The sequence below is a fragment of the Microcoleus sp. D2_18a_B4 genome (assembly GCF_036702475.1).
In the GTDB taxonomy this organism is placed as follows: Bacteria; Cyanobacteriota; Cyanobacteriia; order Cyanobacteriales; family Microcoleaceae; genus Microcoleus.
In genome coordinates this window covers 34,930-92,600 of sequence record NZ_JAUBTL010000006.1, presented here as the reverse complement: position 1 = coordinate 92,600, position 57,671 = coordinate 34,930, and the positions used below count along the sequence as shown (strand labels likewise).

The 57,671-nt window shown below is 45.2% G+C and carries 51 protein-coding genes and 1 tRNA gene (1 of these 52 running past the window's edge); 17 read left to right on the top strand and 35 right to left on the bottom strand.

Annotation, left to right across the window (positions count from 1 at the left end):
• The 9 genes from QUB04_RS05560 to QUB04_RS05520 all read right to left on the bottom strand — a co-directional run.
• Positions 1–762, bottom strand: partial view of an AAA family ATPase gene (locus QUB04_RS05560; protein ID WP_333281983.1) — the 5' portion only. 747 nt of this gene lie to the left of the window's left edge; the window shows 762 of its 1,509 coding nt (coding positions 1–762); it begins with the start codon at positions 760–762; the stop codon falls past the left edge of the window.
• Positions 763–884: 122 nt separating this feature from the next.
• Entirely contained in the window at positions 885–1,397 is a 513-nt protein-coding gene (locus QUB04_RS05555) for a YceD family protein (RefSeq protein WP_333144707.1), read from the bottom strand.
• 97 nt (positions 1,398–1,494) lie between these two features.
• Entirely contained in the window at positions 1,495–1,968 is a 474-nt protein-coding gene (locus QUB04_RS05550) for a R3H domain-containing nucleic acid-binding protein (RefSeq protein WP_333144708.1), read from the bottom strand.
• 11 nt (positions 1,969–1,979) lie between these two features.
• Positions 1,980–3,128 carry a membrane protein insertase YidC gene (gene yidC / locus QUB04_RS05545; protein ID WP_333281981.1) on the bottom strand — a complete coding sequence of 383 codons (1,149 nt, stop codon included), beginning with the start codon at positions 3,126–3,128 and terminating at the stop codon, positions 1,980–1,982.
• Positions 3,129–3,332: 204 nt separating this feature from the next.
• Positions 3,333–3,725, bottom strand: a complete 393-nt coding sequence (locus tag QUB04_RS05540) for a PH domain-containing protein (RefSeq protein ID WP_333057957.1) — start codon at positions 3,723–3,725, stop codon at positions 3,333–3,335.
• Positions 3,697–4,101, bottom strand: coding sequence for a ribonuclease P protein component (gene rnpA / locus QUB04_RS05535; protein ID WP_333039176.1), 405 nt, complete (start codon positions 4,099–4,101; stop codon positions 3,697–3,699). Before rnpA ends, QUB04_RS05540 begins: the two co-directional genes overlap by 29 nt.
• Positions 4,102–4,143: 42 nt before the next feature.
• Positions 4,144–4,281 (bottom strand): 50S ribosomal protein L34, encoded by a 138-nt coding sequence (rpmH, locus tag QUB04_RS05530; protein ID WP_006632320.1) that lies wholly within the window; start codon positions 4,279–4,281, stop codon positions 4,144–4,146.
• A gap of 468 nt (positions 4,282–4,749) precedes the next feature.
• Positions 4,750–5,076: an efflux RND transporter periplasmic adaptor subunit gene (locus QUB04_RS05525; RefSeq protein ID WP_333281978.1), complete on the bottom strand. Its 327-nt coding sequence runs from the start codon at positions 5,074–5,076 to the stop codon at positions 4,750–4,752.
• Between the two features lie 94 nt (positions 5,077–5,170).
• Positions 5,171–5,377 carry a hypothetical protein gene (locus tag QUB04_RS05520; protein WP_333281975.1) on the bottom strand — a complete coding sequence of 69 codons (207 nt, stop codon included), beginning with the start codon at positions 5,375–5,377 and terminating at the stop codon, positions 5,171–5,173.
• On the opposite strand from QUB04_RS05520, the gene QUB04_RS05515 reads away from it, so the two are divergent.
• The 8 genes from QUB04_RS05515 (at position 5,376) to QUB04_RS05480 (ending at position 14,821) form a co-directional block, all read left to right on the top strand.
• Complete coding sequence (locus tag QUB04_RS05515) at positions 5,376–5,567, top strand: hypothetical protein (RefSeq protein WP_333281972.1); 192 nt, start codon at positions 5,376–5,378, stop codon at positions 5,565–5,567. The genes QUB04_RS05520 and QUB04_RS05515 overlap by 2 nt on opposite strands.
• Before the next feature lie 36 nt (positions 5,568–5,603).
• Positions 5,604–6,266, top strand: coding sequence for a class I SAM-dependent methyltransferase (locus QUB04_RS05510; RefSeq protein ID WP_333281970.1), 663 nt, complete (start codon positions 5,604–5,606; stop codon positions 6,264–6,266).
• A gap of 154 nt (positions 6,267–6,420) precedes the next feature.
• Positions 6,421–7,857, top strand: a complete 1,437-nt coding sequence (locus QUB04_RS05505) for a hypothetical protein (RefSeq protein WP_333281967.1) — start codon at positions 6,421–6,423, stop codon at positions 7,855–7,857.
• Between the two features lie 270 nt (positions 7,858–8,127).
• Positions 8,128–8,838, top strand: a complete 711-nt coding sequence (locus QUB04_RS05500) for a M15 family metallopeptidase (RefSeq protein WP_333281964.1) — start codon at positions 8,128–8,130, stop codon at positions 8,836–8,838.
• 629 nt (positions 8,839–9,467) lie between these two features.
• On the top strand, positions 9,468–10,541 hold the full coding sequence (locus QUB04_RS05495) for a glucose-1-phosphate thymidylyltransferase (RefSeq protein WP_333161695.1): 1,074 nt from the start codon (positions 9,468–9,470) through the stop codon (positions 10,539–10,541).
• 296 nt (positions 10,542–10,837) lie between these two features.
• A complete protein-coding gene (locus QUB04_RS05490) occupies positions 10,838–11,371 on the top strand; it encodes a hypothetical protein (protein WP_333281960.1) in 534 nt (177 codons plus the stop codon).
• A gap of 10 nt (positions 11,372–11,381) precedes the next feature.
• Positions 11,382–13,520: a glycosyltransferase gene (locus tag QUB04_RS05485; RefSeq protein ID WP_333281957.1), complete on the top strand. Its 2,139-nt coding sequence runs from the start codon at positions 11,382–11,384 to the stop codon at positions 13,518–13,520.
• Positions 13,521–13,750: 230 nt separating this feature from the next.
• Positions 13,751–14,821, top strand: coding sequence for a glycosyltransferase family 1 protein (locus QUB04_RS05480; RefSeq protein WP_333281954.1), 1,071 nt, complete (start codon positions 13,751–13,753; stop codon positions 14,819–14,821).
• Here the strand turns inward: QUB04_RS05480 and QUB04_RS05475 are convergent.
• On the bottom strand, positions 14,818–14,946 hold the full coding sequence (locus tag QUB04_RS05475) for a hypothetical protein (RefSeq protein WP_333281951.1): 129 nt from the start codon (positions 14,944–14,946) through the stop codon (positions 14,818–14,820). The genes QUB04_RS05480 and QUB04_RS05475 overlap by 4 nt on opposite strands.
• A gap of 95 nt (positions 14,947–15,041) precedes the next feature.
• Here QUB04_RS05475 and QUB04_RS05470 point away from each other — a divergent pair, with 95 nt between their 5' ends.
• Positions 15,042–16,124, top strand: coding sequence for a glycosyltransferase family 1 protein (locus QUB04_RS05470; protein WP_333282216.1), 1,083 nt, complete (start codon positions 15,042–15,044; stop codon positions 16,122–16,124).
• Between the two features lie 305 nt (positions 16,125–16,429).
• On the opposite strand, the gene petG is transcribed toward QUB04_RS05470, so the two are convergent.
• A complete protein-coding gene (gene petG / locus QUB04_RS05465; RefSeq protein WP_006632329.1) occupies positions 16,430–16,549 on the bottom strand; it encodes a cytochrome b6-f complex subunit V in 120 nt (39 codons plus the stop codon).
• 180 nt (positions 16,550–16,729) lie between these two features.
• Here petG and QUB04_RS05460 point away from each other — a divergent pair, with 180 nt between their 5' ends.
• Positions 16,730–17,110: a cytochrome c gene (locus tag QUB04_RS05460; RefSeq protein ID WP_333156793.1), complete on the top strand. Its 381-nt coding sequence runs from the start codon at positions 16,730–16,732 to the stop codon at positions 17,108–17,110.
• Positions 17,111–17,255: 145 nt separating this feature from the next.
• Here the strand turns inward: QUB04_RS05460 and QUB04_RS05455 are convergent, their stop codons facing one another.
• From QUB04_RS05455 to QUB04_RS05435, 5 genes are all read right to left on the bottom strand, one after another.
• On the bottom strand, positions 17,256–22,613 hold the full coding sequence (locus tag QUB04_RS05455) for a DUF4347 domain-containing protein (protein WP_333281948.1): 5,358 nt from the start codon (positions 22,611–22,613) through the stop codon (positions 17,256–17,258).
• A 667-nt stretch (positions 22,614–23,280) separates the two neighbouring features.
• On the bottom strand, positions 23,281–23,640 hold the full coding sequence (locus QUB04_RS05450) for an NIL domain-containing protein (protein WP_333281945.1): 360 nt from the start codon (positions 23,638–23,640) through the stop codon (positions 23,281–23,283).
• Positions 23,641–23,837: 197 nt separating this feature from the next.
• On the bottom strand, positions 23,838–24,713 hold the full coding sequence (gene cysW / locus QUB04_RS05445) for a sulfate ABC transporter permease subunit CysW (protein WP_333281941.1): 876 nt from the start codon (positions 24,711–24,713) through the stop codon (positions 23,838–23,840).
• A complete protein-coding gene (cysT, locus tag QUB04_RS05440) occupies positions 24,703–25,563 on the bottom strand; it encodes a sulfate ABC transporter permease subunit CysT (RefSeq protein WP_333281937.1) in 861 nt (286 codons plus the stop codon). The genes cysW and cysT overlap by 11 nt, the downstream gene beginning before the upstream one ends.
• A gap of 241 nt (positions 25,564–25,804) precedes the next feature.
• Positions 25,805–26,962: a sulfate ABC transporter substrate-binding protein gene (locus QUB04_RS05435; protein ID WP_333281935.1), complete on the bottom strand. Its 1,158-nt coding sequence runs from the start codon at positions 26,960–26,962 to the stop codon at positions 25,805–25,807.
• 382 nt (positions 26,963–27,344) lie between these two features.
• On the opposite strand from QUB04_RS05435, the gene QUB04_RS05430 reads away from it, so the two are divergent.
• The gene (locus tag QUB04_RS05430; RefSeq protein ID WP_333281932.1) at positions 27,345–29,501 is read left to right on the top strand and encodes a WD40 domain-containing protein; all 2,157 of its coding nucleotides are present in this window, start codon (positions 27,345–27,347) and stop codon (positions 29,499–29,501) included.
• Between the two features lie 125 nt (positions 29,502–29,626).
• Positions 29,627–29,699: transfer RNA gene (locus QUB04_RS05425), tRNA-Thr, on the top strand.
• A gap of 627 nt (positions 29,700–30,326) precedes the next feature.
• On the opposite strand, the gene QUB04_RS05420 is transcribed toward QUB04_RS05425, so the two are convergent.
• The 10 genes from QUB04_RS05420 to QUB04_RS05375 form a co-directional block, all read right to left on the bottom strand.
• The gene (locus QUB04_RS05420) at positions 30,327–32,864 is read right to left on the bottom strand and encodes a hypothetical protein (protein ID WP_333281929.1); all 2,538 of its coding nucleotides are present in this window, start codon (positions 32,862–32,864) and stop codon (positions 30,327–30,329) included.
• Positions 32,865–33,289: 425 nt separating this feature from the next.
• Positions 33,290–34,423 carry a virulence-associated E family protein gene (locus QUB04_RS05415; RefSeq protein ID WP_333281926.1) on the bottom strand — a complete coding sequence of 378 codons (1,134 nt, stop codon included), beginning with the start codon at positions 34,421–34,423 and terminating at the stop codon, positions 33,290–33,292.
• A gap of 326 nt (positions 34,424–34,749) precedes the next feature.
• Positions 34,750–35,940 carry a tyrosine-type recombinase/integrase gene (locus tag QUB04_RS05410; RefSeq protein ID WP_333281923.1) on the bottom strand — a complete coding sequence of 397 codons (1,191 nt, stop codon included), beginning with the start codon at positions 35,938–35,940 and terminating at the stop codon, positions 34,750–34,752.
• A gap of 639 nt (positions 35,941–36,579) precedes the next feature.
• The gene (locus QUB04_RS05405) at positions 36,580–38,493 is read right to left on the bottom strand and encodes an aminopeptidase P family protein (protein ID WP_333281920.1); all 1,914 of its coding nucleotides are present in this window, start codon (positions 38,491–38,493) and stop codon (positions 36,580–36,582) included.
• A gap of 16 nt (positions 38,494–38,509) precedes the next feature.
• Positions 38,510–39,679 (bottom strand): pyridoxal phosphate-dependent aminotransferase, encoded by a 1,170-nt coding sequence (locus QUB04_RS05400; protein ID WP_333282213.1) that lies wholly within the window; start codon positions 39,677–39,679, stop codon positions 38,510–38,512.
• An 88-nt stretch (positions 39,680–39,767) separates the two neighbouring features.
• The gene (locus tag QUB04_RS05395; RefSeq protein ID WP_333281917.1) at positions 39,768–42,809 is read right to left on the bottom strand and encodes an SMC family ATPase; all 3,042 of its coding nucleotides are present in this window, start codon (positions 42,807–42,809) and stop codon (positions 39,768–39,770) included.
• Between the two features lie 247 nt (positions 42,810–43,056).
• Positions 43,057–44,232, bottom strand: a complete 1,176-nt coding sequence (locus QUB04_RS05390) for an exonuclease SbcCD subunit D (protein ID WP_333281914.1) — start codon at positions 44,230–44,232, stop codon at positions 43,057–43,059.
• Between the two features lie 43 nt (positions 44,233–44,275).
• Positions 44,276–44,617, bottom strand: a complete 342-nt coding sequence (locus tag QUB04_RS05385; RefSeq protein ID WP_333039224.1) for a DUF5615 family PIN-like protein — start codon at positions 44,615–44,617, stop codon at positions 44,276–44,278.
• Between the two features lie 3 nt (positions 44,618–44,620).
• On the bottom strand, positions 44,621–44,947 hold the full coding sequence (locus QUB04_RS05380) for a DUF433 domain-containing protein (protein WP_333281911.1): 327 nt from the start codon (positions 44,945–44,947) through the stop codon (positions 44,621–44,623).
• Positions 44,948–45,099: 152 nt separating this feature from the next.
• Positions 45,100–45,993, bottom strand: coding sequence for an ion channel (locus tag QUB04_RS05375; protein ID WP_333281907.1), 894 nt, complete (start codon positions 45,991–45,993; stop codon positions 45,100–45,102).
• Between the two features lie 112 nt (positions 45,994–46,105).
• Between QUB04_RS05375 and QUB04_RS05370 the strand changes: the two genes are divergently transcribed.
• Complete coding sequence (locus QUB04_RS05370) at positions 46,106–46,426, top strand: hypothetical protein (RefSeq protein WP_333039230.1); 321 nt, start codon at positions 46,106–46,108, stop codon at positions 46,424–46,426.
• A 153-nt stretch (positions 46,427–46,579) separates the two neighbouring features.
• On the opposite strand, the gene QUB04_RS05365 is transcribed toward QUB04_RS05370, so the two are convergent.
• The 6 genes from QUB04_RS05365 to QUB04_RS05340 form a co-directional block, all read right to left on the bottom strand.
• Positions 46,580–46,780 carry a hypothetical protein gene (locus QUB04_RS05365; protein ID WP_333281904.1) on the bottom strand — a complete coding sequence of 67 codons (201 nt, stop codon included), beginning with the start codon at positions 46,778–46,780 and terminating at the stop codon, positions 46,580–46,582.
• A 74-nt stretch (positions 46,781–46,854) separates the two neighbouring features.
• The gene (locus tag QUB04_RS05360; RefSeq protein WP_333282210.1) at positions 46,855–48,189 is read right to left on the bottom strand and encodes a hypothetical protein; all 1,335 of its coding nucleotides are present in this window, start codon (positions 48,187–48,189) and stop codon (positions 46,855–46,857) included.
• Between the two features lie 693 nt (positions 48,190–48,882).
• The gene (locus QUB04_RS05355; protein WP_333281901.1) at positions 48,883–49,404 is read right to left on the bottom strand and encodes a hypothetical protein; all 522 of its coding nucleotides are present in this window, start codon (positions 49,402–49,404) and stop codon (positions 48,883–48,885) included.
• 287 nt (positions 49,405–49,691) lie between these two features.
• Positions 49,692–50,042 carry a hypothetical protein gene (locus QUB04_RS05350; RefSeq protein WP_333103107.1) on the bottom strand — a complete coding sequence of 117 codons (351 nt, stop codon included), beginning with the start codon at positions 50,040–50,042 and terminating at the stop codon, positions 49,692–49,694.
• Positions 50,039–50,251 (bottom strand): hypothetical protein, encoded by a 213-nt coding sequence (locus QUB04_RS05345; RefSeq protein WP_333281898.1) that lies wholly within the window; start codon positions 50,249–50,251, stop codon positions 50,039–50,041. The genes QUB04_RS05350 and QUB04_RS05345 overlap by 4 nt, the downstream gene beginning before the upstream one ends.
• Positions 50,252–50,442: 191 nt before the next feature.
• Complete coding sequence (locus tag QUB04_RS05340; RefSeq protein WP_333281895.1) at positions 50,443–51,543, bottom strand: saccharopine dehydrogenase NADP-binding domain-containing protein; 1,101 nt, start codon at positions 51,541–51,543, stop codon at positions 50,443–50,445.
• 290 nt (positions 51,544–51,833) lie between these two features.
• Here QUB04_RS05340 and QUB04_RS05335 point away from each other — a divergent pair, with 290 nt between their 5' ends.
• Entirely contained in the window at positions 51,834–51,962 is a 129-nt protein-coding gene (locus QUB04_RS05335; RefSeq protein WP_333281892.1) for a hypothetical protein, read from the top strand.
• Positions 51,963–52,034: 72 nt separating this feature from the next.
• On the opposite strand, the gene crtO is transcribed toward QUB04_RS05335, so the two are convergent.
• Positions 52,035–53,732 carry a beta-carotene ketolase CrtO gene (gene crtO / locus QUB04_RS05330; RefSeq protein ID WP_333281889.1) on the bottom strand — a complete coding sequence of 566 codons (1,698 nt, stop codon included), beginning with the start codon at positions 53,730–53,732 and terminating at the stop codon, positions 52,035–52,037.
• Positions 53,733–53,915: 183 nt separating this feature from the next.
• On the opposite strand from crtO, the gene QUB04_RS05325 reads away from it, so the two are divergent.
• Positions 53,916–54,224 (top strand): hypothetical protein, encoded by a 309-nt coding sequence (locus tag QUB04_RS05325; protein WP_333281886.1) that lies wholly within the window; start codon positions 53,916–53,918, stop codon positions 54,222–54,224.
• A 148-nt stretch (positions 54,225–54,372) separates the two neighbouring features.
• Here QUB04_RS05325 and QUB04_RS05320 read toward each other — a convergent pair whose 3' ends face one another.
• Entirely contained in the window at positions 54,373–55,473 is a 1,101-nt protein-coding gene (locus tag QUB04_RS05320; protein WP_333281883.1) for a tetratricopeptide repeat protein, read from the bottom strand.
• A 150-nt stretch (positions 55,474–55,623) separates the two neighbouring features.
• On the opposite strand from QUB04_RS05320, the gene QUB04_RS05315 reads away from it, so the two are divergent.
• Together QUB04_RS05315 and QUB04_RS05310 are read left to right on the top strand one after the other, a co-directional pair.
• Positions 55,624–55,950, top strand: a complete 327-nt coding sequence (locus tag QUB04_RS05315; protein ID WP_172184303.1) for a YbjQ family protein — start codon at positions 55,624–55,626, stop codon at positions 55,948–55,950.
• A gap of 263 nt (positions 55,951–56,213) precedes the next feature.
• Positions 56,214–56,837, top strand: a complete 624-nt coding sequence (locus QUB04_RS05310; RefSeq protein ID WP_333281880.1) for a hypothetical protein — start codon at positions 56,214–56,216, stop codon at positions 56,835–56,837.
• Between the two features lie 230 nt (positions 56,838–57,067).
• Here QUB04_RS05310 and QUB04_RS05305 read toward each other — a convergent pair.
• Positions 57,068–57,671: vitamin B12 dependent-methionine synthase activation domain-containing protein (locus tag QUB04_RS05305; RefSeq protein ID WP_333281877.1), on the bottom strand; the 604-nt coding region annotated here is incomplete at its 5' end.

Genomic DNA, 57,671 nt, shown 5'->3' with positions numbered 1-57,671 from the left:
TTGGCGAGCTCGATCGGAAAAAGCACCGCCGCGCCGCAGCAGCCATTCTTTGAGATTGTCCAAACCGCCGATATCGGAAATATTTTCGCGGGCTGGGTAAAAATCCAGAATTTGAGTTTGGCGAATTGTTTGGCGCTTTTCTTCTAAAATCAGTTCCGCGTCGTCGGAATGGAGTTCGCCTCTGGTGGCGATCGCCTTTGCCAAAACTCGGCGGATTCGTTCGATCGACAGCCCTTGACAGGAGCGCACCATTTCATCCAGCAAACGCCCTTCAATGGCTTGTCCGGTAGCCCCTAACAGTCTTTCCACCTCAATTTTTATTTCCGCTGCCGCAGGCAGGGGAAACTCCAAAACAGTCATCACTTCGCTGAGGTCTTCCGGGATCGAAATTAGAGGAGATACGATGACAATATTTTTGGGCACAGTTTTGAGGAGTCTCGCCAAATTCCGCAGCTTGCGGGAAATCGAGACATCTTCCAAAAACCGCTGAAAGTCGCGCAGAATAAAAATTGCCGGCGCGCTGGCGGGCAATTTTTCGAGAAATTCCAAAGCTTGCAGCGGGTTGCGCTTGCCAAAACCAACATCGTTGGGATTGCCTTGGTAGCCATCAACAAAATCCCAGATGTAGACGGCGCGAGAACCTTGTTTTTTGGCACTTTGGGCGATCGCCACTTCTACGCGCTCTTCTTCCCGTGTGGGAATGTAAATTAGGGGGTAGCGCGATCGCAGCAGTAGTTCAAACTCGTCGCTAAAAATAGTCATTAGTCAGTTGTCAGTGGTTAGTTGTTAGTTGTCAGTGGTTATTTGTTATTTGTTCTTTGTTCTTTGTTATTTCTTATTAGCTAATGCCAACTGCCCACTGCCAACTGCCCACTGCCAACTGACTAAGGCAATTGCCGTTTAAGTGCTTCCAGAGACGCCCAGCGACTGTCTGAGACTGTTTCGGTGCTTTCTGTATTTGCATCATCAGTTAAAGAAATTCCCGGACATTCAGTATCGCATATCTGTTTGTGCGGCAGTTCCAAACACATTTGCTCGTACACCCAATCGCCCGGAGAAAAATAGCCGCCTGGGGACAAATTTTCCACCAAATCTTCTAAAGCAACTTCTATTTCTGCTGAACTTGAATCTGTTTGATTTGCTGTTTCTTCTAGCCAGATTAGTTCTGATGAGTTGAGTGCCAAACGATGATTGTATTGTTTCAAGCATCTGTGGCAGGTGAGAGTAACTATTGTTTCTGCTTTTGCCTTCACCTCAAGATAATTCCCTTGGTGACTCACTTGCAGTCGCCCCCGCACCGGAGTAAGAGTTTCTAAATCGGGGATAAATTCTTCAAAATCAATGACCTCTTTCCGCTCAGTTTTTGTGAGTAGATGAGGGATATAAATTGTCTCCATAATCTTTTGCCTTCCTACTTCTTGAATTCAAAGGTCAAAAGGAATAGTTAATTTTTAACTTCTTCCTTCTTCCTTCTTCCTTCTTCCTTCTTTAGCGTCAGCGCAGGCGCACTACCAAACGCCGATCGGGTTCTTGTCCTTGACTGTAAGTTTCTATATCCTCACATTCGCTCAAAAAGCTGTGGACTTGACGGCGTTCTGCCGAAGACAGCGATTTTATTTCAACTTCAACTCCCGTCGATCGCGCTTGATCTGCTGCGTACTCTGCCATCGATCGCAATTCCTCTTGGCGGCGGATGCGATAGCCATTTAGTTCAACTGTATAAGGAATTGACTCCTCTACTTCCTGACCTATATTCTGAACCGTGTTGCAGAGGTACTGAATGGCATCTATTACATTACCGTTTTGCCCGACTAAGATTGCAACTTGTTCGGGAGTCAGATTGCTTTCATCTATTGTCATCCAATAGCAATCTTTTTGTTGTTCGCATACCACTTTTGAAGGAATTGCGGACAGTTGTAGCAATTCTTCTAACCATGCCTGTCCGCGCTGCATTTGAGAGTCTTTCATTGTTGTTAAAGTCAAGCCTTTTTCTTAGAACGCTTGGGCTCAAATGGAAGTGCATCTAATCCTTGTTCTTTTTGGGTTTTTGCCTCTGCTTCGTCCACTATTTTTTGCAGGTTTTCCGGCAGCGGTTCTCGCGACAAAATGAACGACTGAACAGTTTGGAAGATGTTAGCAATCAGCATATACATCAACACGCCGGCCGGCAGCGGGAAGAACAAAAACATCCCTGAAAATATGACTGGCGTCAGTTTGTTGACTGTAGCCTGTTGGGGGTTGTCGTTTGGTCCTTGTGCTTGTCCTGAAAGGATTTGGTTGATATACAAACTGATGCCGAAGCCCAGGATCATTACCAAAATATCCCAGTGGATTGTACCGTCTGAGTCGATCGCGCCAACGCGACCTAGAGCTTCAATAAACAGGAATCCTTTGTTACTAGCCAATCCGGGGATTGTGCCTTGAACTGTGGCTTCACCGGGCGCTAATGCCGTGATGTTGCCCTGTTCATCTACCTTGATCAGATCTTCGCCTTTGATGACTTTCCAGCCCGGTTCAAAGTCGATTTCGCTTTTATTTTCGGCCGCTAAAACTTTGAGAGGTTTGCCCTCTGGGGTTTGAAAATTTATCTTGGTTGTGTCGCCGACTGCGATTTTGTCGCCGCCTGGAATTACGCCCACAACAGGAGCATGAAAAGTACCTGTGACGTAAATATTTTGTGGCGGTGTAGCAAAAGCTTGCGGTTGAACAGTTTCGATTTGTTCTTTTGGCAAAACTTGAACGTTGACGCTGTAATTTATGTCAGAAAACGGCGAACCCCGGAGCGTTGCAAACAGTGCAAACAGCACTGGCATTTGCAGCACTAAGGGGAAGCATCCTGCTAGAGGATTACCAAATTCTTTGTATACTTTGCTCATTTCCTCCTGCTGTTTTGCAGGATTGTCTTTATAGAGTTTTTGAATTTGATCTACTCGCTCTTTCATCAATGGCTGCGCTACTTTCATGCGCCGCATATTGCGAAGAGAGCCTGCATTGAGAGGATAAAGAGCAAAGCGAATCACAAGCGTCAGAGCTACGATCGCTAAACCGTAGCTTGGCACGATCCCGTAGAAAAAATCTAGGATCGGGAGCATGAGGTTGTTGGAGAGAAACGAGATACCGAAATCCATTCGCTTTGAGTTAATTTAGGTGCTCTATGTTTGCTGTTGAGAACTATTTTTACCCGCTGAAGGCGAGCCGCCTCAATTTTTAGGGTTTTGTCTCTATCTTAGGACATTGCCCGTCGATCGACCGCCCGGTCTGCGGGTTTGTTGTAATGAGTTTGCCAATACTCGCACTGAATTGGGCCTCTAATCAGGGTGAAAGCGGTTCGGTTATTTAGCTTGGGCCGCGTTTGCTTTTTGAGCGGCTGCGGGCAGTTTTTCGTTAATGTAGTCATACATTGCTCGAAATTTCGGCATAGCTCTGAGTTCCAAGCGGCTGCCATTTTTCATGGTGAGCACCATGTCTCCGTAAGTCCCGAAACCGCGAGGTACTGTGACGATTTTGACTATATCTGAGTAGATAACGTCTGTCTGTTCGCCCCCCATCCAACCGCTAGTTACGGACACTCGGCGGCTCGTGATCCGATACCGCAGCCACAGAGCCCGGACAATTGCTCCTACTGCTAGGGGGATTCCCACCACAGTCAGCCCCAGGAGTAAATTGAGGATCAAGTCTCCGGGCGCGGGGCCGCCTTCATAATATACTTCCTCTCGAATTCCCATCTAGTACCTCGGCTTCTACCAACAACTGCTCTAATTCTTGCAGAATTTCTGCATAATTGCACTCTTGTGCGATCGGACGCACGACAATTACTAAATCCCACCCGAATTTTAATCGGGGCAATAGCTGTCGCAAAGCTGCCCGAATCTGACGCTTAATCCGATTGCGGACTACAGCGCGTTTGCTGACTTTCAGGCTGATGGAAATGCCTGTGCGAGTCGGCTGCAAGGATTTCTCGGCTGTCGGTTTGCTTAATTCGACGCTTTTTGGTTTACGCAGAGCTCTTAAGCTGAAATGGGCCGAGTTACGGCGCATTCCCTTGCGGTATACGGCGCTGAAGTCTTTTCGGTGCTTAAGTCGGTTTGTATCGGGCAACATGGCGTAGGGCGATCGTTGAGGCCTCTCAACCTTGATACAGTGCTAGACTGCGAGGCGGTGGCGACCTTTGCTGCGGCGAGCTTTGATTACCAATCGACCGGTTGCGGTACGCATTCTGGCGCGAAAACCGGATGTTCTTTTTCTTTTGCGGCTGGTTCCGTGCAGGGTTTGCTGTGTCATTTTGATTTCTCCCGGCTTGTTACTTTACTTTTGATTAATATTCACAATCTTCTAGTATACCATAGAAGGGTTTTCTTGGCAATAATATTTTTCCGATTTGAATCGATCGCCACTAATCACAAAGCAACAACCCGTTTTCTAGCTGGTGAACGAGATTTCGGTTTCGTTTTCACTACCAGAGACCTAACTTTTTAAGATGATATTGCAAGGGCGATCGCCCTTAACCGAAAAAAATCAAATCCCCGGCTTTTCAAACTTATCAAACTTCTCCAAGAAGTTGGGGATTCTCCTGCTAGTCGCCCGCGAACCGAATAAAATCCAATCCTCGACTTCTCAACTCATCCGTGTATCCGTGTCAACATCCGTGTCGTGCCTTCCCTTATTTCAGTTCAACATTTACCGGAGCCGACATCCCCGGTGCCATCCGCGATTCGTAGCCTTTAATGTTTTCAGCATCAAACACAACTTTTACCGGAATTCGCTGCACAACTTTGGTGAAATTGCCCGTAGCATTATCGGCAGGCTATAAGGAAAATTGAGCGCAGAAGTAGGGGAGAAACTATCGAGACGGTTTTGCAATCTAGGGCAACCAAAAGCATCTAATTTGATTTCTACTTTTTTGCCGGGTTTGATGTGTGCCAATTGCGTTTCTTTGAAGTTAGCAACTACCCACAAATCGTTACTGACGATCGCCATTAACGGAATTCCCGGCTGCAGCCGCTGCCCGACTTCAACGGATTTGCGGGCGATTTGTCCGGCGGCGAGTGCGGTGATATTCGTGTAGGACTGTTGCACTGCTTTTTTTAAGAGTGCATAGTATTTTACGGTTATTTGTAATGTACTGGAGGTAGATGCTGCTGCACTTCACTAAAAAGATTGATTTGTCGGTTTAGGAAAGATTGACGAGCGCCTGATCGATCAGTTGAGAAAAGAGTTCTCGATCGACCTCTGAAAAGCCCTCGACAGCTCGATCTCGGATTTCAGCTACCAGCGGGGGCAATACGTCTTGCAGTTGTGTACCGGAGTCTGTCAGCCAAATGCGCCAAATGCGATCGCGCGTGTCTCTCTCCCGGCGGACTAGGCCTGTTTCTTCCATGCGATCGATCGCGCGCGCCTGTCAGCGTCCCGCCTACCTCTTGCAGTTTGTCGCCACTGCTGGAAGTCGGCAAACCGTCTTCTTGCCACAAGCCCAAAGGGTGCAAGTCGGTTTTTTGGCGATCGAATGCTACGCTAAAAGCGGGAATCCGCCCTCTGCCGGATATGTTAACAATTCTTATTGTTCTTAAACTAGAAAGAGTAAATCTAGTTCGCGATCGGAATTTATGTTGCTTCCACCCGACCAACGCACCAAGTTAGACGACACCGACGACAATTTGTTCTATTCCGCTCCCCGGTTTGTGACTCACGTAGACGATGGATTTATTCAGCAACTCACCGATTTATATCGGGAACGGCTGAAACCGAATACTCGGATTTTTGATATGATGAGCAGTTGGGTTTCTCACTTGCCTGACGAGATGCAATTTGCCCATGTGGAAGGGCACGGCATGAATGAAGACGAGTTGGCAAAGAATCGCAGACTGAATCATTATTTTGTGCAGAATTTGAACGCCAATCCCAAATTGCCACTGCCGGATGCAGAGTTTGACGCGGTTGTCAACTGCGTTTCGGTACAGTATTTGCAGCACCCGGATGCGGTTTTTGCCGAGATTCACCGGATTTTAAAGCCTGGTGGCGTAGCAATTATGAGCTTTTCCAACCGGATGTTTTATCAAAAGGCGATCGCGGCTTGGCGGGAAGGTTCGGAGGGCGATCGGGTAGAATTAGTCAAGGGCTACTTTGATTCTGTCAAAGGAGCAAATATACCCGGATTTAGCAAGCCGGAAGTAATAGTTCGCAAGCCTAACTTGCCGAGTTTTATGCAAATGCTGCGAATACCAAGCGGCGATCCATTTTATGCGGTAGTTGCTTACCGCCAAAGTTAGGCTCTTGAGGTTGAGGTTTCGCTGGCTTGCGACCAAATCTAAAGTGTGGATGGGGGCAGGTTAAATGCCTGCTCTCAAAAAAGCAATAGGGCTTGACATTTTTTAGCAAATATGAAAGAGTATATCCACCATCCTATTGAACCTAAAAAAAGTGATGCGACTTAGAGAAAAATTAGAGCAAATCAAAGAAAACAAATATGTCAGAATTTTTGTAATAAATTTGATTTTGCTGGTTCTCCTTACGAAACTTGACATTCAATCTAGTGCCGACGCTTCAAGGATGGCTACAGTTAAATCTTTGGTAGAATATCAGAGTTTTACGATCGATAATTCTCAATTTGATAATTCTCGATTCTTTACTGTTGATAAGTATTTTTACAACAACCACTTCTATTCAGACAAACCGCCACTCCCAGCCCTTATGGGAGCTGCGGTTTACTTTCTACTAAAAAACGTAATCGCTATTAATTTCTCAAACCATTTTGCATTGACTTATTATTTAATAACACTATTATCAGTCGGAGTTTTTTCTTGTATAGGTTTAGTTTATTTCCACAAAATTTTGTTAAAAATATTTAAAACAGATGAGAGTTGGGCTAACCTAACAACGTTTTTGGCGGGGAGTGCAACTTTAATTTTACCCTATTCAGTTGCATTAAATAACCACATTCTGGGTGCAGTATTTATTATAGTCAGCTTTTACTATTTCTTGAAATCGGCTGAATCCAGGGATATAAATAGTATTATACTGTGCGGGGTTTGGGTATCAATGGCGGGAAGTATTGATATCACCTGCTTTTTATTTATCCCATTTTATTTGGTATTTTTGTTAACCAAATCAATCAAAATGGCAGGATTATTTTTCCTTTCATGTATCCCTTTAATTATCAGCTATTTGAGTTTAAATATGTATCTCTCCGGCAGCATAGTTCCGCCAGCAATGAATGCAGCATTGTGGGAGTATCCCGGGTCTATCTTTAGCAAGCAAAATTTGTCGGGAGTAGCTACACACAAGAGCTTTTTACGTGCGCTTAGGTATGCCTTTACTTTGTATTTAGGCAATAGAGGATTTTTCTCGCACACTCCTCTAATGTTCTTCTCAGTTATGGGTATTCTGGCATTTTTTAGACAAAAAAATTGCTCGTACAAAACGCCATACCTATACGGCATTTCTGCCTCTGTAGCTTTCATGCTACTTTATACATTACGGACTGTTGATTATGGTGGCTATTCCTATGGAGTGAGGTGGTTTGTCACTCCTCTGTTTATATTGTGTTTGCCACTAAGCCACATAGGACACCAAGTTAGAAGTTCGCGGTTGCTGAAAAACTTTTTTGTAGTTATTGCTTGTATGTCGATCGCAATATCTCTGGCGGGTACTTATAATCCCTATCCCAACGATTCTACGGTGGTAGCCTCCCTTCCCGGCGGTTACACTTCAAAATATACATTCCTTATAAATGTCAAGAATATCATATATGATTCTTCAGCTATGTACAAGTTATGCTTAATCATCAGCGCTGTAGCGATATATTTTTTGTTCTACAGGCTTTTGCAAAAACTCCAGCAAAATCCCAATACATCTTCCTAAAATGCAGGGGAACGGCAACGTTTGAATTCTGATGTTATCTTTGATTTTTTAGTTTTTTACCGTAGAGATCACACACAGGGATTGAGCAACCTATTTGGAAATAAAATAGAATTCAACGCAGCGATCCAACGCTCGCCTTTGACTGATAATCTGTTTCTACTAACTGCTGAGATTCCTTCACCGGGTACTTCCAGACGGCTTCCCTCATCTCAGATATGGATTTATTCAAAACATAAAATCAGTAATAATAAACTAGGGTAACACCTTGATATGAAACCATATCACCAAATAGCGATCGACGAATGCGGCGAACCTTTAGTCCCAATTCCAACCGAACATTTTGTCTTTGAAATGCCGCACCCTTATCAAAAGTTGGGTGCACCCTATCACAACAGCAAAGCAGATTCCCCTTACTATTTGCGGCAAGGAGTGGTAGATAGTTTAATCGCAGCTCAAACTGAGCTACAGCAAAATTATCGAAATTGGAAAATTCTGATATTTGACGCTTATCGGCCGGTGGAAGTCCAGCAATTTATGGTAGATTATACTTTTAATCAAATTGCCCTAGCTCAAGGCTGCGAATTTCCGGTTTCCGAAGACAAACGCCAAGTGATTATAGAACACGTATATCAATTTTGGGCAGTACCGAGCCTCGATCGCGCGACGCCTCCCCCTCACAGTACAGGTGCAGCTTTAGATATAACTTTAGTGGATGAAAATAATCGGCAAATTGATATGGGTTCTCCGATTGATGAAATATCAGAACGTTCTTATCCCGATTATTTTGGTAAGAGCAAGGAGCCGCAAAAACAGGAATATCACCGCCGCCGGAAAATATTAAAAGATGCGATGATAGGTGCGGGTTTTCAGCAACATCCTAACGAATGGTGGCATTTTTGTCTGGGCGATCAGATGTGGGCTTGGTTGACAAATCAAAACAATAATGGTAGTCAATTTTTGGCCCGATACGGTCGCTATTAAAAGGGTACGCAATTAAATCGGGACTGGCGCACTCACAACCTTAAGAAAGGGGTTTTGTGACAAAAAACCTCAGCTTTTAACTGCTTCCTGTGGCAATAAACCTGGTTTCTGACACTCTGTGCCTCCAGGAATATAAAAGTTTGAGCAAAATAAATCATTTGTATCAGGATACACGGCAACTATTGCCAGCGGGGTAGCGGTGGTTTAAAATCAACGAGAGCGAACAAGTGCAGGCAAATCAAGCCAGCACTGCAAACCCTAAAGGATAACTCAGAGTTCACCCAGTCAGGAACCTCAGCCTAAAGGCATGAGGCTTGAAGGAGAAATCTAACAAGCCATTCTGACGGGCCATCGTCTTAACTGACTACGTTTTTTGGGTCACGATACCGGAGAATGCGAAGCTAGTTTTCCGCTCTATCGCTGAGGGTTAAACAGTCCTAAGGTCACTGGGACGGTGCTTTCAGCCTAACAAGCCCTTAAAACAAAGGCGCGTGCTAACTTTACTCCGAAAGGAGAACGGGACAACCATATCCCGGCGGGGAGGCAACCATACCTCCCCAACCCCGCAAGGGGATTTAATTCAATGTAAAGCCGTCCTAGAAGGACGGGGTTTCAAACCCATAATTCTGATGAAAGCACTCATCCTCTCTGGCGGTAAAGGAACACGCTTGCGTCCCCTCACCTATACGGGTGCTAAGCAGTTGGTTCCTGTAGCAAATAAGCCGATACTGTGGTACGGAATTGAAGGAATTGTGGCGGCTGGGATTACGGATATTGGGATTATTATTAGTCCCGAAACCGGGGAAGAGGTGAAGACGAAAACAGGAGATGGATCTCGCTTCGGGGCCAAAATTACTTATATCTTGCAAGAAAAGCCGGCGGGGCTCGCTCATGCGGTAAAAGTTGCCAGACCATTTTTGGGCGATTCTCCGTTTATTATGTATTTAGGAGATAACTTAATTCAGAATCAGTTAGATCCGTTTTTAGAGATTTTTAACAAGCAGAAACTAGACGCTCTGATTTTGCTGCGCCCAGTTCCCAATCCCTCTGCTTTCGGTGTGGCAAAAGTTGATGAGAAAGGCAGAGTTTTGGAGTTAGTAGAAAAACCACAAGATCCGCCATCGAATTTAGCACTGGTGGGAATTTACTTTTTTGCTCCTACTATTCACGAGGCGATCGATCAAATTCAACCCTCGGCCCGCGGCGAACTGGAAATTACAGACGCTATTCAACAGCTCATGAATCAGGAAAAACAGGTAGAAGCCTGCAATTTAGAGGGTTGGTGGCTGGATACGGGGAAAAAAGACGATTTGCTGAGTGCAAACCAAATCATTTTAGATAGCCGTATCGTAGCTTCAACTGAATTAAAAGTAGACGCCAAGAGTCAAATTATCGGACGAGTGCAAATAGGCGAAGGAACGGAAATTATTAATTCTACAGTTCGCGGGCCAGTGGTAATTGGGGAAAATTGCCGCATTGAAAACTGCTTTATCGGGCCTTACAGCAGTATTGCCGATCGCGTGACGATGATTGATGCTGATATCGAACACAGTGTAATATTACAAGGGGCGAAAATACTTGGCATTCACCAGCGAATTGTTGACAGCGTGATCGGGCAGCGAGCTCAACTCACAAATGCGCCGGCTCGTCCAAAAGCTTTGCGGTTTCTGATTGGTGATGACAGTCAAATTGAGTTAGCTTAAATAGGAAGGAGAAGGTTGTGCGATTGATTCGAGGTAAGGTGAGCAATGTATCTGTGTCAACTTAAGCTCAAAGGTACTACGAGTCTACTGTCTTCTTTCCACAGTCTTCCCGATCCCCCCTAACCCCCCTTTATAAGGGGGGGACAAGACTATTCAAAGTCAACCCCTACTCCCCTTCTTAAGGGGGATTTAGGGGGATCGAGACTCGGATAGAAACCAGATTTAGACATGGTTTCAGTCTTAAGCTGGCACTAAGGGTGGGCACGGCGTAACTTACATTTAAAGGAGAGGAAAGTTTGCAGTACGAAGAAATACCAACTCAACAGATAATACATAAATTGCGGCAAACTTTGGAGCCGCGAATTGGTATTGCTGAGCTGTCGCTGTTGGGAACAGAAAATAGTGCGATCGCCCAAAATGAAGATGACGAAGATATCGCCCTTTTAAAGGCAGGTTTCGACATTTATAACATCCCCATTACCTCTTACCAAAGGCGACTCGGTTCCGCAGTCATCCTCGTTAGGAAAATAGTCCGAAAATTGCTCAGACCCGTACTCGAACGACAAGTAATTTACAATTTTGCTAATACCCGCGTCGTGCATACATTAAGCACACAATTGCAAAAATTGCAAGAAAATCAACAAACTCTCTTTGAAAAAATTGAATCGGAATTCACCAGCGAATATCCCGAAGTTACAGCACAGCTTGAGACTCAACAAAGAGCGATCGCAACTTTTCAGTCTGAAATAGAGCAAATTAAAGCAGTGCAGCAGCAACATACTGCTATTTTAGAGAAGATTACCGCTCAATTGCTCGATCGACAAAAATAAAGCATCAAAGATGACCACACTGCCCATATGCTCCTTAATTATAGTCAACTATAACGGTCTGCGCCACACGAAAGATTGCTTAAAATCTCTACAAAAACTTGCGTATCCCGAATCGCAACTAGATTTAATTGTAATTGATAATTGTTCTCAAGACGATTCCGTTAATTTCCTGCGCGAACTATTTCCCAAAGTTCGGATTTTTGTCAATACTGCCAACAACTTTGCTAAAGCCCTCAACCTCGGCATCAGCGAAGCAAAAGGGCAATATATCGGCTTTCTAAATAACGATGCTACCCTTGACAGTCGCTGGTTAGAGATTCTTGTAAAACGGCTAGAAACTAATAAAGAAGTAGGGGCGACTAGCGGCAAATTGCTGTTTAAAGACGGGCGAATTAACAGCGCAGGCATTCAGCAATTACCTAATTTTTATTGGCGAGATGTCGGCTTTGGCGAAAAAGATTCGGGGCAGTACGATACAGAACGGGAAGTCGAAGGGCTTTGTTGGGCGGCGGTGCTTTTCCGCAGAGAATGTCTCGAAGATGTGGGGCCGATAGATGAAGATTTTGTGATGTATTTTGAGGATGTAGAGTTTGCCAAACGCTGCCACAAACGCGGTTGGAAAATGCTTTATACTCCCGCCGCCATCGCCCATCACGAATATCGGGGTTCGAGTAAAGGCAGCAAACTTACCGAGTATTTCTGCAACCGCAATAGGTTTTTGTATTTGGCAAAACATGAACCCTTGCAATTAGTCAAAGGAATTCATACTTCTGATTTTTTTACTAACAAGCAGTACGATTGGCTGTTCGAGAGTTTATTTGTAGCGATTAAAAAACTTCTAGATTATCAGAAACCAGAAATCATCGAAACTGTATTGCCACAGTTGTCGGAAAAATTGGCGGTGATTTACAGTCGCCTGAAGATCGATCGCATTTTGTCTCGCTTACAGGTGGTTCGGGGCGATCGCAAAATGTCGATCGGCATTTACGATCACGGACTCCATTTTATCGGCGGCGGCCAAAAATACGTCGCTACCCTCGCCTCGCTGCTGCAAAATGAATTTGACATTACTTTTATCGCCAACAAACCAGTTGCTGTTTCCGACTTAGAATCCTGGTACGGACTCAACCTTTCAGGATGCAAAATTAAAATTATGCCCTTGGCGTTTTACGAGAAACGCGGAATGCAGTGCATCGATTCCAGCATCATCGTGGAGGATATGGAAAATCCCTTTGATGAAATTGCCAGAGAAAGCAAAAACTACGATATTTTCATCAACGCGAACCAACTGGAAAAAGTTAAACCACTGTCGCCAATTTCAGTATTTTTCTGCCACTTTCCCAATACCTTCCGCAACCGTCACTTTGCTGTCGATGATTACACTTTCATTATTGCCAACAGTCAATTTACCGTCAAGTGGTTGGAAAAACGCTGGAACCTACAGCCAACTTTTCTGCTTTATCCGCCCGTGGAAATGGCAACAGTTAAAGTGCCGAAAGAAAACATCATTTTAGCTGTGGGACAGTTTGAAGCTGGGGGAACAAAAAAGCAAATTGAACTAATTAAAGCTTTCCGCAGTTTGCTAGCGGATTATCCCGAAGATTTTCAAGGATGGCGACTAATTTTAGTTGGCAGCAGCATTCCGAAAAATCCTTATTTAAAGACTGTTCAGAATTTATTGAAGCAAGATTCAAGGGCGATCGAGCTAAAAGTCAATGCTGAGTTAGATGAGGTAAAATCACTTTATGCTAGAGCAAGCATATTTTGGCACGGCTGCGGTTTGGGTGAAGTCAATCCTCAAAGATTTGAGCATTTCGGGATGGCGACTGTGGAAGCAATGCACAACAGTTGTGCTCCGATTGTTTTCAACGGCGGCGGCCAACCGGAAATTGTCGAACATGGGCGATCGGGCTTTGTGTTCAATACCGTTGAGGAACTGTGCCAGCATTCACATCAACTAATTGTTAATCCCGATTTGCTAGCAGAACTTCAAGCTGGTGCACAGCAACGCAGTCAGAACTTTAGACTTGCACATTTTGAGAAAAAAGTCAATAGTTTTTTTGATATTATTCACCAAGAGTATGCTACAATTCGGCTGCCAAATCCTGCCGATATAGCTCAAATGCTCGATATGGAGCGCGATCGATAAATTGCGTAGGGGCGGGTTTTACCAACAATATTTAATGATTACAAACAATTTATATAAACCCGCCCGTACACCGCCAATAACTTACATCAAATCAGACTTCTGTGCAACCATAAAAATGTAAATTTTGATTGTTCGTTGGGTGGGGCGGCTTTAGGAGATTATGGGTTTAAGGCAATTATTGTTGGTAAAACCCGCCTCTACAATTGGGATAAATTCTGTTCTATAAAATCATGTCTAATTCACTGTTAATCAATTTATCCTTCTTAAGTCCTGAACCAACGGGAATCGGAACTTATGCGGCTAATCTTTTCCCGCAACTGCAACAGCTAGAACCCACATTACTTGCTTCCAAACAAATTGACAATTATACTTGCTATCAAATCCCAGAAACTCTGACTCCGGATCGAGGGCCAAAAGGACAAATTAACAGGCTGCTGTGGACTCAATTCAACTTGCCAAAGATTTACAAAAAATTGCAGTCAAGCCTGATATTTTCCCCTATTCCCGAAGCACCTTTGTATTCCGGCTGCCGCTACATCGTCACAGTTCACGATTTAATTCCTTTGCGGTTTCCCCAACGGTTTTCTCGATTAACAGCTTATTTCCGCTACTATATACCGCAGGTTTTGCGACAAGCAGAACACATTATTTGCGATTCTCAAGCAACGGCTGCTGATGTTGCTAAATTTTTCCAAATTCCGTCTAAGAAAATGACCCCCATTCCCCTAGCTTGCGATAATATTAATTTTAGATATCTCGACTTGCCCGCCAAAAATTATTTTCTTTATACCGGCAGACACGATCCTTACAAAAACTTGGAAAGATTAATTGCTGCATTTGCGAGTTTACCCGATCGCGCAAATTACGAATTGTGGCTAGCAGGGCCTCCCAATGCCTACACACCGCAGTTGACAGCACAAGTTGAAGAATTAGGTTTACAATCTTTCGTAAAATTTCTCGGTTACGTTCCCTATTCTCAATTGCCCGTACTGATGAATCAGGCGATCGCCCTAGTTTTTCCCACACTTTGGGAAGGATTCGGCTTACCAATTTTAGAAACAATGGCTTGCGGCACACCCGTCATCACATCCAACCTGTCATCGATGCCAGAAGTAGCCGGAGATGCCGCATTATTAGTCAATCCTTACAGCATCGGAGAAATAGCCGAAGCCATGCAAACAGTAGCCACAGATTCAAAAGTGCGATCGAACTTAAAAACTGCTAGTTTAGCCAGATCATCTCAATTTAGCTGGCACAAAACCGGAAAAGCAACCGCCAACATCTTACAACAATATCTTTAAACCTTCCCTCTCTTCCTCTCTGCGCCCTCTGCGCCCTCTGCGGTTAAACTCACATCTTGCACCATTGTCAGCAACAGGCAAGATGCCTGTTCCACAAGAAAATTTATCTTTTGTGGAACAGGCATCTTGCCTGTTCCTAAAAAGCTAATTGAGAATGGTGCAATATCTCTGGTTAAATAAAAAAAATCCCACTCAAAAACCGCAATCTACATATTATCCCATGCCCAATCCCCAATCCAACCTGCTCATCAACCTCTCCTTCCTAATTTCCAAACCAACCGGCTTAGCCATCTACGCCAAAAACCTATTTCCCCACCTAAAATCCCTCAACCCAACATTACTAACAGCCGAAAAATTTCCCAATAACAACTGCTACCAAATCCCCGCCAACCTAACACCCGAACAAGGAACCAAAGGACACATCAACCGATTGGTGTGGACACAAACCCAAATCCCCAAAATTTACAAACAGCTAAAATCAAACCTGTTATTTTCCCCAATTCCCGAAGCTCCTTTATTTGCAGGTTGCCGCTATATAATTACAGTACATGACTTAATAGCGCTGCGATTTCCCCGTCGCTTCGATCCTCTGACACCTTACCACCGCTATTACATTCCCCAAGTGCTGCGACAGGCTCAACACGTCATCTGCGACTCTGAATCCACTGCCAAAGATATCGCTAATTTTTGCAAGATTCCTACTAATTTAATTACGCCAATTTTCCCAGGATATGATACCAGTTTTTTCCGCTTTCTAGACTTACCAACAAGCAATTATTTTCTTTATATCGGCCGCCACAATCCTTATAAAAACGTGCAGCGTGTTGTAGCAGCCTTTGCTGCTTTGCATCATAATTCCCAGTACGAATTGTGGATAGCAGGTTCGGAAGACAAACGCTATACACCGCTGCTGAAGGCGCAGGTTCAAGAATTGGGATTGGTCGATCGAGTAAAATTCCTCGATTACCTCCCCGCAGCCGACTTGCCCAAAGTCATCAACCAAGCGATCGCCCTGGTTTTCCCCAGTCTTTGGGAAGGCTTCGGCCTCCCCGTGCTCGAAGCAATGGGCTGCGGCACTCCTGTCATCACATCTAACCTGTCTTCAATGCCCGAAGTGGCAGGGGGTGCAGCCTTATTAGTCAACCCCTACAGCGTCGAGGAAATTGCCTCTGCTATGCACCAGCTTGCAGTCGATGCCCAAGTTCGATCGCACTTGCGGGAGCTCGGTTTAGCCAGAGCAAAACAATTTAGCTGGGAAAAAACAGGGCTGGAAACTGCTGCTATTCTCGATCGATATCTTTAACGAAGGAAGAAGGAAGAAGGAAGAAGGAAGAAGGAAGAGGGAAGAAGGAAGAGGGAAGAAGGAAGAAGGAAGAAGGAAGAGGGAAGAAGGAAGAGGGAAGAAGGAAGAAGGAAGAAGGAAGAAGGAAGAGGGAAGAGGGAAGAAGGAAGAGGGAAGAAGGAAGAGGGAAGAGGGAAGAAGTAAGTAGGCCGATTTAATGACCAATGCCCCATGCCCCATGCCCCATGCCCAATTCCCAATTCCCAATTCCCAATTCCCAATTCCCCCTCCCCCTGACAGCCTGAGTTAGGGACTGTAGACCCCTTTTACTTATTGATACCCAACTGATCGCCGCGCTTGTACTGCTGATAAGCAGCAAAAAACAGCCCCGCCAGAGTAACAAAGATTAGACCCAGAACAATACCTGAAAGCAGCGGTTCTACCATGAGAGCTCCTTAACGTTAAGATTTAACAACCTATTTTTAATATTACCAGCACTTACACAGATGAATTTTCCAAAAAGCGCCCTTCCGGGAGTATCAGACCTTGCTCTCCCCGCTGCGAACGATTAAGCTATGTTATGAGAAATAAATTTTCTTGTAGATACTATTTTTAATTGAACTCCTTTGAATAACCAACTTGCCAGGAATGAAATTAAAAACCCGATCGAGCGACTTGCCATATTTGCGCTAGCGGTGTTGCTTGCCATCATGTTGGCCATTATCACAATACGTCAATTTCAAGTCGCCGATCCTTACGTCAAAAGCGTACTATCCCTCACTGGCAACCCGTTTCAGGGTTCCGCCATCTTTCAAATGAACTGTGCGGGGTGTCACATCTCCGTTTCAGACAGTCAAGTCGGGCCCAACTTGCACGGAGTGTCCGAGCGCAAATCCGAATTGGATCTGATCCGGCAAGTCACCAGCGGGCAAACCCCACCAATGCCGCAGTTTCAACCGAGTCCGCAAGAAATGGCCGACTTGCTGAAGTATCTCGAACAAATTTGACCAAAGAAGGGGAACTGAATTAGTTCCCCTTCTTTGGCAGAGCCTCGAAACCCATGCTTAGAGGTTCTGCTTCCGGCTAGTCCCTCTCTACTGGGACGGCAGGCAAGTGTATGCTCGGCTGTAACTGCCGAGTTTGATCTGCAGACTAAACCAGCAAGCTAAAACTCTGAGCCGATAACTGGCTCGGCTTTACGCCCGTCAGTATAGCCAAAATCTGGTCGCTGTTGGCGATTCCGATCGCCGTTGAGCCATTAGTTTCGGTTAATGACAGTTGATTGAAGTCCAAGCCTCCCAGCAACTCGATCGAATCAACTCCTGCGGTGAAGTTGAAAATCGTGTCAATTCCTCCGCCCGCTGACAAGACAAAGCCATTGCTGCCACTGCCACCGACGAGGGTATCGCTGCCAATGCCGCCAAAGAGCAAATCCTCGCCGGTGTCAGCAAAGAGCAAATCATCGCCGCTGCCGCCAATTAAGGTATTGTTACCCTCGCCGCCACAGAGAGTGTCATTGCCTTGATCGCCAAACAGCACGTCGTCGCCAGCGCCTCCCAACATTACGTCATCGGCTTTGCCCCCGTACAATAAGTCATTGCCTTCGTCGCCAGAAAGAGAGTCGTTGCCACGATTGCCAAAAATCGTATCGTTACCGCGATCGCCAAAAATCAGGTCAAACCCTTTGCCACCGAAGAGAGTATCGCTATCGATGCCTCCGTAGACAGTATCGTTGGCTATATTGCCATTGATGTAGTCGCCGCCCCCTCGACCAAAGATCAAATCGTTGCCGCTCAACCCGAAGATAGAGTCATTGGCGACACTACCCACGATCGTATCGTCGCCGTTAGGGCCGTTGCTCACACCCGCTGAAGGAGTGCCCGCCTCATTGGGAGTAGCGATCCTGGGGAAGTTCTCAGGGCAAACCAAATCTGTCGGTACAGGTGGAGGCGTCGGCGTCGTTACAGGTGCAGGTGTCGGCGTCGTTACAGGTGCAGGTGTCGGCGTCGTTACAGGTGCAGGTGTCGGCGTCGGTGCAGGTGCAGGTGCAGGTGTCGGCGTCGGTGCAGGTGCAGGTGCAGGCGTCGGCGTCGGTACAGGTGGCAGTGGCGGTGGCGGCGGAGTCGGAGTCGGCGTCGGCGTCGGCGTCGGAGTCGGCGTCGGCGTCGGCACTGGGAAGTTCCCGAAGTTGATGCCGCTGACAATAGCGCCGGAAGTTAGGGTGATGTCGGCGGGTTCGGGTGTGCTTTGGGTGAACCCAGTTTGGTTGACTTCCCTGACGCGGTAGGTTCCCGGCGTTAGGTTCGCGAACAGGTAGTTGCCACTGTTGTCTGTGGTAGTAGTAACAGGATCAGGCGCAGTTCCAGCTACGACATTGGTTAACTGAATTTGGAAATTGGGTAAACCCGGTTCTCCAGCATCCTGAGTGCCATTGTTGTTGGTGTCTTGGAACTTCAGACCTCGGATCGCCCCCGGTTGGGGCAGGAAGTTGCCGAAGTCAATGCCTGTGATGTTATCGGAGGGATTCACCGTAACGGGAGCCGGGTTGGGGGTCGTCTGCGTCCACCCATTTTGCTGGACTTCCCTTACCTGGTAAGTACCTGCGGGTATATCTCGGAGAGTGTAGTTGCCCGCTGCATCAGTGATGGTAGTCGGTTCGCCCTGCTGAAAGATGCCATCGGGAGTGATACTGTCGAGGAATATTTGCCAGTTACCTAGCCCCAATTCTCCGGCATCCTTAACGCCGTTGTTGTTGAGGTCATTGAATTTTTGACCGCTGATGGTGCTCGACTGGAAGTTGCCGAAGTTGATATTAGCGATGTCTTGACCGCTGGTGACAGTGATGTCGGCCGGGTCGGGGGTAGTTTGCGTCCAAGTAGGCTGCAAGACTTCCCGCACCTTGTAGGTACCTGCCGGCAAGTCGAGGAATTTGTAGCTGCCGGCGGCATCGGTGAGTGTGTTCGGTTCCCCAGTGTCGAGGATGCCGTTGTCGTTGGGATCGAGGAAGAATTGCCAGTTGGCAAGCCCTAGTTCCCCGGTATCTTGTACCCCGTTGTTGTTGAGGTCATTGAACTTCAGACCACTAATCGAGTTGGGCTTGAAGTTGCCGAAATTGTTGTTTTGGGAGTCGGTGCCGCTGGTGACGGCGATCGTAAACGCGCCGGGAAGAGTAGGCGTAGCTGCATTGACAGGGGGAACAGTTTGCGTCCAGCCTGTTTGTGGCACTTCCCGCACTGTATAAGTGCCGACTGGCAGGTTGGTGAACTGATACTTACCGGCGACATCGGTGACGGTGGCGTTGGTGCCTGTTTCGGCTGGTACGGGGTCTTGCACGCCGTTGGTGTTGGCATCCAAGTAAATTGTCCAGCCTCCTAGGGGTGGTTCTGCTGGCAAATCTTGAGTGCCATTTTTGTTGAGATCGTTAAATTTAATCCCGCTGATTTTGCCTAGTTGGAAGTTGCCGAAGTTGGTGGGAGTGGCTGCGGTGTTGGTGATGTTGACGCCACTGTTGGTAGTGATGCTGCCAGTGGGGGCAAGAGTTGGTTGCCAATCAGGCTTTGGCACTTCCCGCAGGGTGTAGGTGCCGGGCCCAACGTCGGTAAAGGTGTAGTTGCCGGTGGGATCTGTAGTTTTGGTTTGTGCCACTGTACCGGTGGCGGCGTTAACTAACTGAATATCAAAAGGAGTTGTCGGTGCTACCTCTCCCGCGTCTAGGACACGGTTGCCGTTTTTGTCCTCGAATTTGGTACCGCTAATGGTGATGTTTTTGAAGATACCGAAGTTGGTGGGAGTGGCTGCGGTGTTGATGACCGGAGTACCGCTTAGGGCGGTAACGGGAATTGCGGCAGCGGGAAAAGAGATCCTAGAGCCGGCTGGGGCCGTGGCTTGTATTAAATATTTGCCCGGGCCTATATCGGAGAATGTGTAATCTCCGGCTCCGGCAGTCGGTACCGGCGCACCCACGATCGTATCTGTGGCTGCTTGGAATATGCCGTCGCCGTTGGTGTCTTGGTATAAAGTGACGGTGACCTCGTTTTGTGTGGTGTCATCGGACGTGAAGCCGTCGCCTTTGATGTCTGTGTAGGTTTTGCCCGCGATCGAGGTTTTTTTGAAATTGCCGAAGTTAGCACCGGTAACATCAGCAGTACCAGTCGTCACCGTTGGTGCCAAAGTCTGCACCCAATCGGTTTGTAACGTTTCTGCGATCGCTGTATTTGCCTTAGTATCCGTGAGAGTGTATTGGCCGAGAGTGGCAGCAACGGCAGATGTTACATTAGTCTTCGTACCTGCGGTAATAGTCCAGCCGCCTAGACCTGGTTCAGTTGCCGCGGCACCTTGCAGGCTATCCCCGTTAAGGTCGTTGAATTTCTGACCCACGACCACGGGCCCGTACTCGTAAGCACCGATGTCAATATTCGGTTTGCTGACAAGAGTATTGTCAATTTTTCGAGGAAAGCCAGTACCTCGTTGGTCAAAAGCTGTAGCGCCCACTGCCGTTATTGTCGGGTCGCCCCCACCAATTGCAGGGTTGCTGCTGGTAGTGACGGGGCTGTTGTCAACTAGGGCAATGGTGAACGGGCCGGTAGTTGCACCGTTGAGTCCGGCAGAGGCGGCTGGAGCTAATACATTTGCCAAAGGAACCGCTAATGCCTGACCTGTGAAACCAGTGCTACTGCCGAGAACCCCAATTAGGTTGTTGTTCCCTGTGAATGCCCCTGTAACATCTGTGTCGGTAGTAGCAACGTTGCCAGCAACGATCGTGTTTTTGACTGTAACTGTACCGCCGTTGTTGTAAATTCCTCCGGCACTAGCAATCAGACTAGCCGGTATGCCAACTGTGGCGGCTGTTGCAGAGTTATAAGCGATCGTGTTGTTAGTGAGGGTAGCTGTAGCACCTAAGTTGACGAAAATTGCACCACCTGCGGCTGTACCCGCACCTGCGGCAACATTGCCAGCATCGCCACCCGTAACTGTGTTGCTATATAAGGTGCTGTTGGTCATGGTCAAAGTGCCACCGCCAACAAAAATCGCGCCGCCTAAACCTGCACCGCCGCCACCAAAGCCAATAGCACCTGCACCGCCAAAAGTGCCCCCGGCGCTTGCACCATTGCCACTACCGCCACCGCCGCCGAAGCCGCCAATGCCGCCAGCCCCGATAGCACCAGCCGCAGTACCTGTACCAAAAGTACCGCCAGCACCACCACCACCACCAAAGGTGCCAGCACCGCCATTGCCACCATTACCACCATTACCTTGAGTACCACCACCGCCAGCACCGCCAACGCCACCGGCACCACCACCACCGCCGCCACTACCGACAACGCTACCAGCGCCACCAATGCCGCCAGTACCGCCAGTACCGCCAGAAAAAGTTGCAATACCTGTACCACCATTACCACCTGTACCACCATTACCGGCAGGACTGCCAGCTCCACCGGCAGTACCCGGTTCGCCATTTTCTCCATTTCCGCCAAAGCTAGGCCGACCGTCGCGGCCATTTGCTCCATTTCCACCGGGTGTGCCTCGAAAAACAGTAGCCAAATCCGCGTTACCACCCTTGCCACCGTTCCCCGCCGCACCTGCACCGCCAACGGCAGAGTTATTAGAAAAAGTAACTCTGTCAACTGTGACTGTACCGTTGTTGATAAAAAGTGCGCCACCTAAGCCCGCAGCGCCACCACCACCGATGGTTCCTGCGTTGCCTACTGCTTTTGCGGAATCAATGGTGAGGTTTGAGATGTTAAAGGTTGTGTTATCAACTACGAAGGCACGGTTGTTATTGCCGCTGATCTTGAAACCACCGCCAACAATAGTGGTGGTGTCGGTAATTCTCGGCAATTGCCCTGCGAGGGTAATATCGGCAGTGAGAGTGATCGTGTCAATGCCACTGTTGATGTTGGCAACATTGATGGCATTTACCAGTCCGTTAAAGTCGCCAGTCGTTTGGTTCAAGTCAGGCAGTACGCCACTGTAAGCTTCCCTCGCCTCTGCTGAAAATGCTAAAGGTGTTTCTATGTTGCCCGTAGTTACTTCTAGTTCCCAGTCTCCACCCAACGCAGCATTCCCAGTCAAGTTATCGGAAGCGGCAATATTTGCCCCGGTGAGCTGGCTCAGCCTTTGCACGAAAGCCACACCGGCTTCTGTGGCGGCGACGTTGCAACCGTAAAGTAGAATTTCTGGTTTAGCTGTAATTGAAGAGTTAGAGTTTGTTTCGGCTGCTGGCAAAGCAAACCATGTTTCTAAATAATTGCGGTAGCTTTCAATGTTGCACAGATTTAGTTCTGTTGCTCCCAGTTGCAAGCTGGCTGCTGCACCGTGAGACAAAATGTGGACGGCTGCAATGTTTTTCCGCTGTTTAAGTGTTTCGGCAATTTGCTCGATGCCGTCGCGATCGGCTTTCAGAATAACAATTTCTGTATCGGGATTGACCGTTTCTGTTAAACTTTCACAATCTTTAACTTGTGAATCTGCAAAAACTATCTGGTGTTTCCGTTCTTTATAGGGTTCCACGTTCAAATTCTCCTGGTACACACACACATCAAATTCATATCACAAACCAACCGCAGCAGCGATCGATCTTTTTCCAGTGCGGATGAGAGTCGATCGCCCCTAATTTCACCTAACCTAACTTTCACCTAAATTGAATATTGACAAAAAGTTTTTTATATGATCCCCTGCCCTCACTGAGTTAGTTTGATTGTTGAGAAGTCTTAAAGGGGGATATTGTTCCGGCTGTTAAAAAAATGTTGGAGAAGACTTGCGCTGTTTATTGATATGCCAGAGATGGGTAAACTACCAGATTTTATAAAAATTGTCAATCGAATAGTTAACTGATGACGCTCTATATTTGTTAATCAAGAGTCATCAATCACGGTTATTAGCTGTAGGCTGGTGTTATTTGGTAGTTGTTAGCTGCTGAATTATCGGTATGTGCGATCAAACAACCCCAATCAAATTGCTTTGTAGGAAGGAATGCAAGTCCTCTGAGTTTTATGACGACTTGCATTCCTCACTAGAAGCTTGATAACGGTTATTTTACAGGAATAGATATGCTGGCTCATGACTAACATTCCTGGAGACTATTAGACTCAATAAACCTGCTCCAAGAAAGAAAATTAGGCGTGTCGATCCAGAATATTAGCTCCTCTTCCAGTTCTGTGCGTCCAAGACTCACTAATTACCAAGTTTCTTCATCCGGGTTATTGGAATTGCTCCAGATTTCCACATCTAAATCATTGAGATACATCAGAGCCGTTTCAATCTGTTTACTTGTACCGTTAAGTTCCAAGTCAAACCAACCGTCATCTAAAGTTTTGACACCCAACAAAGCCGCATTAAAATTTACCGTCAAACCGTATTCAGAAATCAGGTTAGAGATGACAGGTTCCTGATGGTATTCTTTAGGAACACGAATGCGAATGCGGGTTTGAGTTGGTCTGCTGTCACCACTATCAGAGTGGGGAATATCTGATTCTTGGGTTTTGTGAAAATGGTCTATCGCCTCAAATTCAGATTCGCTAGTGTTGTGAGCTAACATTTGGGACTCCTAATTTTTGTTTCAGTTTACACTTTGCACCAATATTTTGTAGGGTGGTTCGCTGTGAGATTTTCCAGATTCCAAGCAGATTGTCGATAGCGCCGCACCCTACTAATGACTCGTTTGAGGGATGAGGTTCACAGCGCGCACCCTAAAGCCCTAATGACTAATGACTAATGACTAATGACTAATTACTATTATTCAACTTCTTTGATCCTAGTTTTTCGTTCTAAAATCTCCTTAAGCACGAGGGTAACAACTGCTAAAAGACCGAGAACTACCGCAGCCGAAAATGCGGCTTGCGTCGCGTACTGCTTGTAAGCATCCTCTACAAACAAAGGCAAAGTTTGCGTTTTCTTAGCAATATTTCCCGACACCACAGAGACGGCTCCAAATTCTCCCATTGCTCTAGCATTGGTCAAAATTACTCCGTAAAGCAATCCCCAGCGAATACTGGGAAGCGTGACATTCCAGAAAATTTGCCAGTCATTTGCTCCCAAAGTTTTCGCCGCCTCTTCTTGATCTGTTCCCACTTCTTCCAAAACAGGAATTACTTCGCGGGCCACAAAAGGCAAGGTAACAAAAGCAGTAGCTAGCACCATCCCAGGGAAGGCAAAAATAACCCTGATATTGGCCGCCTCCAGCCACGGCCCGAACCATCCCAGCCGACCGTAAAGCAGTACAATCATTAAACCTGCAACTACGGGAGAGATGGCAAAAGGCACGTCTAAAAGGCTAATTAATAGCGTGCGACCCGGAAATTTGTTGCGGCCAATTACCCAGGCTGCACACAAACCGAATACTGTATTTATTGGCACAACTATCAGAGAAATTATCAGGGTTAGTTGCGCTGCGTGCAGAAAATCTGGCGAGGTTAAGTTAGAAAAAAATGGCTCAAATCCCTTTCTGAAAGCTTGATAAAAAACGTTGAGAGTGGGGATAAATAAGACAAGAGCGAGATAGCCGATCGCAATTCCGATTAAAGTTGGTTTTACCCAAGCTTTTTCCTTACTCCGACTAGAACCGGCGGGAGGAAATGTGTAACCAGCGGGTGAATTGATATTAGCCGTCATAGCGTCTTCTCCATGCTTGTAAGAGATTAATTGCGAACAGCATTGCCAGGGAAATACCTAACATGACAGTGCCGATAACTGTTGCTCCTGCATAGTCGTACTGTTCTAACCTTTGGAAAATTAAAACCGGGGCGATTAAATCTTTGAACGGTATGTTAGAAGCTACAATTACAGTAGAGCCGTACTCGCCAACCGCTCGCGAAAATCCGAGTGCTACTCCGGTTAAAATAGAAGGAAATAGCGGTGGCAAAACTACTCGCCAGAAGGTTTCAAATTGAGAAGCACCTAAGCACCAAGCTGCTTCTTCGATTTCTTTTTCCATCTCGTTTAAAACTGGCTGTACGGTTCTAACTATAAATGGCAAGGAAATAAATATCATCGCTATACCTACGCCCAAGCGAGTAAAGGATATCTTGATTCCTAAAGGTGCAAAAAGCGAACCAATCCAGCCGTTATCGCTGTAAACTGTGGCGAGAGTTAAACCGGCGACGGAGGTAGGCAGTGCAAAGGGCAAATCGACGACTGCATCGACAATCCGTTTTAAGGGAAAGTCGTAGCGGACTAATACCCAGGCAATTAATGTGCCGAACACTCCGTTAATTAAGGCCGCAATTAATGCCGTAAAGAAGGTGACATCGTAGGCGGAAAGGGCGATCGGACTGGTGGCAATTGCCCAAAATTCGGCGGGGTTTGCTGTGCTGGCTTTCAGCAGCATTGCTGTAACTGGGAGGAATAGCATTAAGCTGAGGTAGCCTAGGGTGATTCCCCAAGGTAATGTTATTTTGCCGATCGCCTTTTTGATATTTTCGATCGGAGATTGAGGGTTACTGATTGCAGATGATCCAGCCATAAGTCAATAGTTTTGAGTTGGAAAGAATAATTGCTGTAGGGGCGGGTTTTACCAAAAATAATTGCCTAAAACCAATCATCTGGTAAACCCGCCCCGGCTCATTAGATAGATGTAGGGTGCGTCGCCATCCTACAATCTGCAAGGCGCGATCGCATATCTAGCAGCGAGGCGCCATACCAGATACGGGTTTTACCAAAAATAATTGACTAAAACCAATCATCTCGTAAACCCGCCCCGGCCACTACTGTCTAATTGAACCTTGAATTTTGTCAAAAACAGCTCCGTCATCGAAGAATTTCTTCTGAATGTCTCCCCAACCTCCTAAGTCTTGAGCTGTAAATAGGGTTTTGATGGGCGCATATTTTTGGACAAATTCTGGTTCCGCCGCTACTGTCGCATCTACTGGGCGGAAGCCTACTTTGGCAAATTCTCGCTGAGCTTCTGGGGTGTAGAGAAACTTGACAAATGCTTCGGCGACTTCGCGAGTACCGTGTTTATCAACGTTTTTATCGACAACGGCAATGGGGTTGTCGATCGAAACATTGACTTCGGGAATAGTATAAGTCGGTTTTTCGCCTTTCTCACCGGCCAAAATAATCTCGTTTTCGTAGTTAATTAAGGCGTCGCCTTGCCCTTGTTTGAAAAATACATCGGTGGCTTCGCGGGCGTCTTTAGTCAGGATGGGGACGTTTTTGTAGACTTTAGTAGTCAAGTCTAATGCTTTGGTTTCGTCTCCTCCGGTTTTAACAACCGAACCCCAAAGTGCGAGGAAATTCCAGCGGGCAACGCCTGATGTTTTGGGATCGGCAGTAATCACTTTTACTCCGTCTTTGCTTAAATCTTCCCAGGTTTTGATGCCTTTGGGATTGCCTTCGCGGGTAACTATTGCTCCTACGGATTTGCTGACTATGCCTTCATTGGGAACTTCTTTTTCCCACCCAGGTTGAATTAGTCCGGCTTTTTCGATTTTTGCGGTGTCGAGGGCGAGGGCTAGGTGTACGATGTCTGCTTCTAAACCGTCAATTACGGCGCGAGTTTGGGAACCGGAACCGCCGTAGCTTTGGTTGAAGGTGACGGTTTGGCCTTTTTCTTTTTGCCATTGTTCTACGAATTTGGGAATTATCGCTTCGTGGGCGGCTTTGGTGACGGCGAAGGATACTAGGGTTAATTCTACGTTGCCTTTGTTGGCTGCTGGGCTAGCACCGCCTGGACTGCTGCCGGGACTGGCTGCGGGGTTGTTGGTGGTTCCCTGGCCGCAGGATGCAACGGCTAGACTTAAAGTTATTCCCACTAAAAATAGTGACACAAATCTTTTCAGCCCAGTCAATGATTTATTTGTACCGGCTGGTGGCTGTTGCGGCCAGTAAAGGTGTTGAGTTAGGCGTTGCCACGGGCTCATTATATTTGTTCCTCTAGATAAAGTACGGTTATTAGGTAGGAATACCGTAATTATGGTTGTGAAGTACGATTATAGACAAGAGCGAGTGAAATGGCAACAAAAAAAACAAATTGGGGGAACTCAGGGTCGATCGCATATCCTGAAGTCTTTTCCGTCGGTGTTTTCTAGTCAGATTCGGGGTAAAATGTAAAGTGTATAAATAAATATTATTATTAAGTTAAGGTGCTAAGCTGGCGCGGCTGCACGATTCGCCTGCACGATACGCCTTACATATAGCATCGGCCGATCGCCCAAATCTAATAGCCCCGCCAAGAGTCCCCGCCCCAGGGGGATATGTCTGACTCGCGCGATCGCCCTTAACTAAGAAAAAGTTTTAACTGGTATGTCCTTACCCCGCCCAGTCTCAGACACTCTAATTGAACTGTTGAAGCCTGTAGCCTCTGAATTGGGAGAAAGATTGGGAGCAAGCGCTGTCAACGAACGCTATGCAGAAATTGAACCCTCTGGTTCTTCAGCTTTGAACCAGCAAATCAAAAAAGACCCCCGCTGGATTAAAGCACAAGTGAGATATTTGCAGCGGCAGCAGGCCAGAGAACAAGAATTAATCGCGATCGCCGACGCAGAAGAAAGGGTAAAAGAAGAACGGGCTAATCGAATTAAGGCACAAGAAGTAAGAGATAAGCGGGCAATTAGTCGGCTTTGCCGCGACTTAATGCGGGAGTTTCAATCAGAAGCAATTCGAGTTAAGCTGAACGAAATTCAAACTATTTGGGACAGGGACAACTGGTTTTCTAATTTGAGCAGGCAGGAAACTGAACAGATTTTGCAGCAGCAGCAGCACAGATTGCTGCTGTTAGTTGCTCCCGCAAAAATTAGCGAAGATTGCCCCGATTCGTTTCGCCACAATCTGAATATCGAGCTGCCGGCTAAGTTAAGAGCTTTTTTGAACCAGCACTACTCCCCGCACGGAGAGTTGTGCCCGGTTCAGTTTTACGGAGACTATTTCAAAAAATCCATTTCTGATATTGATGTGGAGCGGTTGCAGACTGTGTTGTCTCCCGTACCGACAGCTATACTGTACAGCGATATCAGCGATTATGAAGTTAATTTTCATGTGGGTTTTTGGGGAGTCATCAATCAGAGCGTTTCTCTAGTGGCGATGCAGCCTTGGAATTGGGAAGAGGTTTATCACCAGTTGGAGGCGGAGGGAAAAGATAGAAAGCTGAGCTTGCGGATTATTAGGCAAATAATTGTGACAATTCACAAATTATTGGCGGCTTTTTTAGCTGATTTGTATTATTTAAATATCGATTTTACTCACGAACCTCAGCTATTTACATTAGAGGCGGAATTTGCTCAGGAATGGTTTTCTAAAGATTGGGCAAAACCGTATATTGAAACTCTTAAAGAAATTCAGGAGCAGCAGCGAATAGTCTATAAGGGAGAGATGCGGCGGCTGGCGCTGCGAGAGGCGAAAGCTAGGGCGGAACGCCAGCGTTTGGAGGAGGCTGAACTCAAACGCAGAGAGGAAGCTGAGGCGGCAGCTAAGCGGGTGAAGGAATTAGCTCACAAATTAAAACATCAGAAATGGCGGTGTGTATATACGCTGCCGGGACATTCATCGTTTGTCAATTCTCTGGCGATTAGCCCTGACGGCAAAATTTTGGCTAGCGGTAGTTGGGATAAAACTATTAAGATTTGGGATTTAGAAACCACGGAATTAATTGGCACTCTGACGGGACATTCCGATCGCGTAAATTCGGTTGCGATTAGCTATGACGGAAAAATGTTGGTCAGCGGTAGTTCGGACGAAACAATTAAGTTTTGGAATTTGCACAACGGCGATTTGCTGTGTACTTTTCCGGGACATTCTATGGAGGTGAATTCGGTGGCGATTAACCCGAAGGGCCTGGTAATTGCTAGCTGCGGCGGGGCTGATAATACGATTAAGCTGTGGAATTTGCGGAGTGGTGAGTTGCTGCGGACTTTGAGGGGTCATTCTGACAATGTGAATGCGGTGGTTTTTAGCCCGGACGGTAAAATATTGGCGAGTGGTAGTTCGGATGCGACGAGCAAGGTTTGGGATGTGGAAAGTGGCAAGTTGCTGCGGACTCTTTCGGGGTTGAATGTTGGGGTGAATTCTGTGGCGATCGCGCCGGATGGTCAGATTCTTGCTAGCGTGAGCAATGATTATACGATTAAGCTGCGGAATTTGCAGACGGGCAGTTTGTTGCGGATTTTAAATACTAATTCTGGGAGGGGAAAGGGTGTAACGAATTTAGGAATGAATGAGGCGGTGCATATTTTGCAGAATTATGTGAGTCGGGGCGAGTCGGTTGCTATCAGTCGGGACGGTTTGACTTTGGCTAGCGGGTGCGATGATAATACGATTAATATTTGGAATTTGCAGACGGGGGAGTTGTTGACCAGTCTTAAGGGACATTCGGGTACGGTGTACTCGGTGGCGATCGCACCTTCGGGCAATTTGCTCGCCAGCGGCAGTGCGGATCAGACGATTAAGATTTGGCGGTGCGATTAGTTAATTGGCAGCGGGCAGACAATTCCGGTTTTGCCCTTACGGGGAGGGGTTTTGAGCGAATTTGAAAAAAAATTGGCTGGGGGGGTTGCGCTAATGACTATAAGTTTGCTATATTAATTTTCACTGCTGGTGTAACTCAGTTGGTAGAGTAGCTGATTTGTAATCAGCCTGTCGCAGGTTCAAATCCTGTCACCAGCTTGATAGCTCAAACCAAGGTTAGATAAAACTTCTAGCCTTCTGCTCATTTCTAGGTATGAAGTGGGTCTAGTACCAGAATACCTGTTTCATACCCAACTAAGGTCTGAAAGCTAGGGTTTATAAGTAAATCAAAATTCTTTAGGTAGAAAGATAATTACTGCCTAATAATTCTACTTGCCTAGACCCTAAGCGGTCACATCTCACTCTATCCCTCTTAAATCGAGTTTTAAGACTCCTCTACACAATAAATGTAGATTCATACCCCTACGTGCCTTATCACTCCATATAGCTCAATCTAGAGGCAGATAATATGATTTATTTTAGTTATAGAAACTTGAGTTTGCATTGAAATAAATTATGTAATAAAACCACATAAGGAAAGCGGGTTACTCTAACCTCAACCATTTAGCTATCGTCTCTACTCTGTTCCTATAGATTCTCATATTTCTTATATACTTTCCTATATCACTTTTTAGATATAATGTCCTATCTTAGTAGTGTATATATACCAGTTTTATTTGTTTACATCTACTAAATATTCATTCTTTTTACTGACTTAAGTCAAAGGTTGAATGCTTTTAGTAGAAAGAGCTAGAGTAAATCACCACATTTACTATAACTAGAAGTTTATTGCAGGCTACTCTCTACTTTGAGACCAATATTTAGAGAATCGTGCATAGCTTCTAAATGCTTCAAGATATCTTTGGAAGTAGTAGATTTCCAGTTTGGGTTCAACTTTCTAAGGGTGTCGTACAAATACTCAGGAGATTTCTGCAACCATGCTTCGATATTGCCCGCTTTAGAATCTAGTAGAATGTCAATTAGTTGAATCTTTATTCTGTACATCCACTTATCTACATGGGAATCGTACAAAGCATCAGGAGTTAAAATGACACCATTACTCGCTCTAAACCCAATTGGTAGCTTAGTTATTTCACACATCCAGTCTAGGGTGTGTTTCCAAGCAACTCGATCTACTTCGGGTGTTCCTGTTAGGGTTTTTGCTGTGAAAACATAAGCTAGACGTTCTGGATTAGTATTGAGAACCTGATTACTTCCTACTTGTATATACTCCTCATTCTTTTTTGACCAATTCGACCAATTCTCACCGATACTAATCACTAAATTCTCAAGGTCTTGAATAGATAAAGGTTTTCCAGTATTCAACCAAATTAGTTTTCCCTTATCTACTGCGGAATCAGCGCTAAAGGGTGTTAAATATTTAACAAAATTATTCTTTATTGCACTCCAACTCTGCTTAGACCGTTCTAAACCGATAATCTCGGCAACTTTTTTCTGTTTACCTACCTTGTTTTCCCCTACTAAAGTAGAGAAATTGCGAGATAAGAAAATATTGACTAAATGACGTAATTGATTCTGCGCTTCTGCTACAAAACGCCCGTCTCTTACTCTTAAAAACTTCTCAAAAACACTTCTTTGCGAGAAATTTAAGGTAGTAGCCACCTTAGTAGATACTTTACCTGGGTTTTTTTCATCAGTAGCAGGCATTTTAGCTGTCAATAACTGAGTAACTTGGATTTTTTCTTCATAGATGATATCTAGAAAAATTTTTTTATTTTCCTCCCGTATTTTTAGCTCTACTCCAGGAAATTTGGCGTTAAATTTCGGATAAAGATATCCTTGTAACTCCTTTAAAGTTGGTTTTTGCTTGGGAAATTGATTTTTTAGATTGGAAGGAACCAGATTAAGCCATTCGACCGCACTACTTACCTTTGTAGGTATTCTCTTATGTGACATGAAATCGTCTAGAAGATAGGTAATACTATCGTCTACTTGAGAGAGAAAGTATACCTGCCCTAGAACATATCTCGAAAAATACAGATCCGTAGTAGAAGGTCTATAATCTGCATTTTCTATCCCTTTTTTGACTAGATCCGTGCATTCTGCTAAGACATTATTATTTAGTTTTTGCCGACTCAAAACCGAGCTTTTTAGTTTTTGCAACTTTGCTTCACGGATACCTATTTTTTCTATCTTCTTAGGATCTTGAGATGTTGCAGCTAATCCATCTAGTCGAGAGAGTTCATTATTTATCGGCTCTATTATTAGGTTAAAAACCTCTTTCTCTTGCCAGTAACCTTCTATCGCTTTATTAGCAAGAAAATAGAGTAGAGGATAGCTAGGAATGTCCTTAATAGGTAGTGCCTCCAGTTGCCAATGGTCTTTATAATTGACCAATGTTACTTTACACGGGACATTTGCTATCATGCCCGACCATTCTAGAGAGTTTTGGGCTATTAACTTTACATCTGATAGATTAGTCAGCTTTGTTTTTGGTGCTTTTGGAGTACGAGACTTTACCTCCTTACTTATGGCTATACTACCATCATCATTTATAATAGATGGTTTGGGTTTAATGTTGGAATGTACGAAACCCTTGACCTCTACGGGAGAATTCACAAAATCACTATGTGCATTCTGTTCAAACTTGCTAGTATCTACCAATCCTTTTGCTAGTTTATATTCTTTTTCCCAATTAGCAAAACTTATTATTTCAATGACTTTAGAGCGAACTTCCTCGAAATCGTTATTAAGAGCGACCTCTTTATTTAATAAATAAAACACATAGTAAAGGATGTTTCCTAAAATATTCTCACTAGCGGGAAGGCACAAGTAATGAACTATATTGGAAAAAACTAGGCGCTGTATTTCAGAGGATTTATTATGATACGAAGATAATGCAAATTTTTGAATATGTTCCCTTTCCTTGTAAAACCGACTCAACCATAAATTAATATCAATTTTATATTGATTAACTAAGCTTTTACCTTGATCTATCCGATCGAGTAAGATTTTACAGTGTCTGGCATCGTCAAGCTGAGAGCATGAAATTTTTTGATATTTAATTATCCCTTCGTCAATAATGTCTTGAATTTTTTTCTGAAACTTTTCTAACCTTTGTTTTTTAGCCTCTGAATCAGTGTTTTGTGTACTGTCATGGCTCTTGGTTCTCCATCTACACTTATTTTTGCCTGTATCTTTGTAATGAGAGAAGTGAGAAACTCTCTCTATACCTTGCTTAAAAAAGACAAGTTCTCCACATTGACCACAAATTAGACCTAGCTCTTCATAAGAGTCATAGTTTAGTCTATTATCATCGGCTTTAAACTTTTCATCCAAAAACATAGATTTTGCCCACTTCATAAAACTTAATCCCCTATTTTGGGTAATTTTATTTAAGCCAATAGAACCTTATAAGAGTTTTAGTAATTATTTAAAAGTTCTCCCAGCATTACCTATGAATTTAACAGTAGTCATCTGCATATACTGTGACTTAAATCACCTAGTTATCTGAAACCATAAAATTTTATAGCAATAGTTTTAGCTAGTTATCAGTAGGTAATTTTATCCTGACAAGTGTAACTATGTAACTATGTAACTGTAACTCAACTAACTTTAACACCCTGGGATATTTATTTTCTCCGGGTCTATCAATTAACTAACGAGATTGACCGATCGCTCCAAACGATTAGTTAAAATTTTACAGTTACACGGTTACACAGTTACAAAATAGCTGAACCCCGTGATATATAAAGGATTCAGCTCGTAACTTAACCGTAACTGAGCAATTACCTAGTTACAGCCACAGGTACTTGCCAGTATCTACCCGACTTACCGTTGACTCTACTAGCTTTAGTGGGTTTTTCTAAGCCTAAACCTGTCAGAATATTAATAATCCTTTCTTGATCTTTTTTAGTCCAAGACTTAGGTTCTTTTCCTATAGCCTGTGTTAAGACATCGCTCAAAACAAAAGGCTTTTCTTGTTTCTCTACCCAATCAGCTACTATATCTTCCCACATATCATTTGCTTCATATTTTTTATTTACGGCATTAAGCATTTCTTGCTCAGTTTCATTTAAGTAGATAGGATAATTATCTTTATAGGCTTTAACAGCACTAGCCCAAATCAAATCTCTATTTTCTTTTACCCAGTCAATATCTATTTTCTCGTTTACATCTAAGCACCAAAATCTTCTATTACCTGTAGGATCAACTAAAAACTTATCTTTGTTCGTTGTACCTACCAGAATAAACTGTCGAGGGATTGTAATCGGTTTACTATCATAAGGCTTGCGATAGGTGTCGCTTGTTTTCGTAATAAACCCCTTTAATTTACTTAAGAGATAAGGTGTAAGACTATCTTCACACTCTCCTAGCTCAATAATCCACTTACTATTGCAAACCATCTGTTCATCTTTGCTATAAGCTTGCAAAGTCATAGAAGTAAATAAGTCCTCTCCTGCTAATGCTTTGAAGAAAGAAGTCTTATAAAACCCTTGAGAACCTTTAAGTATAAGTACAGTATCAAATTGACAACCGGGCTGAAATACTCTAGCTACTGCACCTACTAAAGTCTTAGGTAAAAATACTCCTTCTAAGGCATCAGGGTCAATATGTAGGACTTTCTCATTAAGCTCTCTAAAAACATCTTTGTAGTCTATATCTGGGAACTTAGACTCGCATTCACTTAAGTAATCCTCTAAGGGAGAGAAGAGATTTTTACTAGCGTAGATGTGGGCTAGTTCATAGATATACTTATCATTTTTTAGGACTGTATTATGCTGGAGAGAAACCTGATACCTAAACTTAGGTAAGTCAAATAGTTCTCCCTCCAAGTAAATATCCTTGGTGACTTTGTTAAGCTTTAACTGATCAGCAAAGTTATTAGCAATAATTGCTTTGGTTCCTTGGTAATTCGTCATATTAAAAAATAGTCAAAAATAGAGAGAAAAAAATCATATAAACACCCCGAAAATGTTCTAACGGAGATTGCCATAGCAAAATCGCTAGAAACCTAGAATCTCTAAGTTCTTGCTGATAAGACAAGAAAATAAGAGACTCCTAAATTGTCAAGGTTCAGTGTTTACCTATTACTCATTATAGAAAGTCCTTAATTGAATCGACAGAGTAAGTAAGGTAGAAATAACCGTATTTGATGATGTTCGGTAAACCGTACCAACGCACATCAATGAAAAGGATAGAAGTTTTTCGCCTCTATCCTCTTGATTTTCTGTTTTATTTACGAGACTTACAACTCAGGTAATGTTAAATCCTTCTTAGCTGCTAGGTAGTGGTCGAGAATAACTTGAGGACTATTGCCTACCAGTGCTGCTACTGTAGATGGGTCATAACCATCCCGAATTAAGCGAGTGATGAATGAGTGCCGAAGGTTATAACAGGGTAGGTATTGGCTAATTTTTCCCGACTGGTACAGTTTGATTACTACAGGACGCCATTGGCGATTGAGAAAATTATCTTGATTCAGATATCCCCCCTCTACACTAGGAAAGATTAGATTATTTTCATTTTGACGTTTAGGAATGCGTCTTAAGAGGCTAAGAAGTTGGTCATTGCAAGGAAAAATTCGAGTATTGTAGGTTTTAGTATCCTTTAACTCTCCTTTTGAGTAGGCTTTGCTAACCACTATTACAGTCCTCCCCTTTCTTTCTTTGATATCATTCCAATTGAGAGCTATTGCTTCCTCTGGTCGGAAACCTGTTAAAGCTAGGAACTCTACATAACCAGAGTAGTAGGAATGAGAGTAAGCACTAGCAGGTGAACAGAATTCATTACTTGAGAATGACTGAATAATGCTTTTAACTTCTTCAGGCTCAAAGCATTCTTTAGAACGTTTACTTTTTTGTCCTTTAGGCAGTTGCTTTTTGAGATTGTGATAGGGATTATCACTGATTAATTTAGTCTCAACAGAATAGTTGCAGGCAGCATTGATGTTAGCAATTGCTTTTTTTAGGGTGCTGGAACTGTAATGCTCCAATAATTCCTGCAATAGTAAGTGAGGATTGTCAAGGTCAAGAGCTTCACTGGAAACTTTAGTTAAGCACCTCTCTACTTCTTTCCAGTCTTTTTTTTGAGTTGTTTTAGCTACTCGCTGTAGATTGGCTTCCTTGTAGTGTTCCCAAACATCAGCTAGATTAAGCTTAGTTACCCGTTGTACAGGTGCTAGTGCTTGTGCGTGTTTAGGGGAATATTTCGCTAGACTCTCATCGAAGCGTTCCATTAGGATATCGCTATTGATTTCTTGAGCCTTAGCACTGGCTACCTTGAGAGTAGTATCAGTGTCAGCTTTACCGACGGTTATCACGTAACGCTGACCATTGAACCGCCAGCGAATACGATAGCTACCTTGGAATCGCTCTACCGACACCTTACCGTACTTAGCTACTACACCATCTTTAGTGTTATCCTGGTTGATGAACATGATTTTGGGTATGGGTAAATTTCATACCCGCCTCATACCCAGTTTCTTGGACAGAGGGTATCTAGTAAAGCTTCCAGGCGTTTGTTTACCTTAAAAGTAGTTAAAGCTACCTGATTTGTAATCAGCCTGTCGCAGGTTCAAATCCTGTCACCAGCTTTACTCTAAATGCTCTAAATGTTTGTATCTTAAATCCCCGACTTCTCCAAGAATTCGGGGATTTTGGTATTCTGTTTTTTAAGAAATCAGGAGACTGCACGTGCTGTTTCCCTACAATATTACAATATTATTTTGGGGTAGGGACACCGCACTGTGCCCATTGGTGTCAACTTAAGCTGTCAGCCAGCCCAGCCCGTTAGTCAGCCCGCGAGTCCGCCAGGGAATGAATTCCCTGTCTAATAGCGAAAGTCCTCTTAAGAGGACTAAGCTGTTCTGCATTTAAATTGTCTGTCAAAAAACAATCTAACTCTTGTGGGGTGGGCGTCCCGCCCGCCCTGAATATGCAATTTAAAGGCGCGACAGCTTAATGAGTTCTTCAGTCCTCTTAAGAGGACTTTCGCTTTGAGACAGGGGTTTCAACCCCTGTCGGACTTTCGGTTTGACCTTAAGTTGACATCTATGAGCATTGCAGTGTCCTCGGTATCATTCCGGTGCAACCGGAATTGATATCACACAGGGTGCGGCGGCTTTTTTCAACCATTCAATTGCTGCTGCATCAAGTACGGGTTCCAGTTTCTCGACTACAGCAGCATGATAATTATTCAACCATGCTAGTTGAGTCTTTGACAGCCGATCGACATCAATCAATTTTTTGTCAAACGGAATATACGTCAGCGATTCAAATCCGTACCAAACCGAACCGTTTTTTGATGGCATTTCCCTGACAACATAGAGATTTTCGATGCGAATTCCGCCCCATCCTGGTTCGTAATATCCCGGTTCGATGCTCGTTACCATTCCGGCTTCTAGGGGATACTGCACAGATTTGCTGATGCCGTTTGGCCCTTCGTGACCGGCTAAAAACGCGCCGACTCCGTGCCCTGTACCGTGCCCGTAGTCTAGCTGTTCTTGCCATAATACCGCACGGGCGATCGCATCTAATTGCGCTCCCGTTGTTCCTTTGGGGAATTGCTGCATTGCACAGTTGATGTGCGCGATTAAGACTGTTGTGTAGTGTTCTATTTGTAGCGCCGTCGGTTCTCCGATACTTACTGTTCTCGTATCGTCGGTTGTACCTGCTAAATATTGCGCTCCTGAGTCAAGCAGCAGCAATTCCCCCGGTTTTAACGTTATTTCAGGGCTGGGGGTTCCGTAATGTACGATCGAGCTATTGGCTCCCGCACCGGCGATCGTTCTAAAAGTTAAAGTCTGAAAATCTGTTTCTTGCTGGTAAAAATGTTCGATGCTTTCTTTGACATCAAACTCGGTAACTACCTTACCATTTTCTAGCTGTTCTGTCAACCACTTTAAAGCCAAAGTTTTCGCTCGACTTGCTTTAAAATTGGCTGATTTCATCTGCTCAATTTCTACGGGATTTTTGCGAGCTTTCATCCCTTCTACCGGATGTGCCTTAAAAACTATTTCGATGTTGTAAAACTGCGCTTCTTGATGGTTTAATATTAACTGGTACGTGCCTGCTGTGCTGTGTTTCGGGTCTAAAAGTACCCGAACTTTATGTGGCAAATTTACGCAAGTTTCTAATGTATGCGGATAGTCGCCGTAGGGAAGCAAAGTTACATCCTCCCGCAATTCTTGCTTGATTTCTAGCGAAATTCGTTCAGGATTTGTAAACAAAAACGCTGCATCTGTGGTGACAATGGCATAGGATATGAAAATGGGAATGTGGGGAATATCCGAGCCTCGGAGATTGAACAGCCACGCTATTTGATTCAGGTTGGTAATCGGAAGCACATCGATATTGGCTTTTTGCATCGCTTCCCTGACTCTGGCTAATTTTTCGGCGGCGGTTTCTCCTGTCAGGGATGCAGGTAAGCTAAATATGGGCTCTGCATCAATCGCGGGTAAAGTCTCTGCTGTTTGCCAAGGAGTTTGCGATCGCACTTTGTCTGTCAAGTTCTCCCGGATTGGTATAAGATCAATCTCCGCATTTGCAAATTTTTTCACCCAATTTTGATATTGCTCTGTCGCTACAGTAAACGGGTCAAAACCCATGCGAATTTTCCTTGATTTTTCTGCCGATTCTACAGCCAGTTTTTCTAAAGTTTCAATTAAGGTTAAATTTCCTTCTAAGCCCTGTTTCGATATTTGAATAATTCCACTATCGACTTGCAATTCGGCTTGTTCGTAATAGCGGGAATCCACAAACAACCAAGCGGAATCTTTGCCAACCAACAAATCGCCGGCGGAACCCGTAAAACCGCACATCCAAGCTCGTCGCTGCTTAGCTGCTGGAACTGATAAATTTAAGTGTTCGTCAACCGCTGGGATGTAATAGCAATCTAACTCGTAATCGACCATCAAATCGCGCAAGTCGGCCAGTTTGGCAGCGGAGGTATCTTGGATATTTGTATTTGCTTTTAAGTTCGTGGCAACCATTTTTAATTTTCCTATTTTACTTGTTTAAAATTGTCTTCAAACCTTTAACTAATCTCCTAATACCTGCGGTGGCGGTTGCTTTTTCCAAAGCACCGTAAGCAACGCGCAAATAGCAGCCGCTATCCATGCCAAAGGTTGTACCGGGAAGCACTGCTACGTGATATTCGCGAATTAATTGTTCTACTAATTCCATTGTATCGAGTTCAGTATCAACTTTCAAGAAAAAGTAGAAAGCTCCAGCGGCTGGGGAAATTGTACACAAGTTTTGGATGGTATTGAGTTCGTCTAATACGAGTTGGCGCACGGATGCGATCGCCCTTACATAATTATCGCAGTAACCTCTACCAACTTGCAAGGCTCCCAAGGCTGCATACTGAGAAATTACGGGCGGACAAATTAAGATGGTATCTTGAATCTTTCTCACAGAAACGAGCAAGTGTTCTGGGATTACCATATACCCGATCCGCCAACTCGCAAAACCGTAGGCTTTGGAGAGGCTAAACAGAGAAATTGTATGTTCGCTGCTGTTGGGAAAAGCGGCTGGCGAACAGTGTTTGACCCCGTTATAAGTAAAATATTCGTAGGCTTCATCGCTGATGTGATATATGTTGTGCTGGCGACAAATTTCGTTAACTTCCCGGAGTGCTTCGATTGAATAAACAACACCAGTGGGATTATTTGGTGAAATGGTAACTATGGCTCGCGTTTTGTCAGTAATTGCTTTTTTTATAGCATCGATATTAAGTTGATAGTTGGCGTCGGTTTCTACTATCACTGGTCGGCAACTTGCCATAATTGCTGCCATTTCGTGGTTGAAGTAATAAGGGGATTGAATAATAACTTCGTCTCCCGCAGAAGTGATGGCGAGAATAGCGTTGGTAAATCCCATGTTGCTGCCTGCGGTAACGACAATGCAGTTTTTGCTATTAATCTCTATGTCGTTATCTGTTTTTAGTTTGGCTGCGATTGCATCCTGTAATTGTGGAATTCCTTCGACGGCTTTGTATTTGTGATTGTCGGGATTTGCGAAGAATTCGGGGATTTTTTCAAATGATTCTTGTGGCGGATTGTAGTAAACTACGCCTTGTCCTAAAGATATCGTTCCCGGATTTTGGCGAATGAGTTCGCCAACTACTGGAATTATGGGCGACTGTACCGATTGCATTCGGGTCGCGTGATTTTTCATCATATATTATAGGTAATTGTAGGGGCAGATTTAGTGATAATGTACGTCCTTAAGCAAGTTTACTATTTCATGCACGCGCCTCTCCACTTCAGGATCTATGTAGTTCTATTTTAGAACCTTGCGGCGACTTAAACACTTTAACTTGTGCGGGCAATCTTTCGCCTAATTCTCGAACGTGGGTAATCACTCCAATCAGCCTGTCTCGCTGTCGCAAAGATTCTAAAATTTGAGTAACGCTTTCGAGAGTTTCGGTATCTAAAGTACCAAATCCTTCATCGAGAAACAAGCTGCCCAAGTGAGCTCCTTGAGACAGTTTTTCTGACAAAGCTAAAGCCATTGATAAGGAAGTGGCAAAGGTTTCGCCGCCGGAAAGGGTTCGCACTCGTCTAGCTTCCCCGCCGTTCCAATTATCTGCTACCCAGTATTCGCCGTCTTGGTTTTTTAGTTTGTAGCGATTTTCGGTTAATTCTTGCAAAATTAATGTGGCGCTGCCGACTAATTCTGCTTCTAAATGTTCTAAAATGTAGGATTGAAATTCGTTGGATTTGAGATTCTGCGCTAAGGTGTGATAAGTTTGCTCTTGTTCTGTGAAATTTGTGATTTGCTGTGATAGTCTTTCGGCTTGTTCGAGATTTTGGGCTGCTACTTGAATCCAAGCTAAAAGTTCGGCGCGGTTGTTGTTTGCTTGTTTGAGGTTTTCTTGGGCAGTATGTTTTGCCGATCGCACTTGTGCTAAAGTATTTTCATCGGTAGTTCTGCCTGCGATCGCCTCGCTCAAATCTTTTGCCCGCGTCTCTAACTGAATTTTTGATTCGCGGTGAGAGCGAATAGCATTTTCCCATTCTGATTGTTCCTTAACTGTCGCAACCGCTGCTAAAAATGTCTCTTCTGTGAAATCAGCCGCCGTTAATTTTGCTGACCAATCCAGGTTTAGCTGCTGTTTATGAGCCTGGGCTTCCCCAAAAGCCTCTCCAGCTTGTTGCTCTCTCTGTGCTGCTTGAATAACCTTATTTTGAGCAGTTTGATATGATTGCTCGGCAACTTTCAGCAGATTTGCCAAGTCTTGCTTGTCTTGTTCTAAGGCTTTGGCTAAATTAGGATAAGGTTGATATTCCGTAATTTTATAAAGCGCATTTACACAAATTTGCAATTGCTGGTGCCTGCGGTCTGATTCGGCGATCGCATCTTGATATTCTTGCTGTTTAGCTGCTTGAGTCGCCACAGCAAAATTTAATCTTTGCTGAAAATTATCATATTCCAATGATGCCAGTTGGAACTGCTGCTCGGTTTCGCGGTATTGGCGATCGCTCTCTTTAAGGATTGCCAACTCCTGCTGCAACCCCAAGCTTTCCCACTGAGGATTTTCCAGAACTTGAGTGATTTGCTGCTGCAATTCGGCAACTCTATTCGCAGTTAATTCGAGCATTTGAGCAATTTCCGACTCTTTTTGCTGGCAAGCTGAAGCTGTACTTTTTGCCTCAGCCGCCAACCTTTGAGCATCTTGAAAAAGCTGATTTGCCGCCGCCAATTTCCGTCGCAAACCAGCGACATCGACAATATTAGAATCTGGCAAAGGAGGCAGACTCTCGCTCTCAGGATGCACCCCCCCGCACACCGGGCAAGTATCGCCAGAATTCAGCGACATTCTGATAGCAGCCACACTCTCTAAACGTGCCGCTTCCGCATTAGCGGTTTCCGCCACTTCTAACTCGCGGGCGCACTCTTTTAGCCTGAGTTCAACGGCTTCTAAATTAGTGGTAGCCTTCACATAATTTTGTTGAGCTTTTTCCTTATCTGCCAGAGATTTATCCAACTGTTCTTGCTGAGTCTTTTGCTGCTTGGTAATTAGCTGAAGTTCCATCAATAAGGGTGAAATTTGCTGCAATTGCTCTAAACGCTTTCCTCCCCGCGCATACTGTTCGAGCTGTGCCGCTGCTTGAGTAACTCGAAAACCTGCACCTTGAATTTTAGTGTTAGCAGCTTGCAGGTCTTTATCGGCTGCCATAAAAAGGCGGAGTTTTTCCTGTTGAATTTTTTGGGCAAGCGCCACTTCTTTTTCTAATTGAGCGCGCTGTTCTTCATATACTTTAGCAGTAGCTAGAGCATCTTCGCGAGCCTTAATTTGTGGCGCTAGCACCTCTTCTTTGGCTTTTGCCGCGTCAAGTTGCTGCTGCTCTACTGCCAGCTCAGAGCGAGCTTTAATTAACTGCTTTCGCGCTGCCACCGAGGCACTTTCGGCAGTTTCATACTGACTGCGAGCCGATCGCACTAAAGCCCAATCTCCCTGTAAATGATTGGCAGCTTGCGCTCTTTCTAAACGCTGTGCTAAAATTGCAACCTCAGCAGAATTAGCATTTAATTGGGTCAGTTGTTGTTGCAGCTCTTGCCAGCGAGCGATTTGCGAAAATAGCTGTTCCTCTTCATCTAGAGCCTTCTGAGCTTTCATAACAGCGCGATCGAAATCGGGCAACTGCTGTTCTAAAATCAAAAGTTGCGATCGTCTTTGATCCACCTCATCAGCCGTCGGCGCACTCAAATCCGCTAGCTGCCTTTCCACCATTTCCCGTTCCTGTTTCAGCAACTTTGCGAGTTCATTTGTTTCCTTCCGCATCTGCTCAAAAATCTCAAATCCTGCTAGCTGCCGCAAAATTTCCCGACGTTTAGATGTATCCCCTTTAATAAACTCATCAAACTTGCCTTGAGGCAGAACAATTGCTCGCGTAAAAGTATCAAAATCCATTCCTAAAATCTGTTCAATGGTATTTTGAACAGCCACGATACTCGTTCCCAAAGTTTCCCATTGACCATTTTGCCAGTTGTCCAAAATCACCTTATTTTCGGGAGATTTGGGACGAAAACGCCACCTTCGCGTCACCCGATACTGTGCCGAACCCACAGCAAAACGCAACTGCACTTTTAAATTTTCGCTGCCTTGACTTGCCAAATCACTTACTTGTTTGCCGCTGCGAGTAGTCGTGCCAAAAAGAGCGTAAGTCATGGCATCTAGCAGTGAAGATTTGCCCGCACCTGTAGCACCAGTAATTGCAAACAAATCGAGTTGAGAAAAATCTAAACGCTGTTCCCGGTGGAAGCTGGTAAATCCTTCGAGAATAAGTTCGAGTGGACGCATACTGATTTTAAATTTTAGATGGTGGATTTCTATTACTCTTTACCAGGCTCTGCCTGGTAAAGCAGATCCGGAGGCTCTGCCTCGAATTTTCCTATTTAAGCGCGAGGCAGAGCCTCTGGATATTGGTTCCCAGACGGAGCCTGGGAACCAGTTATTGTATCTTTTCCTATTTAAGCGCGAGGCAGAGCCTCTGGATATTGGTTCCCAGACGGAGCCTGGGAACCAGTTATTGTATCTTTTTACGCATTTAATTATTAACTGTTTCCTTAAACTTCTTGTACAAGTTTTGAAATTCCTCCAATACTGCCGGTTTCGGTGTCGTTCCCAATCGGTTTTGATAATAGTTGCAAAACTCTGCTGCCGGATCGAAATTATTGGGATCGATATTAGTTATTTCTGTTGCTTCTAGCGCTGCATCTGGATAGCGCGGTTCAATTAACAGCGCTTGGGAACAGATTTGGCGCACTCGATCGGCAAGCCCGATTTGCGGACTGTCCAGTTCGACAATTACTTTCAAGAAACCCGGATGATACTGATGAGCTTGTAAAGTTTCATCGAGATTGTCGTTATGACATTTAAGCACTTTTAACGGCTTGTGGCAAGCCACAGGCTTAAATTCCACCTTTGCCGGACTTCCCGGCTCCACTTCTATCAAGCAAAATCCTTTTTCCTGTTCCGCTTCTCCAAAATCTAACTGAATCAAAGAACCCGAATAATAAGCGGGAGAAGTCTCAGAAATCCGCTGGTGAATGTGGATATGTCCGAGGGCAACATACTGAGCTTCCGGCGGCAGAGTTTGCGATGAGAGCAGGTATTTTTCTCGCGTGTAATAAGCGACTTCGGATTTGGCCAATCGAGCACCGTCAATGCTCATGTGTCCCATGAGAATATTGACAGTATTGTCTCTAAACTCTCTGGTTAAATCTTCGAGTAAATATGCTACGATTTCGCGGTAATCTTTTCGGCGATCGGCATCGCCAGACTGCCAGAGAGAATTAGCATCTAATAGTCTTTGTTCGGAAGCAAAAGGCATCGCTCCCACACAAAGTTTACCGCTTTTTGTATTAAGAGTAATTGTGCCACCGTCGGCGGAAAGCCTGGGTTTGCCTAAAGCGCGCACACCGGCGAGGGAAAGCAATTGCGCGATGCTGTCGATGCGGGATGCGGAATCGTGATTACCGGCGATCGCAATTGCGGGAATTCCTGCTGCTTGGAGTTCGCAGAAAAAGTTATAAGCAATGCGTTCGGCGTAAGCGGGAGGGTTGGGTACGTCGAAAATGTCGCCGGCAACGAGCACAGCATCGACATCCAAGGCTTTTGCTTGCTTCAAAATCTGTTCGAGGGCGATCGCAATTTCAAAAGTGCGATCGATCCCTCGAAAACGTCGCCCTAAATGCCAGTCAGCAGTATGAATTATTCGCATAGTATAAGTGAATTTCAGACTCGATGTATTCTATCACTTATATTCAGTCCGACGGACGGTTAACTCGAATCAGCATACCTCTCAAAGTTTCCAGATTAGAAATAGCCTCATTAATCCGCGCCGCCAGCCGCTGCCAATTTTGATCGCTCGTGCATACAATAATCCCATTATGGTCAGAACTTAACCTGTGCAGTCGAATAAAATCTGGTCGGTTTAGTGTCACAATGGCGCGATTCGTGCTAACAGCAAAAGCTAGAACTTCTTCATCAGGAATCTTTTGATTAGCCTTCCCCGCTTCTTGAACTGTAAGGACATCATGCCCAAAATTACGCAGTATTTTTACGACCGGAAGAGGGTATTGTTCATCTGCATAAATACGCGCCACAGTTTATGCCTCTTCTTGTTCTCTAATTGCTCGGTCTATCTCATCCACGTGTGCCTCAGCATAAGCAAAACCATTTACTAAATCGGCAGCACTGAGATCGGGATGACCTTCTAAAATATGAGCATCGCTAGCACCTTGACGCCGATAACTTATCAACAGCCAAACAGGAATCCGCGTTTGTCGGATACAGGCTTCGCCACCCATTACACCAGGAGTCTTTTGAATTCCCGACCAAAAATTGCTTAAACTTTGAGCTAGTAATTGTATAGCTTGAGCTTTTTCTTCGGAACTTAATGCAAGGAGTTGCGGTTGTAATTCTTTTAGTGTCATATTCGTTATTCGTACTAAGTAGTAAACACATATAATTTGGATCACTCCTCAAACTATTTTAGCACTTACCATCCCAAATTGTATTCAATATATTTCCTTACTAATCCTAGCGTACTGCACACCAAACTCGATAAAAATGTAACTCCAAACTTTCATTCCACCGGCTTCACATCGTGAAACCGAGTATAATCAACCACCCGCCCTCCCGTCGCCGATTTCAAAAGAATATCTACAAACCGCATATTCCACATAATTTCAGAGGCCACAAAAGAATGTCGCGCATGAATAGTTTGCGAAACAGTTTCGTCAATTCCTGTTAACGTAATTACAAGTTCCGCTTGCTGTTCCATCAAGTCTTGGGCAGTAAGTTGGTACAAAGGACTGCTCTCCTCAATTGCGTGCATAACCGTCCAAGTTAATGCAAAAACGGGAGAGTGACTTCGCACCAATTGCAAATCGTAAAAACGCCGCATAAATTCTCCTTCCGGTGTTACCTCGTCACGGATCAAAGTAGCTCGCTGCTGCGCTTCTAAAATTTGGTTAAAACGCTGATTTGCCGTGCGGTACATCAGAGTCGGAACGCCGTTGAAAGGAGCGATCACAGCTACCCGGCTGAAGATAACTCTCGCTGTTGGTCGAGAAAATCTCGAAAAAGCCAGTCCCGTCACCATCGCCACTCCCCACAAACCAAAAAGCGCTTGAATCGCGACTATAGTATTAGCGTAATCCGTGCGCGGATACATAGAGCCGTAGCCGATCGTCGCCATTGTTTGCACGCTGAAATAAAAGGCATCTGGGAAAGAACCCGGTCGCGCGTTAGCAATGCAATCTCCTCCCGCCAAGTAAGCTAAGGCAAATAAAGAATTCGTGACTGTATAGGAGAGACAAATCAGCATAAAAAATCGCGGCCAAGAAAGAGTTAGCAGCCTGTGGTAGAGGTCGGCAAAATGCAGGCGAGGTACTCCCAACTTGACAATATTTAAGGGCAATTGTCCTTTGCGACTGACTAAACGAGCCTGTGGCTGGTGGTTGCGGTTGATTTTCATTGCGATTTGTAACTGCGGCTGTTTCAATTTGTAACTATTGCTTTGACCGGGAAAACTTATCCTTTAGACTGATGTCTGATTCCAAAAATTCGGATAAAAGCGGAGTTTAGAAATGGTTGAGCTTAACTGGCATGACTATCTCGTTATGGTTTCTTTTGTGGCTTCTATTGCGGGTCTAGTCCTGCTGGGTGATAATCGCAACTCGCAGCCAACGGACGATCGCACTTTGAGCGAAGAAATCCTAATCAAGATGAGCTTTACTTACTGGATAGTGTACTGCATCTCTTTTTTCGGGCTAAAACTTCACCTACCAGAGGATAGCTGGTTATTGCTCAGTTTGAAGCTGACTACGGTTCTTTCTTACTTGTTGACTGCTTCTAGCATACTCAGCCTGCCGCTGCAACGCATGGCTGTCCGACGAGTTGAAGATTAACAAAAGGTGTTTGTAGTGAGGACTTCAGTTCTTTCGATCGCGGTGAAGAAAAACTAAAGTCCTGACTGCAAAGCTATTTGAGTTATTTTACCAGAAACAAGATAACTGCTAGCGGCAAGCTTGTTTAATTGTTTATTATCTGAGGGATGCAGACTAACGCGCCCAAAATGGCTGCGGTCGATCGCACTCGCACTTGAAATTGCCCTTCTCTTCCTGCTTTCCCTTGGCTGCGGCAATCTCAGAAAATATCCTCATGCTGCACGTAATCAGACCTTGGGCACTTTGCAGCGGTGAACTCACCCTTAAAGCAGATCGAGTATCCGTTGGCGAAGCCGGTGCGTTAGTGCATAGCATGAGGCGGAGTTTGTGACGCGCCTACACTGTATGCCATAGCATAGCGTGTAGGAGTATGCCACGAACTTAGTTGCTTAGGATTTAAAGCCTTTAGAGCTTTTCTTTTTATCCTGGGGTTTGGACTTTGACTTATTAACTTCGCCTAAAGCTTCCTGAAATAAGTTGTGCAGGTGCACGGGAACGCTGGCAATTTCCGGGAGTTCGGGTTCTAAGGGTTTTTTAAACTCTTGCAGCAAGGCATCTAAATCGCGATCGAGCTGAAAGTCTGTACGTTGCAATACAGTTTGCAAAATTTGTTCTAATTTCGCTGGATTAACTTTAGCTAACCGTTGCCAAATCCAGACATTAATTGCAGGATCTTCTAGATAGTTACGCACCAGCTTCTCGTAACCGGGAACGGTTGAAAAGTCTTCGGCTGCTAGCAGTGCAGTAAATTGAGCGTAAGTAGACAAAAAGGTTTGTCCCCAGCGAGGATGAGAAAGTGCTGTCACCTGTTCGGCTTTCTTGAAGCGATCGGGCAATTCGACTTTGGGCATTACCATTTTTGAACTAGCATTGCTGTCGAGCATTACCTCAACTGCTTTAGCATCAGCACCTGCAGCCGCGATTGCTGCTGCTTTGACTTCTTCTCGATCGACTCCGGCATCTTCAACGATCTCCGCCAGAGATTTACTTCCATCAACGCCCATATCAGCTAGGCGTTTTTTAGTGATAAATTCCTGAAATTCAGCCAACTGTTTATTGAGGTGATATCCCGATAGCGTCAATTCCTCACTGCCAAAAAATTCGGTAAAATCTTCGTGGTAGTGTTCTACCGACTGCCAAGCTTGCTCTAACAATTCCGGCGCATCGCTGTACAGGTTATTTTTCTGATTTTGCTTGAAATTGCCGATCGCCACCGCCAACTTCGGCTTACCCAATTTCCCCATCAGGATGGGAGAGCTCGAAAGTATCCACCAGTCATCGGTAAGGGGAGAAATCCGAGCCCGCAAGATTTCTCCTAACTTAAAGCGAGACATTTCTGCAAGAAAATTAGGACTGTTGGGCTTGACAACGTAGTGCTTTGCCGTCAGCCAGTTCATCAGTTCAAACCTGTCGGGGAAAAGTTGAGTGATTTCAAATAAGCCAGCGAAGCTTCTGTGCTCCCAACTTTCCAGCAAGCTACGATCGCTCTCGGTTAAATCCGGCTGACTTTCGACAAATAGGTCGATCGGCGTTTTGTCTCCGACTTTACCTTCGACTGTAAAACTGTCAATCACTTGATTTTGCTGAGCAATATCGTAGCGCTCGCCGGTCGATCGAGCTGCAGCATAAGCTTCCAAAGCTACCGCCAACTCTCCCTCAGCATCCAGCACAAAGTCAATTAAATTTTGCTTGAGTGTCCAAGCTCTTTCCAACATTTCATCCACAAGTAATACCAATTTTGAATGAGAGGATTTAGATTTTTAACAATTATCGGACTTGAAGCCACCGACGCTTTACGATCCGGCTGCGATTGAAGAAAGCGCATCGCGAACAATGACAGAAATATGCAATCGATGCCTCAGTCCTGAATTAGTTTAATTTTAAGGCTAATAGTCAAAAAAAAATGCCCATCTCCAACCGAAGCATCCCGATTTTGTAAAAAGCGTTTATTACGAGTGCGATCGTCCCGCAAAGCTTTGCCTATACATCTGGCTTAGGAGCCCGAATTAAATAACTTACAATTTTAATTGTTATGGTGGGATGGGCGTCCCGCCCGTCCAAAAATGGCGGGCTCTTAGGCCCAACCCCTACTCCCCACTTTCAAGAGTGTAAGTTATTTAATTCTCATTCCTTAGTGCTCTCACAGCCAACACTCCTGTGAAAGAAAAATCGTGCTGAAAAATGCGATTTCAACTTAAGCTAAAAATACCCCTCTCCGATGTAGAGAGGGGCTGAAAATCCCCAAAAACTTCGCTAATCTCGCGTTGAAAACTGTGCAACCTATCAACAACAGTCCAAGACGCAGCCACCGGGTTTTTTTATCAAAACACTTGCCTGCATTCCGGTACCCGGCTAAAAATAATCAGAACGCTTGAGTTTGTGTGTCTGCAAGACTGAGAAATACTTGGCGTAAGCTCTTAGCGGCCGTCTTTGTCAATGTCACCAGGAACAGCCCGTTCCACCCGATCCCAAGCGTCGCGCGTGGCGTGCTTAGCTTTTTCCCAATTCACATTAGACTTACCGCGATTTGTTTCGTAGTCGCGCTGCAAATCCGGTTCGATCTCGTGGTATTTCTTACCAGTAGCGCCATAGCGGCTGTATCCCTCATAACCAGTGCGGTATGCAGGCTGATAGTCTTCGTAAGTTGTGCTCGTGTCGGCGTAAGGACGGGAACTGTAGTTGCTTTGCCAGTAAGCATCTTCTACCGTGGGGTCGATCGCCTCGCCCACACCTTTGCCCACCAAACCGCCGCTAAACGAACCCACAACAGCGCCCACAACTGCTCCTACAGGCCCGCCGATGGCACCGCCGATCGCCGCACCCGCAGCACCCGCACTCGCCGCACCAATACCCGTTGCGACTGGATGAGCTCCCTTTTCCCCGGAAATCGGGTCTAGGTTAGCATCAGGTTCATGTACCGTTTTTTTGTCATCGCTCATGATATTTTTTTCCTTTTATCTAAATGTAACTATTATTAAATTTACCTTTTAAATTCATATCTATTCATCTGCCTTAAGGATGAACCTGCTAGCTGAAAAACGAGGGAAATGAGAAAATACTTCTCGACTCAAAAACGAGTTTTACACGCTACTCTCAAGCAATAAGGTGCGCCGAGGCGCACCCTAGATAATTATGTTCAACTGAGTTCTGAGATCGGCTCAATTGTGTACTCAGTGAAGCTGTGTATTTACCAGCAACTTGAGTTATATCTAAATCTCTTGATTAATTAGTTGCCCGTGACCTTTTCGATCAAATCTTCAGCTTTTTGAACTATGCCTTCTTGCGGGTGTTCTCCCTTGTACTCCTTTAAGCTTTCGTCGTAAGCTTTCTCGACCTTTGCAGGATTTTGAGAGGTTTTGACTATTTCTTCGTAAGCTGCTTGGGGATTGAGATCCTCGAAACTTTCTGCGGGGTCAGTAATTTTAGCTTCTGGCGGCGCCTGAGTTCTGTCTTGACCTGCGTAAGCAGCCTGACTGGGTACTACCGCTAGACTTAGCAGACCAATGAAAGCCAGCGTACATACCAGCAAAATGCTTTGGCTCAATGTTTGTCCGAGAGCTTTTAAAACCCGCTTCATATCAACTTCTCCTCGTATTTTTCCGCAAAAATTATGGTGTTTGTCGCCCCTTCACTGCGATCGCAGATTTGAAAATTTAGCGATCGGGGCAACTTTTGTTGCAAGTGCTGCACCCAGATACAGCGAAAAGGGAGATTTACCGTGTTGTGAAATATATTAAACGCCTGCTCGTTAACTTTACTTCTACCAAAAGATAGATTAGTTCTCACCGCTTCTCAATAGAAAATTCCTCACATCACGTACCATGCTCACTAACAGGCTAGGAGTGCCAGTTCCACAACAAATAAACTTTCTTGGATAACAGACCCCAAAGCCTGTTTATGAAAGGCTAATTGAGATTGCTACCCTATTTCAGTTATTCGCAACTGGAGAAACATTCCAACGGATTTAAAGCCAAAAGTTACAACCATTCTTGATTAATATCGAGGTTGCGACTCTGCATCGCTTGTTCAAATAGTTCGGTAGAAAGACCTTGCTCTACCGACCAAACGCCCGGTTTTTGCAGCTTTCCTTCTAACATTAATTGAGCTATGCTGCCAGTACCAATGCCCGTAGCGACTGCAGCACTGGGGTGTATCGCTGTCGAGCAAACTTTAGCGGGTTGACCGTTTTTGAGACCGATCACTTGCGATCGCACTGCCACACCAACCCCACTAAAACTATTAGTAACACTGGTCATCCCGTAACTGACGTAGGAGAGAAATTCAATCACGGAGTTATTTTTGAGCCAGCTAGTCGGCCAATACTTGGCAACAAACCAGGTAAGGTGATTGTAAAGGTCGGGAGACGTACCGAATTTAGTCACCACTGATTTGACGGGGAAAGTTTCGGGCAAAGTGATTGCTTCCGGCATATCGAACCAGTAAACCCCTGTTTTGCCATAGGGTGCGGGAAATTCAATTGTTTCGCGCTTGCTGTAGGGTTTTACTTGCTGCCAATTGCGATCGGCCCAAACCTCAAAAGGCGTTTGCAAGCCTAAAAAAGTAGTTCTCATGACGGTAACGCCCGCACCGCCAGAACCTCCGACAACATAACTCAAATGGATGTGTTCTGCTTCATCTAATTGTTCCACATCTCGGCGCACCATGCTATTAGACACACCTGGGAAAATCCCCGTATTAATAATAGCAGTAATCCCAGCATTTTTAGCGGCTTCGCGCAATTCTAAAGCCTTGCGAGTAAAACTGCGGCTGTCGCTGACATCAGTATAATTAACACCTGCTTCGATGCAAGTTTTCAGCACGCCGGCGTCTCGGTAGTGAAAAGGCCCCGCACAGTGAACGACAAGATTAGACTCTGAAACAGCTTTTTGCAGGGCTGCACTGTCCGCTAAATCAAAAGTTTGGTACTGCACCCGATCCGGCGGCAATCCCGACCCAATAGAGGCTTCAGAGTTGCGTCCGGTAACAGTAATTTCCGCGTCGGTATGGGTAACAAGGTCTTGGGCAACACTGCTGCCAATTCGTCCCCGCCCGCCGACAATCAAAACTCGGTTTGCCATCGCTAAAAAAAGGGTAACGCCATTTCTCAGTTTCTCAACTTGGGGCCGACGTTTTCATCCGCATAAAGTATGAATTGAGGAGAATGCGAGATGGTGGGGGATCGGCGGCGATCGCCCTGATATGCCGATGGGGAGCGACTTCTACCAGGGACTTGCCTGTTCTGCTTTCATTAGAGGTTTGGCTGCGACACTAAGTTTAAAAATGCCTTCAGCGTTAACTTGTTCTTCTAATATGGAGAATTTTATCGATAGAATATACTTTCTGATCCCCAAATATTTAAACAGATTTGATGAAACGCAAACCGTCGCCACCAAGCGCGAAAGATGCACAGGATTTAGAAAGGGTATTGAGGGCGATCGCCCGCCGTTTTCCCTTCACAGGGAATCAACCAGAAAAAATTATCGCACTCGCACACTGATCAACCAATACAAATAAACGCAGATGTGATTCATCTGCGTTTATCTGCGTTCATCTGCGGTTGCTAAAAATCTTACTTCTCATTACTCCGAAATACCGACTTACCCTTCGCTTTCAGAGTATTAGCCGCATCTGCCAAAGTCTGCGCGAAAGGCTGCTGCGAGTGCATGAAAACGCGAGCCGTATTGCGTCCCGGCATACCCGAAATCGATCCGCCCGGATGCGTTCCCGCCCCCGTCAGAAACAAACCATCGATCGGCGTTTTGTAATTCGCCAACTCCGGCAAAGGACGGAAAAATATCATCTGATCTAGCGTCATATCAACGTGATAATAATTTCCCTTCAAAGCGCCCAAACGCTCTCCCAATTCCGCCGGACTTTCCACGTGGCGGCCGATAATTGCATTTTTGATATTTGGCGCGTATTCTGCTAATTTATCGATGCAGCGATCGGCAACTTTGTTTTTCAGCTCATCCGTCCAACCCGTACCGTGCTGGCCGGTTCCTTCAGCATTTTCGATCATGTAAGGAGCAAAAAATTCAATCCAAGCCGTATGATGTCCGGGGGGAGCCATTGACGGGTCTAGTACCGTCGGAAACACTACATACATCGATGGGTCAGAGTCGGGGATTCTGCCGATTGAAGGCTCGCTGTGAGAAATTTCAACGTGTCTCACCGAGTCTGCAATTAAAACCGACCCGATTAAATATTCGTCCCGATGATTCCAGCGCTCGAATCTAGGCGCTTCATTTAGAGCTAAGTCTATTTTGAGAATAGTCTCGTTGTTGTTTACAATTTTGCGCTCCAATCTTTCCCGCAAATCCGGGTCAGCACTGTCAACATCGCTGGAGTCCATTAAGTGCAGAAACAAGCGCTTAGCATCAATATTAGAAATGACACCTTTTGTAGCGCGGTATTCCGTGCCGTTGGCAACTCGAACTCCCACAGCGCGACCGTCATCAACTAATATTTTCTCGACGTGCTGGTCGGTAAGTACCACACCCGAGTATTTTTTCACTACATTGAGCAGCGCTTGCACTAATGCACCCGTCCCTCCGCGCGGTCTTGCCATGCCGGGATTGTGTCTCATTGCCAGCATAATTGCGCCTACAGCCAGGGTTTTTTGCGAAGGAGGCGCGCCGAGTTCTGAGGCGAATCTTGCGAGGGGTGCTTTGATAAATTCCTCGTCAAACCACTCGTTTACAATGTCTTCAGCGCTGGTCAGCATCGTGCGAATAAAGTCCAGCGTTTTGTTGGGGGAACCGATGACTGACAATAAATCTTGGATCTTTGAAATATCGTAGTTGCCCAGAATATCTATGATGGATTTTGGTGGCGCATTAAACATCGGAACCATTGCACCTAAAGCCCGCTGCCAAAAGTCTGTATATTCGGCATACTTTTTAGCATCGCGCTCGTTGTAACGGGCAATTTCAGCACAAGTTTTTTCTACTGATTTGTGCGCTAAGAAATATTTGCCGTCGGGATGCGGACAAAAGGCAACTGGATCGCAGAAAAGATATTCTAAACCATGTTTTTCCAGTTCTAATTCTTCTACAACTGGCCCTAAATGGATAAATTCGTGGTCGATCGCGCACATATTGAATTTAAAATCCGGCAATTCGGGAATCGCAGCTTCAGTAGTTGCCGCGCCCCCGGGAACCGAACGTTTTTCTAACAACAGAACGGTATATCCAGCTTTCAGCAGATAAGAGGCACAGACGAGTCCGTTGTGACCTGCGCCTATGATAATGACATCATACGTTTGCATAGATGAAGCTCTGGGGATAAGATATTTTGCTCATTTTACAAATCTTAACAAGTTGACAGGCTCTACCAATAGAAATAGATTCATCTTAAGAGAGTAGTTTGAGCATCTTACAAAAGAGATAGCGTGTAGCAAATTTTTAACTGCGATCGCCCTGATTTTCTCTCTGATTTTAATAGCGATCACATGAATCCAAACGGGCGCCATTATCATACCCCATTTAGTCGCGTTTATCTGCGATTAACACAAAAGTTAAGCATCAACAATATCTGCCAGATCGAGCCGAGTTTTTTAAATGAAGGAAGAGGCAAGAGGCAAGAGGTAAGGGGAGCATCTCACCTTTGCAGCCCTCCGCTAGAAATTGGAGTTTTGAGGCAGGAGGCAGGAGGCAGGAGGAAGAAGGAAAGAGGAAGAAGGAAAGAGGAAGAAGGAAAGAGGAAGAAGGAAGGAGCCAGAAGAAGGAAGGAGCCAGAAGAAGTATTTTTACAAATATGAGATGCTCCCGATGTAAGAGGCAATAAAAAAAGTTTTGAGATTTTTTCCTTCCTGGCAACCCTGGGATTGGAAGGGTTAAGCCTTACAAAAATTACATCCTCAAAACTCAAAACTAATTACCAATTACCACTTAGTACCTTGAGAAATATTACTTTAGTTCCCGCAATGCCGCCTCAGCTTTTGTTGCACCATCATTGTTTCCTTGCTGGCGGTAAGTGTCGAGGGCTTGTTGAAAAGCTTCAATTGCTTCGGATTTGCGATCGCGCGCTTTGAGTGCCGTACCCATATTGTAATAAGCTTCTGCCCGGTTTGGATCGAGCTTAATCACTCGCCTAAAAGTGGCAATCGCTCCTAAAAAATCTTGTTTTTTCAGTTGAATTTTCCCGATTCCTGCGTGTGCTTCCACTAAATTCGGTCGCACCGCAATAGCCCGCTGATAAGCTACCAGCGCTCCGTCGAAGTCGTTTTGAGCCTGGAGAAGTTCGCCAATTTCTAGCTGCACTTCTGGATTCCGGGGCTCCAATTTGGCAGCTTCTTCAAAAGCTGCTAGCCCTTCGGAAGTATAGCCGGCACGCAGCAAAGCAGTACCTAATTTTAACTGGACACCGGCTTGTTTGGGAGCGAGTTCGGCTGCTTCTTGGAGCACGGTGACAGCACTAGCAAAATTTCCCTGCTGGATCAATACTAAGCCCATTGAAGAATAAGCTTGCCAATTTTTCGGATCGAGGGCGATCGCCTCTTGGTATGCTTTAAAAGAACCGCTGTAATCTTTTTGCTGAAAGAGTACCACTCCGAGACCGATCCGCGCATTGACATTTTTGCGATCGAGCGCAGCGGCGCGGCGGTAAGCTGTGGCTGCTGCGGGATAGTTTTGCAAATTCGCCATAGCATATCCTAATGCGTATTGGAAGTCAGCATTGTTCGGTTCCAGACCGATCGCTTGTTGGTAAAATTCTACTGAGGCTTGATAGTTGCCCTGACGCGCTTCTAAATAGCCAATACCCGAAAAAATGCGCGGGTTTTCCGTATCTAAACGTGCCGCTTCCTGATAAATGGCGATCGCCTTACTGTAGTCTCCTAAATCTACCAACTCGCGCCCTTGTCGCAGCAGAGCATCTAAATTTGAATCATTTTGAGGGTTGACTTGAACGACTGTTTCTGCTGAGAGCGCTATCTGCGGCGCTGCGACAGCCAATCCTGCTACTAGCAACGTACTGAATACCAAGAGACTTTGTTTGTACACGGCCATTTGTTTCAAAGAGTGTGTGGAATGGAAGAGCGAGTGGCTGTCACCTTGTTAAGCTGACAGCTTAGGGTTTACCAGGAATGTTTGAGCGGCGAGATGTAGTACATCTACAGAACAAGACCCACTCAAAATTTTCGCGATTGAGGCCAACTGATGATTGTAACAACAACTGATATCATCCAAGGAGCAGAAATTCAATCTTACCTGGGAATTGTAACTGCTGAGGTTGTCTACGGCACCAATGCCCTGCGAGACTTCTTCGCGGGCATTCGCGACATCATCGGCGGGCGCACCGGCAGTTACGAGGAAGTGTTTCTCAAAGGACAGCGAGATGCCCTCGCGGAACTGGAAAAACGGGCCCAGCGCCTCGGCGCCAATGCCGTAATCGGGGTGGAAGTTGACACCGGCACGATTAATGTAGACTCCAGCGGGGCTTTGCTGCTGATTACTGCCGTTGGAACCGCTGTAAGATTGCGTTAAGCTGTATTTTCTGTATACGTCCGCATTTCCTGTATACGTCCCCGAACTTTTCTAACGGGATAAAATAGTTATCAGTCATCAGTCATCAGTCATTAGCTAATAGCGGCTGGCGCGCGGGCTGATGACTTTTTCGTTTATTTCTTCAGACATAGAGACTGGTTATTTCCCCAGGCAGATATAGTTTCTATCAATCTCAGCCACAATCAATGCTTAGGTGAAAGATTGTTAAAAATTAAAGCAACTCTAAGAGGAAAAAAAAACCTATGTCATACGTAAATAGACCTGTAGATAACGTTGGTACCGAACCCGTGGTCGTAAATTCAGTGATGGAATACCACGATCGAGTACGTTGGGGTCCGATTTTTTCAGGTTTGGTAATTGCGATCGGCACACAACTGGTGTTAAGTGCATTGGGCGCTGCGATCGGCTTGAGCAACATTGCTAATTCAGGAGCTCCGCGCAGTATTTCAGGGGACGTGGGTGCTGGCGTCGGAATTTGGTCAATTATCAGTTTGTTAATTAGCTTGGCAGTTGGCGGTTGGGTAACTGCTCGCGCTTGCGGCCCGATGAATCGCAACACAGCGCTTTTGAACGGAGCAATTTTGTGGGCAACTACCTTAACAATTGGCTCTTGGCTGTTAGCAAATGGCGTGGCCGGTACTTTTGGCGTAATAGCTGCGAATGCGGGAGAAGCAATTAATCAAGCGCAGCAGGGCGGGGTCGATTTGCCGAACCGAGCACCTAACGTATCTGCTCAGGATACTCGCAATATCGCTGGTAATGCCGCGAAAGCTGGTTGGTCATTTTTGTTCGGCTCACTATTGGGTTTAGTTGCTTCGATGGTAGGAGCATCTGCCGGCGCCCGCACTCCCCGGAATTACTCATAAATGTTTCGTCAGATACGGAAATTTCATATTCATGAAAGCACTTTTGTTAAGGTGCTTTTTTGTTGGTTTCTCGTTCCCAGGTTCTACCTGGGAACGCATTTCTTGAGGCTCTGCCTCCAGGTTTTTAAATGGAGGCAGAGCCTCCGGCTCTTTGTTCCCAGGCAGAGCCTGGGAACGAGGAGAAGGAACGAGAAAAACGAGAGAAAGGTGCTTATAGCGCACCCTAGAAATTAAGCGGTGAAGTATTTGGCGGCTGGGTGATAGGTGATAATTGCGGTTGTTGATTGTTCGGGATAAAGTTGTTCGCTTTCATCCATGTAGAGGTTGATACGATCGCACTTTAACAATTCCAGTTGCTTGTACTGATCCGCCATGTTCGGACAAGCAGGATAGCCGAAACTGTACCGCGAACCGCGATATCTTTGCGCTAGCATATCGCGAATGTTGTCCGGTTCTTCGCTACCAAAGCCCAATTCCCGCCGAATTCGCGCGTGAGTCCATTCTGCTATTGCTTCCGCTGTCTGAACCGCTAATCCGTGAAAGTAGAGATAGTCGGTATATTGATTGTTAGCAAATAACTTTTGCGCGTACTCTGTAGCAATTTCTCCCACTGTGGCTACTTGCATCGGAAATACATCGATTTTACCGGATTCTTTGGGCGCGAAGAAGTCGGCAATGCACAGCCGGCGCGCCGATTTTTGGCGGGGAAATGTCAATGTTGCAGCCACAGGCAAGATGCCTGTGCCACTTTCTGTTCCAGCCACAGGCAAGATGCCTGTGCCACTTTCTGTTCCAGCCACAGGCAAGATGCCTGTGCCACTTTCTGTTCCAGCC

Coding starts and splice junctions, on each gene's coding strand:
- QUB04_RS05320 (WP_333281883.1), bottom strand. CDS start 55,473: ATGGCCGTGTACAAACAAAGTCTCTTGGTATTCAGTACGTTGCTAGTA.
- cysT (WP_333281937.1), bottom strand. CDS start 25,563: ATGGCTGGATCATCTGCAATCAGTAACCCTCAATCTCCGATCGAAAAT.
- QUB04_RS05315 (WP_172184303.1), top strand. CDS start 55,624: ATGATTGTAACAACAACTGATATCATCCAAGGAGCAGAAATTCAATCT.
- QUB04_RS05365 (WP_333281904.1), bottom strand. CDS start 46,780: ATGCTATGCACTAACGCACCGGCTTCGCCAACGGATACTCGATCTGCT.
- QUB04_RS05370 (WP_333039230.1), top strand. CDS start 46,106: ATGGTTGAGCTTAACTGGCATGACTATCTCGTTATGGTTTCTTTTGTG.
- QUB04_RS05505 (WP_333281967.1), top strand. CDS start 6,421: ATGCGACTTAGAGAAAAATTAGAGCAAATCAAAGAAAACAAATATGTC.
- QUB04_RS05515 (WP_333281972.1), top strand. CDS start 5,376: ATGCGATCGATCGCGCGCGCCTGTCAGCGTCCCGCCTACCTCTTGCAG.
- QUB04_RS05355 (WP_333281901.1), bottom strand. CDS start 49,404: ATGAGCGATGACAAAAAAACGGTACATGAACCTGATGCTAACCTAGAC.
- QUB04_RS05470 (WP_333282216.1), top strand. CDS start 15,042: ATGCCCAATCCCCAATCCAACCTGCTCATCAACCTCTCCTTCCTAATT.
- QUB04_RS05480 (WP_333281954.1), top strand. CDS start 13,751: ATGTCTAATTCACTGTTAATCAATTTATCCTTCTTAAGTCCTGAACCA.
- QUB04_RS05310 (WP_333281880.1), top strand. CDS start 56,214: ATGTCATACGTAAATAGACCTGTAGATAACGTTGGTACCGAACCCGTG.
- rpmH (WP_006632320.1), bottom strand. CDS start 4,281: ATGACACAGCAAACCCTGCACGGAACCAGCCGCAAAAGAAAAAGAACA.
- QUB04_RS05335 (WP_333281892.1), top strand. CDS start 51,834: ATGAAACGCAAACCGTCGCCACCAAGCGCGAAAGATGCACAGGATTTA.
- QUB04_RS05325 (WP_333281886.1), top strand. CDS start 53,916: ATGAATCCAAACGGGCGCCATTATCATACCCCATTTAGTCGCGTTTAT.
- QUB04_RS05375 (WP_333281907.1), bottom strand. CDS start 45,993: ATGAAAATCAACCGCAACCACCAGCCACAGGCTCGTTTAGTCAGTCGC.
- QUB04_RS05540 (WP_333057957.1), bottom strand. CDS start 3,725: ATGGGAATTCGAGAGGAAGTATATTATGAAGGCGGCCCCGCGCCCGGA.
- QUB04_RS05420 (WP_333281929.1), bottom strand. CDS start 32,864: ATGAAGTGGGCAAAATCTATGTTTTTGGATGAAAAGTTTAAAGCCGAT.
- QUB04_RS05475 (WP_333281951.1), bottom strand. CDS start 14,946: ATGCCTGTTCCACAAAAGATAAATTTTCTTGTGGAACAGGCATCTTGC.
- QUB04_RS05390 (WP_333281914.1), bottom strand. CDS start 44,232: ATGCGAATAATTCATACTGCTGACTGGCATTTAGGGCGACGTTTTCGA.
- QUB04_RS05520 (WP_333281975.1), bottom strand. CDS start 5,377: ATGGAAGAAACAGGCCTAGTCCGCCGGGAGAGAGACACGCGCGATCGC.
- yidC (WP_333281981.1), bottom strand. CDS start 3,128: ATGGATTTCGGTATCTCGTTTCTCTCCAACAACCTCATGCTCCCGATC.
- QUB04_RS05415 (WP_333281926.1), bottom strand. CDS start 34,423: ATGACGAATTACCAAGGAACCAAAGCAATTATTGCTAATAACTTTGCT.
- QUB04_RS05510 (WP_333281970.1), top strand. CDS start 5,604: ATGTTGCTTCCACCCGACCAACGCACCAAGTTAGACGACACCGACGAC.
- QUB04_RS05395 (WP_333281917.1), bottom strand. CDS start 42,809: ATGCGTCCACTCGAACTTATTCTCGAAGGATTTACCAGCTTCCACCGG.
- QUB04_RS05350 (WP_333103107.1), bottom strand. CDS start 50,042: ATGAAGCGGGTTTTAAAAGCTCTCGGACAAACATTGAGCCAAAGCATT.
- crtO (WP_333281889.1), bottom strand. CDS start 53,732: ATGCAAACGTATGATGTCATTATCATAGGCGCAGGTCACAACGGACTC.
- QUB04_RS05555 (WP_333144707.1), bottom strand. CDS start 1,397: ATGGAGACAATTTATATCCCTCATCTACTCACAAAAACTGAGCGGAAA.
- QUB04_RS05410 (WP_333281923.1), bottom strand. CDS start 35,940: ATGTTCATCAACCAGGATAACACTAAAGATGGTGTAGTAGCTAAGTAC.
- rnpA (WP_333039176.1), bottom strand. CDS start 4,101: ATGTTGCCCGATACAAACCGACTTAAGCACCGAAAAGACTTCAGCGCC.
- QUB04_RS05485 (WP_333281957.1), top strand. CDS start 11,382: ATGACCACACTGCCCATATGCTCCTTAATTATAGTCAACTATAACGGT.
- QUB04_RS05435 (WP_333281935.1), bottom strand. CDS start 26,962: ATGAGCCCGTGGCAACGCCTAACTCAACACCTTTACTGGCCGCAACAG.
- QUB04_RS05550 (WP_333144708.1), bottom strand. CDS start 1,968: ATGAAAGACTCTCAAATGCAGCGCGGACAGGCATGGTTAGAAGAATTG.
- QUB04_RS05340 (WP_333281895.1), bottom strand. CDS start 51,543: ATGGCAAACCGAGTTTTGATTGTCGGCGGGCGGGGACGAATTGGCAGC.
- QUB04_RS05405 (WP_333281920.1), bottom strand. CDS start 38,493: ATGGTTGCCACGAACTTAAAAGCAAATACAAATATCCAAGATACCTCC.
- QUB04_RS05500 (WP_333281964.1), top strand. CDS start 8,128: ATGAAACCATATCACCAAATAGCGATCGACGAATGCGGCGAACCTTTA.
- petG (WP_006632329.1), bottom strand. CDS start 16,549: ATGGTAGAACCGCTGCTTTCAGGTATTGTTCTGGGTCTAATCTTTGTT.
- cysW (WP_333281941.1), bottom strand. CDS start 24,713: ATGACGGCTAATATCAATTCACCCGCTGGTTACACATTTCCTCCCGCC.
- QUB04_RS05380 (WP_333281911.1), bottom strand. CDS start 44,947: ATGACACTAAAAGAATTACAACCGCAACTCCTTGCATTAAGTTCCGAA.
- QUB04_RS05450 (WP_333281945.1), bottom strand. CDS start 23,640: ATGTTAGCTCACAACACTAGCGAATCTGAATTTGAGGCGATAGACCAT.
- QUB04_RS05400 (WP_333282213.1), bottom strand. CDS start 39,679: ATGAAAAATCACGCGACCCGAATGCAATCGGTACAGTCGCCCATAATT.
- QUB04_RS05495 (WP_333161695.1), top strand. CDS start 9,468: ATGAAAGCACTCATCCTCTCTGGCGGTAAAGGAACACGCTTGCGTCCC.
- QUB04_RS05430 (WP_333281932.1), top strand. CDS start 27,345: ATGTCCTTACCCCGCCCAGTCTCAGACACTCTAATTGAACTGTTGAAG.